This is a genomic window from Metasolibacillus sp., assembly GCF_025291715.1.
In the GTDB taxonomy this organism is placed as follows: domain Bacteria; phylum Bacillota; class Bacilli; order Bacillales_A; family Planococcaceae; genus Metasolibacillus; species Metasolibacillus louembei.
This window is the reverse complement of record NZ_JAMBIZ010000021.1, coordinates 1-57671: the sequence shown is the minus strand read 5'-3', so window position 1 is coordinate 57671 and position 57671 is coordinate 1. Positions and strand designations below refer to the sequence as shown.

Below are 57671 nucleotides of genomic sequence, written 5' to 3'. Positions count from 1 at the left end.
TACACGTGGTGCTGCTTATTTCGGGAGGGAGAAAAAATGAGTAAACAAGAAACACTACGTAAGCTTTCAGAAATGGGTTTAAGCGCAATGGCGGAACTCTATCAGGAAATCAACCAAAATCCAGCCTATCGTGATATGGATTTTAATGATCTTTTTAGTCTCTTAACAGATACAGAATATGATCGCCGCAAATCGAATAAACTCGCTCGTTTAATCAAACAAGCGACGTTCAATGAGCCGTCGGCTGCCATTGAAGATATTGAATACCATCCAGATCGCCGTTTAGATAAAAACCTCATCTTAGAATTAGCTACAGGAAACTACATTCAAAATCACCACAACATCATTTTAATGGGCGCTTCAGGCAACGGAAAAAGCTATATAGCCAATGCATTCGGTGTTCATGCCTGCCGTCAATTTCACAAAGTTAAATATATACGCCTCCCGGAACTACTAGATGAACTAGCTGTAGCGAAATATGAAGCAGATGGCAGCTACCGAAAACTTATTCAGCATTACAAAAAAATCGATTTACTCATTATAGACGAATGGCTTTTAACAGACCTATCAGAGGAACAAGTTTTAAACGTTTTCGAAATTGTGGAGGCTCGTTTAAAAAAGGCTTCAACTATCTTCTGTTCTCAATTTGCGCCGGAAGGCTGGTACGCGAAACTTGGCCATGCCCAAATCGCAGACGCTATCTTAGACCGTATTGTACATGATTCTTACCACATTTTAATTGATGGCGAAGTCTCGATGCGCGAGCGCCATGGTCTAAAACCACTTAAGCGATAGATTATTTTCAAATTAAAAAGGAAAACAACTAGCTGCAGTTTCAGTAGTTGTTTTCCTTTTCTTAAAAGTGGCTCAATTGTCCGCAATCGGTGGCTCAAAACTCCGCATTCACTGGCTTAAAGTTCCGCACTGCTGGCTCAAACGCTCCGCAGTACTCACCAATCGCTACTTTAGGTAGCACACTATTATTAGTTGATATAGCTCCCAAATTTGAACAAGTAAAAAATGGTGATGGAAAATTCGAACGTACAGATAAAATTATTTCTTACGTGTACAGTGTAGTTTGTGTAGAGCGCAAATTTGAAAAAGTGTCTATTAAAATTGACGAACAACGTCCTTTATTCAATACAGAAAAAGAAGACATCCCTGAAGGCACAATTGTAGCTTTTGAAAACTTAACCATTACTCCTTATGTCCAAAATGGCTGGATTCAATTATCTAGTAAAGCTGATAAATGTTTTGTTTGTAAGGAGGAATAATTATTGAAGAAACGTAAGAATAATTTTAAAAAGGTGAGTTACTTTTCAAAAACTCCAATATTCCCTAGTTTCAGTTTTCTATTAACCACAGTCATTTTTATAATTGGTCTTGCAGCTTTCACTATTAATTATTTTTCACACTCAAACGTACTACAATTCTTTTATTCTCTATTGTTTTTAACAATGTCGATATATTTTTTTAAAAATTGGATATCACTTCGAAAAAAATATAACAGTTCTCCTCTTAAGAAATTAAAACGGTTCATTAAAGATAATAAATTGTACGAAGAAGAAATTCGTGAAGTTGGGATAAATGGGAATGGGCGTGTGAAGAAAACAAAAGCAATTGTTAACTCTGCATATTTCTTATATAAGACAACGGATAACGACGAATTAATTATAAGAGCATTAAAAAAAGCTGATAAATTCTCTGATAAGGCAAATTCATATGATACATTACTTTGTGCATTATTCGGACTACCATTATATAAAAAATTCAATGAAGTTCAATATTGTGATTATGTCTTTGAGCTAATCCCAGATAAACGAATTATGGTTACAGACTCTAGCAGAAATACTAGCAATTACAAAATCCAAATTACGTCCAAGATTAATTGGGAAATTGGCTCCCCTCCACATATCCTTATATCAGGTTCAACTGGCTCAGGTAAAACAAGTCTAGTCAATACCTTAATTCTAGATTACTTGAGCAAAGGAGCTAAATTGTTTATAGCTGATCCTAAATCAGCTGATCTTGCTACGATTGGGAGAATCATAGATAAAGAACATACTGCAACGACCGAGAATGAAATTGCTAAGTTATTACGAGAGGCACACGAAGAAATGGAAAGACGCTACAAAGAATGGTTTGCTGAACAGGACTCATTCGGGAAAACATGGAAAGATATCGATGGTGCAAAACCTTTTCTGGTGGTATTTGACGAATACGCTATATTTTCAGCAATAAGTACTCCTAAAATAGTTAAAGAAGTACAAAATTATCTATACAGCCTTGTTTTGAAGTCAAGGCAGGTTGGCGGAGAAATATGTATATTACTCCAACGCCCAGATGCATCTATACTAAATGGTTCTTTAAGGGATAATTTTGGTGTAAGAATAGGTCTCTCAAATATGACTGATGATGGCAGAAGAATGCTTTTCGGCTCTTCAGATATGGAGTATAAATCCATCAAGGAAATTGGAGGTGGATATATCTTGATTGATGGTCAAAATAATAATTTGCCTATATATTTTGAGACCCCTCTAATCCCGAAAGGGTATAATTTACTAGATGATTTACAAAATATATCCAAACAAAACACTCCAACTGCAACCTCGAAATCAATCGAAATAGGGAGGCGGACGCCCTAGCGTCCGAACGGAGTGGCCGAGTCTTTTCTATTGATTGAGAGGTCCAAGCGAGCGGTTTATGCGAGCTTCTTAACTTGATATATAGAACAACATCTAGAGAAAATAAATACTGGAGAAGTTCATGACAGGGATTTGAAATGAGTGATTCCTATCAATAAAGAAACTAGAAGCTATAAATTTAAAATTGTTGAAACACCGACAACTATCGAAGTTTGGGAATATATTGATGACCCTGTTTTTTACTCCGTTAAAGTTGATAGCGAAACATTGCATAACCTTAATGACAGGGTAAATGAAATAAGTGATGATTCCATCCCTACAAAAACCAACAATCAATATGACAGCCTTAAACGAAAGCAAAAACATTATGAGCATATGCGTTGGGAAATTGCTCATATTGTCGACTGCAACTTTGATAACAAAACAAAATTTATGACATTAACATTCAAAGAAAACGAACAAGATATTAACTTTACTAATTTAGAATTCAACAAATTTATAAAACGATTAAATTACGATTTGTATAAACAGAAAACACAGCAATTAAAATATTTAGCTGTTTGGGAAAAGCAAAAACGTGGCGCTATTCATTACCATGTAATTTTCTTTGACTTACCATTTATCAAAATAAAGAATCTACAAAACATCTGGGGACATGGATTTGTTAAATTAAATAAAATCGATGTAGACAGTCAAGAGAATCGAGGTCGTTATGTTAGTAAATATTTCTCTAAAGACTTGGAATTTAAAGAGCATAAAAAAAAGGCTTTTTTTAAATCGCAAAATTTAAAAAAGCCAACAATTAGACGAATCAACTCGTTGCAACCGATTGATTTGCCCAAAACAAATATTATTTACACTAAAGAGTATACACGAAATATCCCAGACTTTCAGTCCCCAGATAAAAATTTTAAGAATTCAACCGTTCATTATACGAAATATCGAAAGGGGTTAATAAACAATGATTACAGTAACTAAACAAGAATTAATTAATTTAGGATTTGGTCCTAGCCAATCAGCTGATATTATTCGCCAAGCTAAGTATTTAATGCAAAGTAAAGGGTTCTCCTACTATGCAAGTAAACGCTTAGGAAGAGTTCCAGTTAAAGCAGTAGAGGAAATTCTAGGTTTCTCACTTGAATCAACTGGAGATAAACATCATGCCTAAGATAGCTAATGTCTATCAGGATAAAAGAAATGGCAAATGGTACTTTGTAGCAAGTCTTGGATACGATGAAACAGGCAAACGAATTCAACATTGGGAGCGTGGTTTCCTATCTCAAAAAGAAGCTAAAAAGGCTTATGACGAGTATATGAATAATTATTCTTCTACGTCTGTGAAGAAAAATAGCACAATGGCATTTAAAGAGTTTTATGAAACTTATTTCAAACCAGATTATAAGCGGTCAGTAAGTGCAAGAACATTTGAAAATAGAGAATCTTCTATGGATCTTCATTTCAAATTTTTCTACACTAAAAAATTGAAAGACATTAGCCCACCATTAATAAAACAGTGGCAAAATAAACTTTCCGAAAATTACTCTAATGCCTATATTCGTAATGTTCATGGATTGTTACAAAAGAATTTAGACCTAGCTGTGAAATTAGGTTTATTACAAACAAACGGAGCTAAAACAGTAGGTAACGTGAAGAAGGTCAAAAAGAAAGTGGACTTCTGGACGAAAGAAGAATTTGAAAAAGTTATCGCTACATTTAACATTTCTGATTTCCACCAACATTTTTCATTCATCATGATTTGGCTTTTATTCATGACAGGCTTACGCTTTGGTGAAGCACAAGCATTAGAATGGGATTCTGATATTGACTTGAAGGAAAAAACGCTAACGGTAAATAAATCAATGTATTATAAAAACGCAAATGAGTTTTACATTACAGAGCCTAAAACAAAAGCTAGTAATCGTGTTATTGCTCTAGATGATGATACTATCAACTTTCTAAAAAAATGGAGAGAAAGACAGCAACACGTCTTTCCCTCCAAGTATGTTTTATCCTATAACGGTTTCCCCACAAATAAAAGTGCTACATTCCATATTCTTGAGCAGCACTCAAAATTAGCTGGCGTTCATAAAATAAGAACTCACGCTTTAAGACACTCCCACGCTTCATTGCTAATCTCACTAGGGGAAAATGCTTTAGTAATACGTGATAGATTAGGTCATGAGGATATTCAAACCACATTAGGAACGTACGGACATTTATATCCTAATATGAATCGCGAAGTGGCGAATCGATTAAAAAACATTATAAACGTTAAACATACAACTACGCCCAATCGAAAAATGATTTCAAATCAGTATGTAAAAAATCGAAATAACATATGAAAAATTCCCTTAATTTAGTATTATTGATGCAGACACAAATCAAGGGAGTCCTTAATTAAAATGGAAAATTTTATTACTGATTTTTTTACAAACAAAGATAACACACTTGATATTACTAAAGTTATTTTCACTTTAATAGGTGTAATGATAACGGCTGGTATTTCTTTAATTGTTGCACTAATAAATAATAGTCGTAGTAAAAAGACTTTATTTATCAACACGATTACAAATAATCGTATCGAATGGATGAACAACACCAAAGAGATGATTAATCATTTTATTGTATTAACTGAAGTCAATACACATACACCTGTTAAAATTTCTGGAGATAGTAAATTTGAATATTTTAATGAACTTTCTAAAACAAGAAATAAAATTCTTTTACACTTAAATTTTAAAGGGTATATTGATTCAAAAATTATCGAAACTATAAATAAAATTGAATATTCAATTCAGGTTCTTGCCGACTTATTAGAGTTGTATAATTCAACTGATGAAGACAAAAGAAATTTTGCTCTCAAATTGTATGAAAATGAACTCATTAAAAATAATCCAAAACTATTTATAGAAAACATTTTAAATCTTGATATTGATGACGCAGAAAAGTTTCGGTTAAAAATCGAAAAACTAGGCGGTGTTGATGAAGTATTAAAATCTATAGATGATGCAGTACATGAAGATATACTTAAACATATTAATCAACTTAATAGCAATCTTATAAAAGAGCCAAGAAAAATAAACGAAACTATTAATAGCTTACATGACGATTTACTTCTATATACACAAGTTTATATGAAGGTAGAATGGGATAGGGTAAAAAAGGAATCCATTGGGAAACTGAAAGAAAAAGAAGATAAAAAGTTTAAAGAACGTGTAGATATTTTAATAGCTGAAGCAAACCGTTCGACTTTCAACTACTCTCTAAACAAATTAGAAGAACACTATAAAGAAAAAAAACAAGAAGTTAGTAATTAAACCTGTATTGATGTTTGCGATTTGTTTGCAAACAAAAACAAAAAGAGCTTAGAAACCTTTAAAGCAAAGGATTCTAAGCTTATTTTAATTATTCCCACTCAATCGTCGCAGGTGGCTTCGATGTAATGTCATACAGCACACGGTTAACACCTGACACTTCATTGACAATACGTACTGAAATTTTCTCTAGCACATCATATGGAATGCGTGCCCAGTCTGATGTCATGCCGTCAATGGATGTTACGCCGCGGATGCCGATGGCGTAGTCGTATGTACGGCCATCGCCCATTACACCTACTGAACGGATATCTGGAAGTACAGCGAAGTATTGCCAAATGTCGCGTTCTAAGCCTGCATTTTTGATTTCTTCACGTAAAATGTAGTCAGCTTCACGTACGATTTCTAATTTTTCCTCTGTTACTTCGCCAAGTACACGGATACCTAAGCCTGGGCCTGGGAATGGTTGACGCCATACGACCGCTTCTGGAAGGCCTAGCTCTAAGCCTAGTGCACGTACCTCATCCTTAAATAATGTATTTAATGGCTCGATTAGTTGGAACTTCATGTCCTCTGGTAATCCACCTACATTGTGGTGGGATTTAATTGTTTGGGCTGTTGCTGTGCCTGATTCGATGATGTCTGTGTACAGCGTGCCCTGTGCTAAGAAGTCCATGTCTTTTAGTTTTGCTGACTCTTCGTCGAATACATAGATGAATTCGTTGCCGATAATTTTGCGCTTTTGCTCTGGGTCTGATACGCCTTTTAGCTTGTTCATAAAGCGTTCGCGTGCATCAATTTTGATAACTTTCATGTCGAAATCTTCAGTGAAAGTTTTCATCACTTGCTCGACTTCGCCTTTACGGTTTAAGTTGTGGTCTACGAACATACATGTTAGTTGATCGCCGATTGCTTTGTGGATTAATACAGCTACAACTGAAGAATCTACGCCGCCTGATAGTGCACAAAGAACTTGCTTATCGCCGACTTGCTCGCGAATTTTAGCAATTTCCATATCGATGAAGTTTGCCATCGACCAATCGCCCTTTGCGTTACATACATCAAACACAAAGTTTTTTAATAAGTCATTACCATAAACAGAGTGACGTACTTCTGGATGGAACTGAACTGCGTAAAGGTTGCGTTTCACATTTGCAATAGCTGCAATTGGACATGCAGGGCTTGTTGCAATAATCTCAAAGCCTGATGGTACCTCTGTTACATGGTCACCATGGCTCATCCACACAATTTGCTCCTTTGGTAAGTCTCCAAATAATTTATTTTCTGTCACAATATTAATTTCTGCTTTACCATATTCACGTGTTTCTGCACTTTCCACTTTTCCATCTAGTGTATGTGCGATTAACTGCATACCATAACAAATCCCTAAAATTGGTAACCCTAAGTCAAAAATAGCCGGATCAACTTTAAATGCTTGCTCATCATAAACTGAGTTGGGCCCGCCTGAAAATACGATACCTACAGCATTCATTTCTTTAATTTCCTGCGCTGTTACTGTGTGAGGATGTAGTTCTGAAAATACACCAAATTCACGAATACGACGCGTAATTAATTGATTAAACTGGCTTCCGAAGTCAAGAACGACAATTTTCTCTTGCTCTTTTAATAAAGGAGTTGACACAAATTCCACCTCTTCTTTAGTTTAAAATGCTTCATATTGATAAGAAGGAACGCGCAGAAAATTACATTTCAGCGCGTTCCTTCTCCAAGCGGATTATATAACAAATCCGCCATCATAGATAAGTTATTTACGGCAACTTAGTAGAGACATCCGAACCATATTATCGGACCTATATGAAGGCATATATTTTCTATTTTTCTGTTTGTTGTACTTAAAAAGGCTTGTAGCTCCTTTTTTAAATAACAAATATTCTTCTGCAATTTTACCCTTTGTATCGTGTAAAATCAACTACCTGTGCGATTGATTAAATATTCCCAACTTTCTTTCAGCTGTTCAAAATCTAATTCCTCACCATTTTCACTGTAAATCATGCGCTCATATGCTTCTGTTAAAATTGTCATATCACTTGTACCAAAATGCGCATCAACTTCTTGTGCAAAGCTTTTCAGTGTTTGATAGTTTTGACGTTTAAAGCCTTGGTACTCCAATTGCTTTAATAAACGGCTATACGATAAATCAAAGCTTCCTGCATTTTGCTTCTTTTGGCGATTCATTTTTACATATACTGTCGGTAGCCACTTGTGACGGCGGCGATACATGATATATACAATAACAATAACTACAATAGCTAAAGCAATGAGCCATTTTCTATTTTTTTCGTTGAATAGATTTGTAGCTACTTCATTTGTTTGATCATTTTGTACAGCTTGCTCCATTTCTTCCTTCTGCTGCTGTTCAAGCTCACGTTGTTCCTCTGGTACAAGCTCATCCTCGATATCAGATAAATCTACATCATAATCAACAGATGCTGGGCTAGAGAAGCCAATTGTTGGCTCAAATGGCATCCAGCCAAGCCCATCGACATAGACTTCTACCCAAGAATGGGCATCATTGTTTTGCACTTCAAAGACAACTAACCCATCATCTGTACGATCAATTTGCTCACCGCCAACAAAGCCTTTAACCCATCTTGCAGGGATATCAACAGAGCGCAGCATAACAACCATTGCTGTAGAGAAATTATCACAATAGCCACGCTTCGTTTCAAATAAAAATTGATCTACATAGTCCTGCTCCTGCGCCGGATAGGCAATATTTCTTGTGTCATAGATAAAGCCATTTTGCTGGAAGTAACGCTCAATTGCTCTCGCTTTATCATACGTCGTATTATATTCTCCAGTAATTTCCTCGGCTAAATCTCGTACACGCTCTGGCAATTCATGCGGCAATTGCAAAAACCTTGAATTCACAGTCGTTCTCGGCATGTTTTCATCCTTCAATGCTGTAAAGCTATAAGAAGGCTCACTATAAATAAGCTGATAATGCTCTGGCACAGCAATAGTATTCTGTACGACTGTTTGTAGCTTTTCCGTTTCCTCTGTAAAAATAGTGGAACCATCAAATAATACGCGCTGCAAGCCATATGGTTGTAAAATAAATGGAAGATCAGTAAGTGGGAATATTTCTGCCTGTGACTGTTCTTCACCAATCGGAATGGATAGTGGTAATAATGTATTCGAAGGGATTTCCCATTCATTATAGCTACCATTTGCAACAGTCCAGCCTTTTGTCGTGTAGAAATCCTTCGTTTCTATGCGCCAATATTGCTTTTTTGGTGCATGGGCACGGAAAACCACCGTATCATCCTGAGAAAAGCCACCGCCTAATTTTTCATCATTTTCTCCATAACCAACCTTCCCCTCTACTGTGCCCCCAATGCCTCCCCCTGCTACCCCTTTAATAAACGGTACAGGATCTGCCCATTGAGGTGGCGCTTTTGGTAGCATAAAAGCAATCAAGCCTACTAAGCTAACAAAGAAGATGACAGGTATGCAATAGTACAGAGATGATTTCCTTTGCATAAACGCGCCCATCGTTGTGGAGAAGCGCTTTAAGAACAGGAAGGCTGTTAGCATTAATCCAAGTAATACAACCTTTATAATTGCCACTTTTCCATCATATTCACTAAATGTATCGAGCATTGCAATAAAGAAAATCGTTAGCGCTAAAAAATAAAAAATGCTCATACGTACAGTAATCCAATGATGTATTAAATACACGAGCATCCAAATTAAAATTAAAAAGAGCAATGTGCGGAATGGATTTGATACTTCTGTAAAATTCCGTTGCACTAGCTGCCATATATTCCATTGCAAATCACTATATAAAAATGCAAATCCCTCTGTTGAAGCTATGGAATAATCGCTATAGGCTTGAACAATAAAAAAGGCGATATAAGCTATTTTAATGAGCCATGTAATGATTAACGGTAATCCCAACAAAGCAAGTGCAAGTGAAAGAGCAATAAAAATTAGAAAATAATGGTTGTATCCTGTGTTGGTTAGTTCCATAATCGGCTTTAGCCACTCACATAAAATAAGAAAAACAATAAGGTAATAGATGCTATATTCTACATAAAATTGACTATCTCTTTTCACGGTCGATTCACCTCCGTGAACGCTTGATTAAACATATCCTCCGTTAAATAAACAACTCGATTTTGTCCAATCGTGCGGTATGTATTTGCCATGCTTTTTAATTCATCTAGCGTAACGACAACAAAGCAAATGATTGCACGTACATGCTGAGCACTACTTAATAACAGCTGCTGACATTCCTTCGTAAATTCCCCTGTGATGATAATTAAAATGGATTGATTTAACCTTTCATAGCGGCTGCGAACAAGCGCTGAGGCAGTATCCTCTCCATTCGCTTCAATAACAGCTAAATGGCGCATCACCTTTTCAAGCTGCCCATCCGTGCGAACAAGCGGCATATATACGCGTTTTTCTCCCGCTGTGGCAAACGACACTTCCCCTTGATGCTTAACAATTGATTGCATAATAGAAGCAGTTAAACTAACGGCTTGTTCAAAATGCTTAGATGAGGATTGCTGAATACAAACGAGCAAGCGTTGTGCTTGACGGTCTTCAAACTCCTTTGTACGCAGCTCCCCACCCTTTGCAAAGGACTTCCAATGAATCCATGAAAAACGATCACCTGGCTGATAATTGCGGATACCTGTTGCCATTGTGGTATCCTTCATCATCGTATATTTAGAAAGAACTGTACCTTGATCATACTGCATTTGCATTGTTGAAAAAGGAATTGCAACAGTTTTCGGATACACTAACGTAGTATGTGGTCGCTCCACTTTTTTCGTACGTGTAATCCAGCCGAAGAAGTCAGTTACCACAAATTCTAAACCTTGAAAATGATATTCACCACGTGCCACATTTTTGATTTCATACGTCCAGTCAAAGGAACGTTTGAAGCCAACAAACAGCAATTTGCTATGGTCGTTTATATGCTGGTCATTCGCTATTTCACGAACAACAACAAACGCTAACGGCAGTCTCGTGCTATTGCGGAAGCTTACTATAACCCCCAAATCATCGCCATGCTTTGGATGAGCTGGATAAACTGAACGCTCCACAATTTCAAATTTCAGCGGAGTGAAATGCAATAGCATTGCATAAAGTAAAAATGGACTTATAGCGAAAAAAATAAACCAACTGACAAAGCCACCTTGAAACATCGCAAAACAAAGTAAAATAATTGTAAGCACTGCGAGGCTTACAAATTTAACGTGCTGACGAATGATTGTCATCTTTCACTATACCTTTGAACAGGCACATTTACCCACTCAACGATGCGTCCCATCACTTGCTCTGCTGTAATCCCATCATAGCGTGCTTCGGGCTGTAAAATTAAACGGTGGCTAAAAACAAATGGCGCTAAATATTGCACATCATCAGGTGTAACAAAATCCCTGCCCTTTAATAAAGCGTACGCTTGCGCTGCCTTCATTAAAGAGAGTGAGGCACGTGGGCTGACACCTAAATAAATTTGGCCGTCACGGCGAGTGGCAGCAGCTAATTCAACAATATAGGTTTTGATGCTATCCTCGATAAAAACTTGCTTTACTTCATGCTGCAATGCAAGTAACTCATCTAAAGTCAAAACTGCTTCAATATGCTCAATTGGCTGTGCATATTGCGCCCTTCTCAATACTTCCACTTCTTCAGCTACTGTTGGGTAGCCCATTTTAATTTTCAGTAAAAAACGATCAAGTTGCGCCTCTGGCAACGGATATGTACCTTCATATTCGATTGGATTTTGTGTTGCCATAACGAAAAACGGCTTAGCAATTTTTAATGTTTCACCATCAATTGTGACAGATGCCTCTTCCATCGCTTCAAGTAAAGCCGATTGTGTTTTAGGAGAGGTTCTATTAATTTCATCCGCCAATATAATATTGCCGATAATTGGCCCTGGTCGGAACTCAAATTCCAATGTTTTCGGATTATAAACCGACACACCTACAACATCTGATGGCAATAAATCTGGTGTAAACTGAATTCTGCGAAACTCCGCACTCACCGATTTCGCTAAAGAGCGAACCATCATCGTCTTCCCTACTCCTGGAACATCTTCCAATAAAACATGTCCTCCTGCAAGCAGTGCGATAACGCTTAGCTCGGCTACTTCCCTCTTACCAATCATCACTTTTTCTATATTTTGAATAATCGCTTCAATTTGATGATGCATCCAATATCCCCCTTGCAACAGCAGCTATTTTTTGAATAATCAAACATACCTCGGCACAATGCGAGACATTAACAACTCATTTCCAGTACTTTAAGCATAACGAAAAATGGTTTTAAACACAATTGAAAGGGGATATGATATCATGCAAAAACAAAAAGCTCTAATTTAAATAGAGTTTCCTATTCGCATAAAGCCCTTCTATGAAGTCTGGCTATTCTCCTTCTTCAAATCGAATTTCGGTACGTGTAATGGCGGCTTTTTATATTGCTCGTATAATTGACAACCTGAGAGGCCACGAGCAATCGATTGCGAATAATGGCTGAGTCCGCATTGTATTGCATCCCTTTAATAATAAGACGTGGACTATTTTTTAAAATGATGCTCTTCTTTTTCTTTTGCTTATTATTATTTTGCAGTAATGATTGCTGATTGGATTGATTAAAAGGTGGTCGATTATCTCCATCCATCACTTGCTGAAAAGCATCACTTGCCTGCACATAATGGCGGCTATCACGAAACATATTATTATGAGTGGCACTTACTCTCGATGTGCGCATTACACATACCTCCTTTCCATATTTGTATTATTTATATCGTATTTTTATTAAGAAGCATAAATTTTTCTTGAATAAAAAAGCCGCGCTATGCTGAAACAGTTCATAGTTCGGCTTTTCATTTTCTTATTTCCAAAAATCATCAAAAATCGTAATTGGCATATGGCGTTTATGCTGTGAGCGTAAATAATGTCCTTCTAAAATAGCACGAGGCTCTGCTGGAATTTCCTTGCCTTCTAAATAATCGTCAATTAAATCATAGGTAATACCTAAAGCAGTTTCATCAGGCAATGCTGGCCGATTCTCTTCTAAATCAGCAGTTGGTGCTTTCATATATAAGTGCTCTGGGCAATTTAAATAAGCTAGTATTTGCTTCCCTTGACGCTTATTTAAACGAAAAATCGGCACTAAATCTACGCCACCATCGCCGTATTTTGTATAAAAGCCTGTCACTGCCTCAGCTGCGTGATCCGTTCCTACCACAACTGCCCCATGCATTGCAGCAATCGAAAACTGTGCCTTCATACGCTCACGTGCCTTTTCATTGCCTTTCGCAAAGTCGCTTAATTGGATGCCTGCATTTTCTAGCGTTTGTACACTCGCATCTACTGCTGCTTTAATATTAATTGTATAAATATGTGTTGGCTGAATAAAATCAAGTGCATCCTGACAATCCTGCTCATCAAATTGCGTACCATATGGCAAGCGCACAGCCCAAAATGCATATTTATTTTCTCCTGCCTCTGCATTAAGCTCGTCTACAGCTAATTGCGTAAGCTTTCCTGTTAAAGTTGAATCTTGCCCACCGCTAATGCCAAGCACAAAGCCTTTAATAAAAGCGTGCTTTTTCACATAGCTTTTCAAAAAATCAACCGTTTTACGCACCTCTACCTCTGGGTCAATTGCTGGTAAAACCTTTAGTTCTTCAATAATTTGCTGTTGTAAAGTCACTTTTCAACACTCCTTATGATTTCTCCAACTTTTCAACCATTTCACGCGCCTCGCTAATGTTGCGCATCTTATTGTCCCAGCATTTTTGGCTTAAATCAACTGGATATTCCTCTGGATTTAATGAGCGCTTATATTCATCCCAAAGCAGCTCTAAATTATCTGCAGCATACTGACGAATCGCCATAAGCTCTGGATTTTGATAAACGATTTTGCCATCTTCGATTACTTTTTCATGCAAATTTTTCGCCTCAAAATTTGTCACAAACTTCGAAACGAATGTATGCACTGGATGGAACATTTTAATGCGCTCCTCCGCTTGTGGCTGCTCATCTTCCATCACAATGTAATCACCCTCCGATTTACCTGTTACTCGGTCAATAATACGGTAAACCTTTTTCAAGCCTGGTGTCGTTACTTTTTCCGCATTTGCAGAAATTTTAATTGTATCCTCCATTACCCCATCATCATTTTCAATCGCTACCATTTTATAAACAGCACCTAATGCTGGCTGATCGTATGCAGTAATAAGCTTTGTACCAATTCCCCACATATCTACTCTTGCACCTTGTGCCTTCAAGTTTAAAATCGTATATTCATCTAAATCATTCGATACGATAATTTTTGCATCTGGGAACCCTGCCTCATCAAGCATGCGACGTGCAGCCTTCGATAAAAAGGCAATATCGCCACTATCTAAGCGAATGCCAATAAAATTAATTTTATCGCCAAGCTCCTTTGCCACCTTAATAGCCGTTGGTACACCTGATTTCAATGTGTTATATGTGTCTACTAAAAAGACGCAATTGCGATGGCGCTTTGCATAAGCATGGAAGGCGTCATAATCATTTTTATATGCTTGAACAAGCGCATGTGCATGTGTGCCTGATACGGGAATATTAAAGCGTTTTCCAGCACGCACATTCGATGTCGATTCAAAGCCACCGATAATTGCCGCCCTTGCTCCCCATAAAGCAGCGTCCATTTCCTGCGCACGTCGCGTACCAAACTCCATGCCGATTTCATCTTTAATGACTTGCTTAATACGACTCGCCTTTGTTGCAATTAGCGTTTGGAAATTAACAATATTCAATAGCGCTGTTTCAATTAACTGCGCCTCAATTAAAGGGGCTTCAATACGCATAATTGGCTCATTGCCGAAAGCAAGCTCACCTTCTACCATTGAATACACTGTTCCTGTAAAACGAACTCCCTGTAAATAGCTTAAAAAATCCTCCTCATAGCCAAGCTCTTCACGTAAATAAGCAATATCGCTTTCTGTAAAATGGAAGTTTTTTAAATAATCAAGTGCTCGTTCAAGTCCTGCAAAAACAGCATAGCCATTACCAAATGGCAGCTTTCTAAAATATAGCTCAAACACAGCTTTTCGATTATGAACATTATCAGCCCAATAGCTTTCAGCCATATTAATTTGATATAAGTCTGTGTGTAACGCTAAACCATCATCTCGATACTTCGTTTCCATACTAATTCCCTTCTTCCAAAATATATTAGTCCTAGTATACACTATTTTTTTTATTAATCGGCATAGAAAACTTCTCACACAATATGATGGCTGAAATATACATCTCACAATTAGATCAAAGTCATCGATTTTTTCTATGTGAGGTTTCCTTACACAAACCTTTTTTTCCATGCAAATACCCTTTATCATTTTCTATATTCTAACTTAAGGAGTGGTTGTATGAAAAAGATTGAAGCAATTATTCGACCTGAAGTATTCGTAGCAGTACGTGAAGGGCTAGCAGAACAAGGAATCGATGGGTTAAGCATTTATGAAATTGCTGGCTGTGGAAGACAAGAAGGACGTACAGCTCTATTTCGTGGCAATTCATACACGATGGAGTTTTCTCCAAAGCTAAAGTTGGAAATGGTTGTGGAAGACGCTATGGTGCCGGCAATTGTTGATGTCATCTTGCAGGAGGCTTCCACAGGAGAAGTAGGGGATGGGAAAATCTTTATTTCTACTATAGAGCAAGCAATACGCATTCGTACGAAAGAAGTTGGCTCAGTTGCCATTAATTAAATTTAAAAGAAAAGAGGAGATTGTATGACAAATGAGGCATTAGAACTTTCCATTAATCTTGTATGGGTCATGTTAGGAGCATTTTTAGTATTTTTCATGCATACAGGCTTTGCTATGGTCGAGGCTGGCTTTACCCGCTCTAAAAATGCGGTCAATATTTTAATTAAAAACATTTTAACAATTTCGATTGGCGGTATTGTTTACTTCGTTGCAGGCTATGCCATTATGTTTGGCGATACAGCTGGTGGCTTTGTCGGTACCTCAGGCTTCTTTTTAAACAGTGTTGATGATATTGGCTTCTTTATTTTCCAAGCGATGTTTGCCGCAACATGTGCAACAATCATTTCAGGAGCTGTTGCAGAGCGTACAAATATTATGGCTTATATGGTGATTGTTGTCGTGATGACATTGTTCGTTTACCCAGTTGTCGGACATTGGATTTGGCAAGGCGAGGGCTGGATTACGCAGCTAGGCTTTATCGATTTTGCAGGCTCAACAGTTGTACACTTAACGGGAGCTGTTGGTGCATTCGTTGCAGCAGCAATGATTGGCCCACGCATTGGTAAATACACAAAAAATCGTGTCAATGTTATTCCTGGTCACTCTATTCCACTTGGTGCACTAGGTGTCTTCATTTTATGGCTAGGCTGGTTTGGCTTTAATGGTGGCTCTACACTAGCTGCTGACCCTGAAGCAGTACCTAGCGTCATTGCTAACACCTTTTTAGCTGCCGCTGCTGCTGTAGTTGCTACTGCCTTTTACACAAAGCTACGCTACCGTTATATAGATGGTTCTCTAACATTAAATGGTGCATTAGCTGGTTTAGTAAGTATTACAGCTGGTGCTGCAAACGTCAGTATTGTTGGTTCCATTATTATCGGCTTGCTAGCAGCTCCGATACTAGTGGAAGGTGTTCGCTTGATTGAACATCGCTTAAAAGTAGATGACCCTGTTGGAGCAATTGCTGTGCATGGTTTATGCGGTATTTGGGGGACATTAGCTATCGGCTTCTTCGATGTAGCAAATGGGTTATTTTACGGTGGAGGTCTTGCACAATTAGGGGTGCAAGCTATTGGAGTTGTTGCTGTTATTGCTTGGACAGCAGTTGCAGTATTTGCAAGCCTGTCACTTATTAAAGTATTTATGCCCTTACGTGTTTCACGTGAAGAGGAAATCGGTGGACTTGATATTACAGAGCATGGAGCTAATGCATATGAGTTCCAGCAAGAAACATTTAAAGGGCTTGTGCCGAATGAATCCTTCGCCCACCGTTTAACAACTGCGGGGACAAAGCAAACTTCAGCGTAATCACGTGGAGCTTGAGCTGTACTATTTTTAAGTAGCTCGAGCTTTTATTTTTACTCTAACTTTCCTCATTGTCACTGTCATCATATAGAGGTATGCTTATTAGCAAATACCATTTAAAAGGAGCGAGCTATGTCATACGCTATACAGTTTCAAAACATGAGCTATACAGTTAATGAGCAAAGTATTTTACATAATATCTCACAACATATACATGCTAGTGCTATAATGAGAGAATGCAATTAATTAAAAATTCTTTTAATTAAAGTTCCCTCATGCTTTTATAGCATATTCGCCTAAATATGTTATAATAATTTAGATTTATATTCTAAAAAATAAAAGGAGCACTGTTTATGCTATTACGTGACTTTTTTATCCACTTATCTGAAAACCAACTTTTAAATAGCGCAGCACAAAAGTATGGCTTAAAATTAGGCGCTCAAAGCGTTGTTGCAGGAACAAATATCCCTGAAGTAATCCAAAGCATTAAAGAATTAAATGCTTTAGGCATTTCATGTACAGTAGATAACTTAGGCGAATTCGTTTTCGAAAAGTCTGAGGCAACAGCAGCAAAAGAGCAAATTTTAGCTGTAATCGAAGCAATTCATGCTGAAGGTGTAGATGCTCATATCTCATTAAAGCCTTCTCAGCTTGGTCTTGATATCGACATCGACTTCTGCTATGACAACTTACGTGAAATCGTAGCACAAGCTGCTGAGTACGATATTTTTGTAAACTTTGATATGGAAAACTACGATCGTTTACAAGTTTCCTTCGATTTAGTTGAAGAGCTTTCTAAAACTTACGATAACGTAGGTACAGTAATCCAAGCTTACTTCTTCCGCGCGAAAGAAGACATCGAAAAATTCAAAGACTACCGTTTACGTATTGTAAAAGGTGCATATAAAGAATCAGAATCTGTAGCGTATCAAGATAAATTGGATATCGACTTAAACTATATCGATTTAATCGAATACCATTTATTAAACGGTAAATTTACATCAATCGCTACACATGACCACAATGTAATTGAGCATGTGAAACGTTTCGTAAAAGACCATAACATTCCGAACGATAAATTCGAATTCCAAATGTTATATGGCTTCCGCAAAGAAATGCAAATTTCTTTAGCAAAAGAAGGCTATAACTTCTGTACGTATGTACCATTCGGTAAAGACTGGTATGGTTACTTCATGCGTCGCCTAGCAGAGCGTCCACAAAACTTAAACCTTGTAACAAAGCAAGTGTTTAACAAAAAAACGAACACAGTGCTAGCAGTAGCAGCAGGTGCATTCGCATTAGGTCGCTTAACGAAAAAGAAAAAATAATATGTAAAGCTGTCGGAAAAGTTTTTCCGACAGCTTTTTTAGTTTATTCCATGTTTTTCAAGGTTTATTCCACGTTTTCAGCAGTTTATTCCACATTTTTCGAGGTTTATTCCATGTTCCCTTATTTATTCCAGCCCTTTTCTTTAAAGCGAGCAATTGCTTCAATGCGGTTGCTGACACCGAGCTTATCTAAAATTGTTGAAATATAATTGCGCACTGTGCCTGCCGATAAATAAAGCTCTGCTGCAATTTCCTTCGTTGTTTTCCCTTCCGCAACTAGCTCTAACACTTGGCTTTCGCGCTCTGTTAAAGGATTTTCACTATCATCCTCATAAACGAAATCAACGAGCTCTGGTGCATAAATTTTGCGACCATCCATAATTGTACGTATCGCATGGACTAGCTCCTCAATCGGGCTATCCTTTAATAAATAGCCACGCACTCCTGCTTTACGCGCACGCTCAAAATAACCAGGGCGAGCAAATGTTGTTAAAATGATAATTTTACATTCGTGCTCGCGCAGCAGCTCTGCTGCATCTAGCCCTGTCTTCACGGGCATTTCAATATCCATAATACAAATATCAGGCTGCAATTCCGTCACAAGCTCAATTGCTTCCTCACCATTTTTTGCCAGACCTACTACTTCCATATCTTCCTCTAAGCTAAGCAAGGATTTCATCGCTCCTAGTAGCATTCCTTGATCTTCAGCAATGACAATTCGTATCATTTCGACTCACTCCCCTTCTGATGCGTTATCGTAAGTGGTACACGAATGATTAATAGCGTACCATTGTCATCCATTAACTCCACTGTGCCATTAATAAACTCCAATCGCTCCTGCATCCCTTTCAAACCGCTACCACTATTAATAACACGCTTCGATAAACCGATACCGTTATCCTGTATTGTAATAATCACTTCGTTATCTGTTTGGGCAATTGTAATATCGCAGCGAGATGCTTTGCTATGCTTTACTACATTTGTGACAGCTTCTTTCATCGCCATGCTAACAACATTTTCGGATAGTACAGGCATGTTCAAATCATGCCCTTCATTATGGAGAACAAGCTCGATTTCCGCCGCCTTTAAAATTTGCTCAATGCGATACAATTCCTCCTCAATGCGAACAGCTCGCATATCTGCAACAAGCTCTCGCACTTCTTTTAAAGCAATTGATGCGGTATGACGAATATCTTTAATTTCAACCTTTGCCTGCTCTGGGTTTTTCTCTACGAGACGCATTGCTAAATCACTTTTCAAACCAATCATTGATAGCTTTTGCCCAAGTGTATCATGCAAATCACGTGCAATGCGCTGCCGTTCCTCATGAATAATGAGCTCCGAAATACGCTCGCGAGCTGTTTCAAGCTCACCCTCTAAATTTTCCTGCTTATTGCGCGTATAGAGCGTAAATGGTAATAAGACAACCCCAATCACCGCCAAAATAATAAACGGCGTCTGCGCTAAAAACATTTCTAAATAAATAAAATAGCCTGCTACGATTGATAGCACTGTGAAACCGATATGTAGACCATACATAATATAAAACCCTACAGGTCGTCTTATATTACCGATAAAAAATGCAGTAAATAGCGACAAGTAGACGTAGCCAAACAGCAATGTCATTACAACATTCAGTACCATTTGAAAGCTCAGCCACATGTAGACGAGCCCATTTCTAGATTTAAATGAAAAGCGGTGGAAAACGAAGTAAAGTAATATTAAGCAAGTGCCCAATAATATATGCCAAATGGAAAGCGAACGAACGATAAAGAAAAATGGCATAATACAAAAAATAATCCATATGTAAATACTTAACCACGGGCTTTTCGGGATAATGCTATACCAGCTTTGCATAAGCGCCTCCTTTCCATTAAAATGTGTACCTTTTTAATCGTATTATATCAAAATGTTCTTCCATATAGTTGAAAAAAGCTTACAATGATTTTACAAACGTAAGGCTGCTCAGAAAGTCTTACTTTCCGAACAGCCTCTTAGTCATTATGCTTGTATAGGTTTTTTATTGCGCAAGGCAATCAATGCATTTGCTTCTTTAAATGTTACAAACTTTTTGCTATCTGAATCATATAGCTTAAAGCGAATTGACTCTAAGCTCGTTTTTAATGTAATCGTCGTTGCATGCTGCAATGGCTTTACATTTTCATGCGCTGCTTCTAAATGATAGTTCGGGATACGCGGTGATAAATGATGCACATGGTGGAAGCCAATATTTCCTGTAATCCATTGTAGCACTTTTGGTAGCTTATAATATGAGCTTCCTTCTACTGCTGCTTTTACATAATCCCAATCCTCTTCATATTCAAAATACGAATCTTCGTACGTATGCTGAATATAAAATAACCAAATCCCTAGAGAGCCAGCGATAAATAATGTTACACCATAAACAAGTAAAAACGCTTGCCAGCCGAAAGCATAAATTAAAATTGCACAAATTGCAATTAATACAAGTGTCGTTAAATGTGTATTGATACGCTCTTTCTTTTTTGCATCACTGCGATTAAAACGATTTAACACTAACACCATGTAAAGTGGTCCTAAACCGAACATGACAATCGGATTGCGGTATAAGCGGTAACCGATACGACCTAGCTTTGACTTCTCTACATATTCCTCTACTGTTAACATATCGATATCACCGATACCACGCTTATCTAAGTTCGAGCTTGTCGCATGATGGATTGTATGCTCACGTTTCCATTTTTCATATGGGAAAGATGTTAATGTGCCCGTAATAAAGCCAACAATATTGTTCGCTGTTTTATTTTTGAAAAATGAACCGTGCGTGCAATCATGGAAAATAATAAACGTGCGTACTAAAAAGCCTGCCGCAAAAACGCTACATGCAACGCTTAGCCAAGGTGAATATTGCATCACATAAAATGCGAGTGCCCACAATGCAATCATTGGCAAAAGCGTATTAATAAGCTGTTGAATACTTTTTCTCATTTCAGACTTTGCAAATGGAGCAACATCTTTTCGGAGCTGCTTTGTTTTTTCAGCATCGATATGTGCCATGTAAAAATCCCTACCTTCGTTCAATTTATTAACTTCATATTAAACAATTAAACGAATGACAAGTAGACTTAAATATCATGATTTTTTTATGACAACTGTCATATGACTAGGTGCTAAATTAGGGCGAAATGTAAGAAAAATGGGCGAAATCATGATGCTTTTATAAATCTAACTGATAAAATGACACATCCAACCAGCGCTCAAATTTATAGCCTGCATTGCGAATTGTCCCGCTATAAGTGAAGCCTAGCTTTTCATGCGAAAGTATACTCGCCTCATTTTCAGCATCAATGACAGCAATCATCGTTTTTAATTTTTGTGTCTTTGCTTCTGCAATTAATGCATGCATTAGCTTCGTCGCAATTCCTTTGCGATGATGCTCCTTATGTACATAAACAGAATGCTCAACCGTATACGCATAGCCCGGATAGGCACGATATGGTCCATATGTGGCATAGCCTGCTACTCGTTCATTCTCCTCATAAATAAAAATCGGCTCGTTTGCCGCTTGCTTCGCCTCAAACCAAGCTAATCTTTGCTCCAACGTTTGTGGCTCATATAAATAAACTGCTGTAGTCGTTAAAATCGCATCATTAAAAATTTCAAGCATCCCTGCAACATCTTCTTTTACCGCTCTGCGAATCATTGGCGATTCCTCCTTTTTATCAAATACTATACTTATAGATATTTGTTTTCAATCAAAACTTATATAGGAAAATATTGTATTTTAAAGGATATTCAACCATTTATATAGAAAATAATTTTATTGATACATATTTAAATGGAGAGTGAGCTATGAAAAAATATCATTCTAGTATTATGATTCGTCTATTTGACGATACATTTTTTTCAATCAACTCAATGCCTCTGTCGACATTGATATTTATAATTTGTGCGCGGAATAAGAAAAGAACCTGAAAAGTAGCATACTATACTGCTTTTCAGGCTCTTTCATCTTATTTATACATTAAAATATCTCGCATTTGGATGTGCAAAGACAATTGCGGATACGCTCGCCTCAGGCTCCATCATAAAGCCATCCGTTAGCTGTACGCCAATTTCCTCTGGCTTCAATAAGCCGAATAGTTTTTCTTGATCCTCTAAATTCGGACAAGCTGGGTAGCCAAAGCTGAAGCGTTGTCCTTGGTATTTTGCTGCAAAGCGGTCACGCATTGTGAAGTCTGTTGTATCTGGAAAGCCCCATTGGTCGCGAATTTCTTGGTGAATACGCTCCGCAAAGCCTTCCGCTAATTCTAGCGCTGTCGCTTGTAGTGCATGACTTTCTAAGAAGCGACCTTGCTCCTTCAATTCACGGGCTTTATCACTAACACCATGACCGGCCGTGACAACCATTAATGCAATATAATCCATTTCACCGCTATCTACTGTTTTCAAGAAGTCTGCTAAGCATAAATATGGCTCTACTTGCTGACGCGGGAATGTGAAGCGTTCAATTTCTGTTTTTGCATCATCTGGACTGTACACGATGACATCATCACCATCCGCTTGTGCTGGGAAAAATTGATACATGCCTGATGGCTGGAATGTGTCGCTCTGTAAATAGCCTGTTACAAGCTCATGTAGCTCAATCGCACGGCTATCACCTTCCTGTAAAAACTTATCAACATTGCCCTTTAAGCCAAGGTGGTGCCCGATTAATGTACGTAAATTTACATATGGCTGTAAATGTGACACAGCATAATTACGCTTAATGCGACGTGTTAAATCTTTTGGTACAAATACAGATGCATCCTCCACTGTGCGAGCAGGCTTTACTAGTGGCTCTGCCTTCGGTTTAGCTGCACGTTTTTCATCCGCCTCTAAACGCTTTTCACGCGCATCGCGAAGTTCTTCTAACAGCCCTTCCCGTTCTGCCTTATTCATTAAACGGTTGGCAAAATCTAAGCCTTGCATTGCGTCCTTTGAATAAATAACAGGACCATCATATTCCGCAGCAATTTTCGTTTCTGTAAAGCGACGCGATAATGCCGCACCGCCTACTAAAATCGGGATATCAATACCTGCCTCCTTAAAATCTTGCGCTGTTAATACCATTTGCTGTGCTGATTTTACAAGCAAGCCTGATAAACCAACGAAATCAGGTTGCTCCTTGCGAATCGCTTCAATTAACTCAGTTGGTGTTACTTTAATACCCAGATCCACTACTTTATAGCCATTATTACTTAAAATAATATCCACAAGGTTTTTCCCGATATCGTGCACATCCCCTTTTACTGTCGCTAACACTAATTTCCCTTTGTTTGCGGAGTCATCATTTTTCTCCATAAATTGCTCTAAATGAGCAACAGCAGCCTTCATAACACCTGCTGATTGCAACACTTCTGCTACAATTAACTGGTTATCATTAAATAGACGACCTACTTCCGCCATCCCTGCCATTAATGGTCCATTAATAATATCAAGAGGGGTATCGAACATTTCCATCGCCGCATTTAAATCATCTACTAAGCCTTCCTTCGTACCTTCTAAAATGTAGTACGCTAATCGACCTTCTACTGTTTTCGGGATGTCCGCCTCTGTTTTTTCCTTTTTCTTATCGCGATAAAAATCGGTAAAGACCGCTAGCGTTTCATCATTTGTCTTAAAAATTAAATCATTGGCAAGCTTAATTTCATCTTCTGGAATGGATGCATAGCGCTCTAGCTTTTCAGTATTGACAATTGCATAGTCAAGACCTGCCTGTGTACAGTGATATAAATACACTGCATTTAATACTTCACGACCAACTGGTGGCAAGCCAAACGAGACGTTACTTACACCAAGCACCGTTAAAACACCTGGCAATTTCGTTTTAATCAGGCGAATCCCCTCAATTGTTTCCTCTGCTGCACCAATATACTGCTCGTCCCCTGTGCCAACTGGGAACATTAGTGGGTCAAAAATAATATCCTCTGGCGAAATGCCCCATTTTTCTGTTAACAGCTTATAAGAGCGCTCTGCTACCTCTAATTTACGTTCGCGTGTAACTGCCATCCCTTGTTCATCAATTGTTCCAACAACAATGGAAGCTCCGTATTTTTTAACAAGTGGCATGACCGCATCAAAGCGTTCCTCGCCATCCTCTAAGTTAATCGAGTTAATGATGGCCTTTCCTTGCGAAAATTTCAGCGCCTCTTCCATTACTTTTTCATCTGTCGAGTCAATTACAAGCGGAACCTTTACTTTTTTCACAACCTCCTGCATAAAGTTCTGCATATCGGCTACTTCATCACGGTCAGGGTTCGCTAAGCAAATATCGATAACATGTGCACCGCTTTTCACCTGTGCACGTGCGATTTCCGCTGCTTCTTCAAATTTGCCATCAATAATTAAGTTTTTGAATTTACGTGAGCCGATAACATTTGTACGCTCACCAATAAATAATGGGCGCATTGACTCATCATATTGCAATGGCTCAATGCCAGATACCATATGCTCTCCACTTGCTTGCTGTGGCTGACGTGGTGTATGTCCGTCTACCGCTTCTCGAATTGCCGCAATATGCGCAGGTGTTGTTCCACAGCAGCCGCCAACAATATTTAACCAGCCTTTTTCTGCAAAGCCTTGTAGCTTTTTCGATAAAGATTCTGGTGTTTCATGGTAACAGCCATTTTCATCAGGTAGCCCTGCATTTGGATAACAGCTTACATAGCTTGTGCTTAGTTCAGATAATGAACGAATGTGGTCTGTCATAAACTCTGGACCTGTTGCACAGTTTAAGCCGATTGATAATGGCTGGACATGCTCAATTGAAATATAAAAGGCTTCAATCGACTGTCCTGCTAGCGTTGTACCCATCGGTTCAATCGTACCTGAAATCATAATTGGTAGCTCTTTCCCCAAATCAGTAAAAGCACGTTTAATACCAATTGTCGCTGCTTTGACGTTCAGCATATCCTGGCTCGTTTCAAGCAAAATTAAGTCTGCGCCCGCTTCTACAAGTGCATGTGCTTGTACATAGAAGTTTTCCTCTAATTCATCAAAGGTAATACCACCCGTTACCGACAACGTTTTCGTCGTTGGTCCAATAGCACCTGCTACGAAGCGTGGCCATTCTGGTGTCGAAATTTTTGCTGCCTCTTCCTTGGCTATTTCTACAGCACGCTTATTAATTTCAATTGCCTTATGCCCTAAATCGTATTCATTCAATACGAGCGGTGTCCCACCGAATGTATTTGTACAAATAATATCTGCGCCCGCTTCTAAATAGGCACGATGTATTTTGTGCAAAACGTCTGGACGTGTCAGTACAAGGTTCTCGTTACAGCCATCCAGCTCCTCACCACCAAAATCGTCATATGTTAAATTTTCATTTTGTAGCATCGTTCCCATTGCGCCATCAATGATTAAAATGCGCTTTGCTAACTGTTCTTGAATTGGGTGATTAAACATTTGCTTTGACTCCTTTTTGTGCATCAAATTGCTTCACATAGTCCATTAATTGTCGTGTCATATCGTAGCGTAAAAATGGTGTAATTAAATAAATACCATTGAAATATTCGCATGCTGTATCGAGTAATTCCTGTGCAATAGCAATACCCTCAGCCGTTGCTTTTTCCTTATCATCCCCGCACGCTTCCATACGTGCTAATGCATCATCAGATAATTTAATACCCGGCACCTCATGATGTAAAAACTCTGCGCTTCTAAAGCTTGTTAATGGCATGATACCGATATAAATTGGCGTGTCTAAATGCTTTGTTGCCTCATATATTTCAACGATTTTTTCTTTCGTATAAACAGGCTGTGTAATAAAATAATCTGCACCATGCTCAATTTTTTTCTCTAAACGGCTTACCGCACGGTCTAATACACGCACATTCGGGTTAAATGCCGCAGCAACAGAGAAGTTCGCCTGCTTGCGCAATGATTTCCCTGAGAAAGAAATGCCTTCGTTTAATTTTTTAATTAAAGTAATTAACTCCATTGAGGATACATCATAAACGCTTGTTGCTCCTGGGAAATCTCCTACCTTTGTCGGGTCACCTGTCACAACTAAAATATCATTTAAATCCAAGGCATCTAAGCCCATTAAATGCGACTGTAAGCCAATTAAATTACGATCACGGCATGTTAAATGAGGCAATGCACGAACACCATGCTGCAATTTTAAAATCGAAGCCATCGCAATATTGCTAATACGTGGGGAGGCAAGTGAATTATCTGCCATCATAATGACATCAGCCCCTGCTTCATACAGCTCCTTCGCCCCTTTTACAAACCCATCGATTTCTAAATGACGTGGTGTGTCTAACTCAACAATAACAGAACGGCCTCGCTTCACCTTGATATGTAACGGCTCTTCAACTGGTGGCTCTGGCACACGTACAAACTCTGCACTTCTAGGCTTAATTTCCTTTTCAGTCAGTGGCTTAACACCTGCTAGACGCTTTTTCACTGCTTCAATATGCTTTGGTGTTGTACCGCAGCAGCCACCAATCAACCGCACTCCTTGCCCAACTAGCTCCACCGCCGCACGTGCAAAGTAATCAGCCTCTGATTCATAGACAACGCGACCATCTTCTACATCTAATAAAGAAGCGTTCGGATATGCTGAAAGAAAGGCATGCTTCGGTAGCTCCACCGTTTCCATTGCTTGAATCGAATGATACGGACCTAAGCGACAGTTCATGCCAACAATATCTGCACCGAGTGCATCTAGCTCCGTTAATGCATCATTTAAGCTCATGCCATTTTGTAAAATGCCTGGCTCATGCATCGACACTTGCGCCACAATAACTTTATCTGTTAATGGACGCAGCATTTGAACCGTTGCAGACAGCTCTTCAAAATCATAATATGTTTCAAGCAATAGCCCATCTACGCCACCTGCTAATAAGCTCTCTGCCTGCTCACGAATCGCTAATAAAATTTCCTCTAATGTCGCATCACTTTTACGGATTCCACGCACACCGCCAATTGTCCCAAGCACAAATTGCTCACCTTTGCCAACTGCTGCCTTTGCTAGCCTAACTGCAGCCGCATTGAATTCCTGCACGCGATTCTCATAGCCATAGCGTGCTAATTTAATAGCATTTGCCCCATATGTATTCGTTTGAATAACATCAGCTCCTGCCGTAAGATATTCACTATGAATCTTCTCTACAATCTCGGGTTTTGTAACATTCATTTCCTCATGGCAATAATCCAATCCATATGAATAAAGCAGTGTTCCAATCGCCCCATCTGCTGTTAATACTCTTGCCTGTAATGCTTCACGTAGTCCCATCTTTCATCCTCGCTCTCGCTTAATATAATCAATTACGCCTCATCGTAATTGGGTACGGATTAATCCGCGACATCTGCCAGAGGCTGTATTATTCAACAGATATTTGCTGAATAATAAAAAGCCTCCTTTATTTAAATATAAAGAAGGCTCTACTCGTTCGTATCGTTCCTTCTCATCTGTCGGCATACACCTGCTGGATTTAGCACCTGACATGTTTGTTGGTTGCTGAAGCTTCATCGGGCCAGTCCCTCTGCTTCTCTCGATAAGAAATTGAATGCATATTAAATTCTTATTGTTCATTATAGAGTAGTGTAGACAATTTGAGAAGTGTTTTTTACGAAACGAACGAAAATTGTCTATAATGGATTTATTGTGCCGCTGCTTGAATATTATCAAATGCCCAATGTGCTGGTGTAACATCTTTGAATAATGGCGTTTGAGCATCTGCTTGCAATTGATATTCAAATAATTGATTTAAAACTTTTACTGCCTGTGCACGTGTCAAAGAACCCTCTGGATTGAATGTCGTTGCATTTATACCTGTCATGATGCCTAATGCATTCACTTTCGCAATCGCTTGAGCTGCCCAATGATTGAGATTGACATCTGTAAATGGCATCACCGAGGTAGATTCTGTGCAATACGTTGCTGTGCTACTACCTCCACAGTATCGCTCAATCCATCTCATTGTTACTGCTGCCATTTGTGCTCTTGTTATTGTACCATTCGGATTAAATGTTGTGGCTGTTGTTCCTTGGAACAAACCTTGCGATTTTACAAACTCGATAGCATCTTTCGCACCGTGCTGATTTGTGTCTTTAAAACTTACTTGCACTGTTGGGATTGTATTATTTGTTAAATAACGTGCCAACATACTTGCCATTTGTGCTCTTGTCACAGCTACATCTGGGCGGAATGTTCCATCTGCATAGCCTTGAATATACGGTATAGATACTTTGTTCTCTTGCTGTGGTACATGCACAATCGAAAATGTTGAAAATTTCCTTACCTCAAATTGAATACCTAGTGTATCTCCTTTGAAATCTACTAAATCTCCATATATCCCCTCTTTCGTACCATCACTATGCTCGATATAGATTGCTAGATTTTCTAATTGCTCCTGCGTCACATCTTGTGGTAATGGCAATGTTAATGTCACAGGATGATTTTGCATATTCGTTTCAATTGACATTGGTTGTCCAAGCAATGTCACATTTGCATTGCCAAGCAATTGTCTAACCAGCTCCTCTGTTCTTGCTCTTCCTTGCAATTGCTGTACTTCCTCTCCTCTTACTGGCACGATACGGAAATACAACTCTTGCTCAAAGGACTGTAGCGAGCTTTGCGGTATATCTATTTTCACATCATCAGACACAATTCCTAAGTGAATTTGTTCCTCTTTTAACATAGATAGCACCGTTAATGGTACAGTAACTATCGTTTGTTGAACTTGATTCACTGTATCTGTTGGCAACACAATATAAATTTCCTTTTTTTGTGTTCCTTGTAATTTTAGTAGGGCGTCTCTGATACTTTGACTAGTCAAAATAACCTGATCTTGTACTGTACCATCTGCATTAGTTGTTCGGTTAATCGTTAATTGAGACACTTCTGTTCCCTCACCTAACTGTACATTTACCATTAACTGTTCAGTTGTTGAAAGAGGACCCTCGGTGTTCGTATTATTGATATTGTCATTAGGTGGCACAATCACTGCTAGCCATTTTGCATATAGCACTGTATTTCCTGTCACTACATCTGTCGTAAAATCCCATGCAGCATTAAGGTTACTATCCTTATACCAGCCAACAAATGTATACCCTGCTTTTATAGGATCTCCTGGTTTGTTTATTTTCTGTCCATAAATCACGATCACATTAGCTGGGTCTGTCATACTACCACCAGTTAAATTAAAAGTTACTGTATGCTCAACTAATGGCTCTACTTTAATTTCTGCCACATTACTTGTTATTGTGACTACTTTTGTACCATTTACGCTGTTATTAGTGTTGGTAATAACCACATAATAATAAGTTGTACCTACTACATTTGTTGGTATAATGTATGTCGCATTCGTTGCACCTGCAATCGCTGTACCACCACTATTACTGTTCGTTGTATGACTGTACCATTGATAACTCAAAGTACCACCATCCGCTACTGTTGCTACAGTACTTAGTGTACCACTTCCATTTACAGGTATTGTTTGATGATTTGGTTGCACTGTAATCGTTGGAATTTCTGCACTCATCAACGAATTTATCGTAATGCTAACTTGGAAGCTTTCACTTAACCCTCCATCAGCTGTGACAGTTACCGTTTCTGTATATGTTCCTGCTGTCAAGCCCTGCTTCGGAAACACCATCATCACAGCAGATAACGTACCATCACCAAGTGCATCTGGTCGTACTGTGCCTGTCATAAAGCTGCTACTTGCACCACCACTAAAATGCACAGCTACATTTTCAATAATCCCTGGTCCAACTTTTGTTAATATCACATTTCTCTTAATAGCATTGACCTGCGTACCTGTATAGCCTACTGTTAATGCTGGAAATGTCCATGCTGTTTCTGAAACAGTAAATGTAGGTGGATCGTGTACAAGAGCACGTGCAGCCCTACTTGTTACTGTTGCCGTCTTGGTACCATTTACACTGTTATTCGTGTTAGTAATGACCACATAATAATAAGTTGTACCTACTATATTTGTTGGTATATTGTATGTCGCACTCGTTGCATCTGCAATCGCCGTACCACCGCTATTACTGTTCATTGTATGACTATACCATTGATAGCTTAATGTGCCTCCATCAGCTACTGCTGTGGCTACACTAAGTGTTCTACTGCCATTTACAAGTGTCGTTTGATCGCTCGGCTGTGTCTGAATTACAGGTGTTTCCGCATTTACTAATGAATGAATTGTAATGCTCACTTGAAAGCTCTGACTCAAGACAGCATCAGCCGTAATTGTGACGGTTTCTGTATATGTCCCTGCTGCTAAGCCCTGCTTCGGAAACACCATCATCACAGCAGATAACGTACCATCATCAAGTGCATCTGGTCGTACTGTGCCTGTCATAAAGCTACTGTTTGCTCCTTCGCTAAAACTAACAGCTACATTGTCAATTGCGCCAACACCAACCTTTGTTAATGTAATATTTTTTTTGATTGGAATTACCTGCGCTGTTGTATAACCCACTGTCAATGCAGGGAATGTCCATTCTGTGTCCGAAACAGTGAAGGTTGCTTGTTCATGCACTCTGACACGAGCCGCATTACTTGCTGTGGTTGCTGTTTGTATACCGCTCACACTGTTATTTGTATTTGTAATGACTACATAATAAAAAGTATCTCCTAATACACTTGTTGGTACAGTATAGGTTGCACTTGTTGCACCATTAATCGCTGTACCTCCGCTATTGCTGTTCATTGTATGACTATACCATTGATAGCTTAATGTACCTCCATCAGCTACAGTTGCGGTTACACTAAGTGTTCTACTGTCGTTCACAACGACCATTTGATGGGTTGACTGTGCCGTAATCATTGGCGCTACTGCATCATCTGTCGAAGCATACGTCGATATTGGTACATTGACAAATGCTAGTAATACAATAAGCAAATAAATAAAGCTTTTTCTGCTTCTTTCCATCTAAATTCCTCCTTAATATTTATCTACTTTAATTATCAGAATATTCGTATAAATTTTGTTTTTTTTCATTATATACGACAAAGGTTAAATTTTAGTTAAAAAATACGTAAATAAAAAAATATTTATTTTTTTTCGTGAGTAATCTACATTCCTTAAAAGCAAATAAAAACTTCACTAGCAAAGACAAAAAACACACAAAGTCAATCACTCTGTGTGTTCTTTATATTTTTCTCTATACCTATAGTAAGTGTTTAACTTTCTCCGCTATCACCCGACCATTTTGAATACATGCGCCAATCCCTACACCATAATACGAGCATCCAGCTAATAGCACGTTTGGATAATACTCAGTCATTTTCTGCTCCACTGCTTGCAAAGCATCGCGATGTGCGAGGTCATAGCGTGGCATTTTATTGATCCATTTAGTAATGTTGATGACAGTTGGCTTGTCCTCAATATTTAAGCTTAGCTTAATATCTTGTAAAGCAATTTCTGTTAACTGCTCATCCGACATTGCCACAAGCTCTTCATAGCGCGGGTTGCTATCTTTATAAAATAGACGTACTAGCAGGTTGCCATTTGCGGAAGTATGCGCCCATTTACGGCTCGTCCAAGTTGATGCATTGCATAACAAATCGCTATTATGCGAAACGATAAAGCCTGTTCCATCCGCAGGCAGTACCGAATCTGACACATGAAAGCCTGCATATAATGTAAGAGCTGAGCCATTTGTAAATTGCTCGAAATGTGGAGCAATCTCTTCCTTTACTAACAGGTGCTTTACCGTTTCATTCGGCACAGCTAAGACGATAATATCCGCCTCGACCGCTTCTCCGTTGCTTAACGCAATCGTATAACGTGCATCAGCTTGTGCAATAGCTGTTACATTGATACCTTTTTTAAATTCCACCTGTGTTAAACTTTTCTCAATATGATGAATAAAATCTGACATGCCCTTTTGGAATGAAATAAACTTTTTATCTGCTGCCTTTTCAAATTGCTCACGATGTGCCTTGAAGCCAGCCATGATGCTACCGTAGTTATTTTTATAGTCAACTAAATAAGGGAGTGTTGATGCCACTGATAATTCATATAAATTGCCTGAATAAACGCCTGCTAGCACTGGTGCAATTTGCTTATGCACGATTCCTTCACCTAAAAAATACTCTAAAAACTCGCCAATTGAGCTTTCCTTCGTAAAACGATCATTCGCTATTTCTGCGTCCTGTAATACACGTTGCTTTTCTTCAGCAGTTAATAAAGTGCTAGCCATTAACGATTCTTCGCTCATTGGAATGCCGAATGTCGAGCCTGCTGGAATGGCATGCAATTCATTGTTTGTATGAATATAAGAGATGCCTGTTGCATTATATACGAGCTCACCTTCGAACTGCACTTCACGCACTAAATCAAGCACTCCTGGATGGCGTGCCACAATCGAATCTGCGCCTGTTTCCATAATAAATTCCCCGATTTGCTGTGAGCGAATTTTTCCACCTAGCTCCTGATTTCCTTCGATAAGAATAAGCTTTGCATCAATATTTTGCTGCGCTATATAATGCATTGTCGAAAGCCCTGTAATGCCTCCACCAATCACTACGATTGTTTTCATGATCCTCTCTCCTTGCGAAACATCCATTTCTTTCATTGTACTTTATATTATTCGCTTGTTCTGTGACAAAATAGCTACGATTATTTCGCGCTGCGATCAAACATGCCAATAACCTCTGTCGTTTGCAATATATTAACAAAAGCTTTTGCATCAGCCTGCTTAATAATGTGCCGAACTTCAGCAAGCTGATAACGAGTAATAACGGTCATCAACACTTTGCGCCCTTCACCTGAATAAGCACCTTCTGCATCCATAATTGTGACACCGCGATATAAATTCGTTAGTAGCTGCTCCTTCATTTCCTCTCCCTTGCTCGTAATAATCATTAGCGTTAGCTTAATATGACTTGTATGAACAGTGTCAACTACCTTACCTGTTGCATATATAGAGACGAGCGTTAGCAATGCTGCATCCCAGCTAAAAATAAAGCCTGAAAAAGCAACAACTATACCATTCATTGCAGAAATCAGGACGCCAAGCGGAAAATCACGCTTGCGGCTTAAAAGCATTGCTACAATATCGAAGCCCCCTGATGACCCAGATGCTCTAAAAATCAAACCAACACCAAGCCCAACAATGACCCCTCCAAATAAAGATGCCAAAATAGGGTCCTCTGTCGCCTTATGTATTGGAATAACATATAAGCTAACAGATAAGACAACAACCGATAAAATCGTATAGCTAATAAATCGCTTCCCTAGCTTAATTACCCCTAAAATCAGTAACGGCAAGTTGAGTAGTAAATTTAATATCCCCGTATTAATTGGCGTCACAATCCCAAGCAAAATCGCAATCCCGCTTAAGCCTCCACTTAATATTTCATGTGGGATTAACAAAAAATTATAAGCAAACGCTACTAATATGGATGCACCTAAAATCATCACAATGTTTTTCATAACATGTTCTCCTGTTCACAGTTAATCTCTTTATACTATAATATACGTGAAATCCAACATAAAAAAGCTGAAGTGTTAGAAAAAGTTTTGCTTTTCCAACATCCTCAGCTTTTCGGTAAGTATTTATACTAAATCCTTCGCAACTGTTGCTAATGAATCTACAGAGTGTGACACTTCGTTAAATGTCGATCCTAAATCGTCTATTACTTGACCAATCACATGTACTTCTTGACCAACTAAGCTATTTTTTTGTTGCTGCTCTTCCATCGCTGATAAAATTTGCGTAAATCTTTGGGCAGTTGTTGCTAAGCCTTGCTCCCCTAAGGATACCGCTGTTTGTATACGTTGCATAGAATTTAGTAATTTTTCAGTTTGAATATTTGAGCTTTGTAGTAAAGTAGCTACATTTTTAGTAGATTGCTTTGTCTGTTCCGACAAATTTCGCACTTCACCTGCAACAATGCTAAACCCTTTACCTGCTTCGCCTGCACGTGCCGCTTCTATCGCTGCATTTAAGGACAGCAAATTAGTTTGGTCAGCAATGTTTGTTACAATGGCGATAATGCCTTCCATTTCCTTTGAAATCGCTACGAGCTCATTCACATCTCCTGCAATTTCCTCAACGGAGTGAATAATTTGCTCCATTTGCTGTAGCGATTGTTTAATTTGAATGTTCCCCTCTTGCGCTCGGTTTTTTGCCTCGCTTGAAATTTGTAAAGCTTCCTCAGCATAATGTACAACGTCTTCTGATTGCTGATGCAATTGATGAACAGATGCGGAGGTTTGCTCCGAAATAGCTACTAAATTTTCTGTAGCTCCAATAATTTGTTGGCTAATATATTGCTTTTGTTCCTCATGTCTAAGCTTGGCCTTTTGTACAACATTTTCAAACTCTTCTAACACAATTTGTTGCTCAAAGTTTAATATTTTTGAAATTGCACGTAATGTAGCAAACTGATCCTCAGGATGTTCAATTTTTTGTTGTACAATTTCCATTAAACTTATAAACAAATTTTGGAATGCTCCAATATAATATTTAGTTGGTAAGCCAATATGCACATGTACTTGGGCAATTCGTTGTCGTGTTAAAAAAAACTGCTCATCAATTTGACCGTTGAACATTTCTCCAATATGTTTTTTGAGCGTCGTTTTTAATCGCTCTATAGAACTATTATCATCAATAATTTTCATTAAGCTTGTTTCCATACCAATTGAACGATAAAAATGACCTACGATTCCCTCAATGTTTTGCTCTACATACGGTTGGAAAGCTTTTAAAAACTTCAAATCACTCTCTGTCATTTGCAACATTTCAATTTGCTTTGCAATTGTAGTATCCATACGCATTTCTACAGAAAGATTATCAAGATGTATGCGCTCCATCTTTTCTTTTTTTCTCATGAACATAGCAACACCCATTTCTACAAAATTATTGTATTTTATCGATGTTTTCTCTTAATAGGTGAATTTCTACTTGTAAAGATGTTGAACGTTTATCAAAATAATAAATTCTCTCCATTGCTCGGTTAGGCTTCGTATAGTCTATTGATGTCATTTCTACTACATCTTCACAATATAAACGTAAAGTGCGAACACCCGCCTCCATCTTTCTCACTTCTTTACTGTATGTGATGATGCTACTATCCGTAATTTGACCTTTTTTCAGATGGCGTCTATTCGTAAAAATAAGCTGATCTAGATGCTGAAAGCGCTGCTGTTGTCTTTTCTGCATTTGCATGAGCATATGCATGTTTTGCTGTTGATTCTGATTGTAAATGCTTTGTTCCAGTATTCTTAACTGTTCAATAACTGTACATAAGGACGTAATATCCTCCTGCTGCTCTAGCAAAATTCTTTGTAAATCACGTAAGTTTTGATTTTCGCTGCCTTTTTGTAATGGTATTTGCTCGCTCATCCTTATCACATCCACATCATCTTATTTTTTATTGTTCTATTTTGAAACAGGACTTTCACCTAGGAAAGGTTGCTGAATCAAGTTCAAACGACAATCACTTCAAAAAAACACACTTTTATAGTTTATTTCACATTTTTATGATTTTTTAAACATTTGGCAATAATGATTATAAATTTTCAGTATATTATACCCTTTCCAAAACAACCAATAAATAGGTATATAGAATCAACATATATATATAATGACGACCCTATTTCACTAGTAGATATCATAAAAATTGGCTATTGCAGTTTTTGATTTATAGACTGCTTCCATTTTTGTGCTTCATCCTCATTTCGTTCAACAAGTACGCCATTTTCATAATGTTGCACAAGCTGCCATTTTGCTGATGTATCACCTAATAAAGCAGCTCTTTTAAAGTAATGCATCGCTTTTACTCCATCTTGCATACGGTACTGCGGCTCCGCAAAAATATAGCCTAAATTAAACAATGCATCGACATGATGTTGCTGGGCGGCCATTTCAAAAAAGATAATCGCCTTTTGTAAATTTTGCTGTTGTCCAAGTAAGCCTTCTAAATAAATCATCCCTACCTGATATTGTGCCTCTACATATCCGCCATTTGCCGAGCTTATGTAGTAGTGCAATGCGCTCACTTCATTCACTTCCTGCCCTAGACCTTGCTCATACATAATGCCTAGCGTAAACATTGCCTCTACTACCCCTGCCTCTGCCGCCTTCATAAACCAATGAAATGCTAGTCGTTCATTTGTTGCTACTCCTTCACCATTCAAATACATGTCAGCTAAATTATTGGCAGCATCCGCATGCTGTTGCAGTGCAGCTTTTTCGTAATAGTAGAAGGCTTTCTCTTCATTGCCTTCCATAAAATAATGATTCGCAAGCGCATATTGTGCCTCTGCCTCATCCCCTATTTGTTGAAGCCAAAATACCTTTTCACTATGCCAAGCATTATTTTCACATAGCTCAATCAGCTTATAAATCGCAGGTCGTTCACCACGCTCTCCCATTTCTAATTGCTCCAGCCAATATGCACGCTCTTCTGCTGGTAATTCAGCTAATAATTGCAACAAATCACTCACCTCATTTATTTTGTTCTTTTATTAATGTTTCGATTAAAAAGTCTTTAAAATCATTTGCCGCTGGTGAAATATAGCGATTTTTCACCCAAGAAAGCCCAATTTTTCGAAAGCAAGCTGGCTCACTTATTCTAAGTTTTTTAACATTAAATTGATCTAGGCCTTTAATATTTGGAATCAATGACACGCCAAGGCCTGAGCCAACAAATCCTGCTACAGTATGCATCTCCTCCGCTGAGAAGGTCGTATTTGTTGTAACCCCGACAGACTCAAATAATGTATCCACCATTTGGCGTAGCGAATTGCCTCGCTTAATTGAAATAAACGGATCGTCCTTAATTTCCACTAGCTGAATATATTCTCGCTCTGCTAAAGGATGATTTTCTGGCACAATGACAAAAAGCTCCTCTGTCCACAGCTCTACCCAATTAATATCTAGCAGCTTCGATTCGATTTTTTGTGATAAGCATAAATCAATATCTCCATCCTCTAAAAGCTTTAATAAACGCAGCGAAGTCGACTGTGTCAATGTAAATTGCATATGCGGATATCTTTCTGACGTACGTGCCATCAGGTCAGGAACGACTTCCATTCCAAGCGTATGTATAAATCCAAAAGAAACCTCACCATAGCCAGGTCTCGTAATTTCAGCAAACTCCTGCATGACTTTACTATGCTCAGCTAAAATAATATCTACACTTTCCAAAAATAATGCGCCATAGCGATTTAAAAAAATGGAACGTCCCTGCCTGTCAAATAACGGCACCCCTAATTCTTGCTCAATATTCGCAATCGACTTGCTCAAGGCTGGCTGGGAAATGTTTAATTGCTCCGCCGCCTGTGTCATATGCTGCAATGTCGCAACTAGTTTAAAATAATGTAATTGTTGAATTTCCATTTGATCGCTCCTTTTTAATAACTAAATGGAATTAAAATGATAGAAATAATAAATTGTATTTATATTTTTTCATGACTATAATAATTTTAACAACATTGCATAGCAAAAAATAAACATAATTACAATGATTAAAATACATTTTTCTTAAAACTGTCATATTTATAAAGGAGATTTTATGATGAAAATTGTTGCCCCAAAACCTTTCACAATCGAGGCAGGTAATCGCGCAGTATTATTATTACACGGTTTCACAGGAAATACGAATGATGTTAAACGCCTTGGTCGTTATTTATCAGACCGTAACTACACAGTTCATGCACCATTATATAAAGGGCATGGTAGTGATCCATCAACATTAATTCAAACAAACCCTAAAGAATGGTGGAATAGCGTAATCGAGGGCTATGACACTTTACGCAGTCTAGGCTATGAGGAAATTGCTGTAGCAGGCGTTTCACTTGGTGGTATTTTTTCTTTAAAGCTTGGAGCTGAGCGCCCAACAAAGGCTATCGTTGCTATGAGTGCACCAGCGATTGCCAAAAATACAGATAGCCTTCAAAATCGTGTTATTGACTATACGATTAATTATAAAAAATTATCAGGTACATTTGATGAAACGACTGATAATCGATCAACGATTGCTAAGGCGGTCAAAATGCCATCACTGGAATATTTACAGGGCATGATTAATGATACAAGTGCAAAGCTAGACAATATTCAAGCACCCGTCCATATTTTACGTGGCTTACAGGATGATGAATATTATTGCGAAAGCGCAGACCTTATTTATAGCTCTGTGAAATCTCGCATTAAATCAGTTAAAACATTTGTAAATTCTGGTCATATTTTAACACTAGGGCAAGAGCGAGAGCTTGTGTTCGAGGAAGTATACCGCTTTTTCGAAGGGTTAAAGTGGCAATAATCAATTATGCCTTGGCTTAATTGCGTCGAAGGCTTTGGGCAACCACTGAATGAAAAGTAATCTAAGTATTCATCCGCACCTAGACATTTTCTACTGAACCATAACAAAGGCTGTTTGAAAGTATCTTATCTACTTTCAAACAGCCTTCTCTTTATTCAAATATTGCTGAGTAGATAAACTCTGTAATAATTTGTGCCGCTTGTGCACGTGTCACTTCATTTTTCGGCGCAAACTTCCCATTATCAACGCCTTCATCAATACCTAAAACATATAACAGCGTAATAGCCTTTTGTGTTTCTTCATCGTATTTTTTAATGTCTTTAAATGGCGCTATTTTCTCTGGCTCATATGGTGCTTCAAACACATATTCATATAAACGTGCAACCATTAATGCCATTTGTGCACGTGTTATCTTCTCCTCTGGCTTGAAAGCATTGCCATTACCTTTAATAATACCTGCCTCATATGCTACAGCAATTTGCTGCTGTGTTGCTTCGGCATAGCTAGTAATATCTTTAAATGGTGCAAGCTGTGTTGCTTCATTGCCAATAACACGTCCTAGAATTGTGGCAACATGTACACGTTTCAATGGTTGGTCTGGCTTAAATGAGCCGTCCTCATAGCCGCCCATTATACCAGTCATAGCCATAAAGCCGATATACTCCTCAGCCCAATGACCTTCTGTATCCGTAAATGTTACATATTCAATATCCTCATAACCAGCTGCATCTTCATAGAAATTATAATAAATTTCTGTCAAAAATAAATCTGCCACTAATTTATAACCAGCTTCACTTAAATGGATATTTTGCGGATTCGGTATATACGTTTGGAAGTCCTCTGCAATATATAGAGCTGTTTCTACAAAAACCGCATTATGAGTATAGGCAGTATCTTGAATAATTTTATTAATGGCTGATACAAGCGCATCTAATTGGACTTGCAAATTTTTATCTAAATAAGGAAACGGATTATAATAGCCCATAATTAATACAGTAGCATCTGGGTTAATTGCTGCGATTTCTTTTAAAATTGCCTCATAATTTTTCCCTAGCTGCTGAATGCCTGTGAACGCACCATTTAAATCAAATGCTAACGTCTCTTTATTAAAATGTTTAAGTATATCGTTAGCGCCTGCACTAATTGTAATCACTTCTGCATTCGCAATTGCATCACGTATTGCTGCTGATTCACTTTGTAGTCCATCTATGTTGTAAATAGGCTTTGTTACATTGTTTTTAATGTCATTTAATACATCTAATGTCGTATACCCTGGATAGGAAAATCCTTTATTATACGAGCTTACATTATATTCCTCAGACATGCTCATTGCTAAAAAGTCTGCATAACTAAGCCCAAGCTCACCAGTTTCTTGAATACCTGCTGCAAGTGAATCACCTAATGCTAAGTAATCAATACCTTCTCCTTCTTGTGCACTTACTGACATCGGTAAAACTAATTGTAATACTAAAAATAAAATGGCAACTAGTTTAAAACCTTTCATTCTAGCAATCTCCCCTTTAATCGATTAGTAAACGTAAGCGCCAACAGCTTGACCACGTTTTTATTAGTATACAATATTGCCAATGTTTGAACACTCGATTTATTATAATTTCCTTGCTATTCTTTTAGATACGAATCGATTGTCCTGCAACTTTTCGCCAGAATAATGCTATATAACTAGGCAAAATATAATCGGGCTATCTAAAAAGAGAATCTCTTTTTAGATAGCCCTCGCTTATATACTAAATATTTACTAAAACTATTGCTCTTTTGCATTATCTTTTAACAATATTAAAATTATCCTCTAACAACAGCCAATTTTGTGGGAATGGCAATCCTAAGCGCCAGTATGCAATTCCACGTATTTGGAGCTTTTTCATTAAATCAAACTTTGCCTGAATCGACCTTGCATCCTCAAACCAAACAACATGCTGCTGCCCTTGCTGATCGACATAATAGAAATACGGAGCTTGTGCCGTTGTATCATATTGGATTGCTGCATGATAGCGGTTTGCAAGTTCAATGGCTCTTTGTGGGCTTAATGCCGTCGCTCTCGTTTGCCCTTGTACAAAAGGTAACGGCCAGTCATAGCCATATAAATTTTGCCCCATCATAATTTTGCTGGCAGGCATTTTCGTTAATGCATAATTTAAAACGCGCTCCACTTCATTAATAGGAGAAACAGCCATCGGAGGCCCTGAAATGTAGCCCCATTCATAGGTCATCAGCACAACAAAATCTACAACTTCACCAATCGCTCCATAATCGTGTGCTACCTGCCATGCCCCTTGTGCCTCATCACTCGCCTTTGGCGCAAGCGCTGCCGATACAAAATAGCCTGCTGGATGAAATTTTTCACCTGCACGTTGTAAAAACTGTACATATGCTTCACGCTGACTTGCAGGTAGTGCTTCAAAATCAAAATGAATATCTCTCACATTGCCAATTCGATTCGCTTCTGCTAACACATTATTTAACAGACGTTCCTGCACCGCGCTACTTTGCAAAATATCCTGTGCCAGCTCCCCGCTAAAATTGCCCTCCTCTAAATTGGTCACAACGAGCGACATCATCGTACCTGATTGTCGTGCAATTGCTGGTAATTCCCCTGATGGCGGCACTTTCAACGAACCATCTCGTTTGGCCTCAAAGCTGAATAAAGCTAAATATGTCAAATATGGACTAGCCTCACGTGCCTGATTTAACACCGCCTCACTTACTGTATCTCCTCTAGGCTCAATATAAGCAAGTGCTTCTGTGTTACTTTTCACTGTTGGTGGAATATATAGGCGAAGACCTACTGATAATGTTTGATAAGGATTAATTCCATTAATTTGTGCTAAGGTTAAATAATTCATTTGAAACCTTTGTGCAATCGACCATAAACTATCCCCTGCCCGCACCGTATAAAATTTCCCATAAATTGGTACAACTAATGCCTGCCCTATAACAAGCTGATCCGGCTCTGGAATTTGATTTGCCTGCACAATTACGTCAACTGTCGTTCCATAGCCTTGTGCGATGCTCCACAAGCTTTCTCCTGCCCTTACGACATGAATTTGAATAATAGCTCCTCCTATCAATCCTTAATGCTAGTGGTAGTTTATGATAGTTAGCCGATTTTCATGTGTCCATGATTACTTTTTCGCTAGTTGGGTAATAAATATAATAAGTTCATGAAGAAAGTGAGGAAATTATATGAGGAAAGTAATAAAGTGGTTGTTTATTCCATTAAGCATCTTTTTACTAGCAGCCTGCAATAGCGATAAGGTAACGGAAGTACCTGTCACAACACCAAGCAATCCAGATAGTGCAGCAAATGAAAACCAGCCAACTGCTAGCTTAGCCTTTACAAAATTCTCCTTAGAAGTGTCATATGGCTTAACAGAAAAATACGAGGCTGATTATGAAAATGATAACGAAGGAATTGAGGCCGAAATTGATGATAAGGTAAATGGTGAAAAGCTAAAAGGAAATGATGCTTATGCAAAGCTGGAGCCATTACTGCAAAAGCTAGCATTTGATGCAACAACAGATAATGCCACAATTGCTGCTGAAGTTTTAGATGCATTTGGATTATCTACAGACTATACAGAGTTTGAGCTTGAAGTACGTTTTACAGATGGTACACAAAAAGAATTCAAGTTGAATCAATAAAAAGCATAAGTAAGAATTAATGTGCTCCTGCAATAAGTTCATTGCAGGAGCACATGTGTTTATTGGGCTTTTTAGTAGTACTATAAAATATAGTGAATTTAGACCATTCCGAAAAAGAAACATTTGTTCTATAATGAAAGTATCTTAAATCTAGGAGGCTGTCACATGATAAACAAATCGACTTTCCAGCTACCACAACAATTCGAACAATATCGAGCTATTATTGAGGAAACAATCCAGCCTGTTGTACGCATTAACACAGTTGAACGCCAAACATCTTTATTTGAAAGCAAATTTGAAGGCAATCCTTATTTTCCGTTAACAATGGAATATCCTAAAAATGAACAAGGACAACCGTTAAAATTGTTAGCACAAATCAATTTTGCAGATGTACCAAGGCATCTTCCTAACTTCCCTACTGAAGGTATTTTGCAATTTTATATTGATGGCTATGATGATGTTTTAGGTATGGATTTTGACAATGGAAAAAATCAAGCTGGATTTCGTGTGATTTTTCATGAGCAAATCATTCAAGATGAATCGCAACTAATACAAGATTTTTCTTTTGTTGAATTAAAGGATGAAGAATTGTATTTCCCAGTCGAAAAAGAAATGGCGCTTTCCTTTGAAACAGATTTTGAACCGTTGATGATTGATGATTTCCGTAGCAATGACGTCTATGCAGCTATTAAAGATGAAGTGGAGGAGGACGCTGAGCTAGAGGATCAATTTTACGATACATTTAGCGGGACTGGTCATAAAATAGGGGGCTATCCTTTCTTTACTCAGGAGGATCCTCGTGCGTATGGTGACTACACTGATTCTACAATTTTATTATTACAAGTGGATAGTGTCGGTGATCATATTATGTGGGGAGATGTTGGCGTTGGCAACTTCTTCATTACAGAAGACGAATTAAAACGCAAAGATTTTAGCAATGTGCTCTATAATTGGGATTGTCATTAAAAATAACCAACCCTATAAACATATAAAAACTGTTTATAGGGTCTTTGCTTACTCCATGAAAGGAATTTCTCCTATTACAAGATTAATTGGCGTTACATAATCTTTCGTATGGTAGCGTGCAGTTTCTGACGTTTTTGGCTTTATACATATCATATCCCTTTGAACCATGACAGTAGATGCTAAAAAATAAATATCCTCGTACATGTTTAACTCTAAAAATGCCTTTTTTCTTTTTACAGCCTGTTGTAAATCATGATATTCAATGATTGCTTTTGATTTCGCATTATTTGGATGTATTTGATACGTAATCATTATTTTATATTTTTTCGTTTCCTTTGTTAGGTGAGTAATCTCCACTTCACTTCCCAGCTGTAATAAGAGCTGATGTGTGCTTATTACTAAATCCGCTTGCTCAGCATTATGCGCAATTTCCAGCAGCACCTTTGCCACTAGCTCTAAAATATAGACCTCTTTTTCCTTTACTGATTTATAGTTAAAAGAATCAATTGCTACCCCAACATAATAACATTTGACTCGCTTATCAATCTGCCGCTCTGCCTCTCGTACCACTTGCTCTCCAAGAAGTGGTGTCATCACAATATATACATGATCAAACTCACCAGTTATAAAGTTTTGTTCTCTAAGCTTTCTAGCGAATCTAGTACAAATCAAATGCACTTCTTTTTCAATTGCGTATATTTTTCCAGCATAATCAGAAAAAGACCGAGTATTTTCTAATTCCTCAAATAATCTTATGTCTATTATTCTTTTCTCTGCCATAGCTACGAAACTCCTTACTTAGTGATGTTCTAAGTTATTAATAATCCCGTAATATACTAAATCCTCGTACTTGCCATCCTTTACGATATGATCCTTTAATACACCTTCTTGCTCCATCCCAATCTTCTCCATTACTTTTCCTGAAGTAGGGTTTGTTGCAAAATATCTCGCAAACACTTTGTGCAGCTTTTTTTCTTCAAATGCAAATTGCACGATTGCCTTTGCTGCCTCTGTAGCATAGCCTTTTCCCCAATACGGCTCACCAATCCAATAAGCAAGCTCTCCTTGATTAAAGTGTTTATTGTGCGATAAAGCAATTGCTCCGTATAGCTCGTTTGTTTCTCTATTCGTTACGGCCAATTCGTAGGAACGGCCTTCTACAAAATTTTCATAGTGATATTCTATCCAGTTTAACGCATCCTCTAGTTTATATGGATGCGGCAAATATAAGGTGCTTTTATAAATATTATAGTTATTGCAAAGCGTTGCTACTGCTTCTGCATCTGTTTTTTGAAATAAACGAAGAACTAATCTCTCTGTTGTAATTGTTATATTCGTTTGATCATATTTCATTGAAGCTCCCTCCTCTCAGCATAAACTGTATGACTATTCTAACTTTTTACCTGTAAAAAAACCACCTCCTATTAAATTTTAATAAGAGATGGTTTTGATTAATCAAATATGAACTACACTATTTTATAAATTGTAGTGAGTTTTCAGAATTGTTTGCGTGTCAGGCACCTACATCATGCCTGGCATACCCATGCCGCCCATATCAGGCATTCCGCCGCCTGCACCTGCTGGCTCTGGGATGTCTGCTACTACTGCTTCTGTTGTCAAGAATAATGCTGCTACAGATGCTGCGTTTTGTAAAGCTGAACGCGTTACTTTTGCTGGGTCTACTACGCCTGCTTCGATCATGTTTACCCATTCACCAGTTGCTGCGTTGAAGCCAACACCTACTTCTTCACGTTTTAGACGGTCAACGATGATTGAACCCTCTAAGCCTGCGTTTTCAGCGATTTGGCGTACTGGCTCTTCTAATGCACGTAGGATGATTTTCACACCTGTTGCTACGTCGCCTTCTACTTCTTCAAGTACTTTTTCCACTGCGCCATAAACATTTAATAATGCTGTACCACCGCCTGAAACGATACCTTCCTCAACTGCTGCGCGAGTCGAGTTTAATGCGTCCTCAATGCGTAGTTTACGCTCTTTTAATTCCGTTTCTGTTGCAGCACCAACTTTGATTACTGCTACGCCACCAGCCAATTTTGCTAAACGCTCTTGTAGTTTTTCTTTATCAAACTCTGAAGTTGTTTCAGCAAGCTGTGCACGAATTTGACCAACGCGCGATTCGATTGCTGCTGTGTCGCCTGCACCTTCAACAATTGTTGTATTATCTTTTGATACAACAACTTTCGCCGCGCGACCTAAAGAAGTAATATCAGCTGATTTTAAGTCTAAGCCTAGATCTTGTGTAATTACTTGACCACCAGTTAAAATTGCAATATCTTCTAGCATCGCTTTACGACGGTCACCGAAGCCTGGCGCTTTAACAGCTACTGCATTGAATGTACCGCGTAATTTATTAACAACTAATGTTGCTAAAGCTTCGCCTTCAACATCTTCTGCAATAATTAAAATCGGACGACCTTGTTGTACTACTTGCTCTAATACAGGTAAAATTTCTTGAATGTTTGAGATTTTTTTATCTGTAATTAATACATATGGATTGTCTAATACAGCTTCCATTTTATCTGTATCTGTTACCATATAGTGAGATGCGTAGCCACGGTCAAATTGCATACCTTCTACTACATCAAGCTCTGTTGTGAAGCCTTTTGATTCTTCGATTGTAATAACACCGTCGTTACCAACACGCTCCATTGCATCTGCAATGTATTGACCGATTTCTTCGTCTGCTGAAGAAATTGCTGCTACTTGTGCAATCGCTTCTTTATTTTCTACTGGACGTGAAATTGCCTGAAGCTCTGTTAAAGCTGCTGCTACTGCTTTATCGATACCTTTGCGAATACCTACAGGATTTGCACCAGCTGTTACGTTTTTTAAACCTTCACGAATCATTGCTTGTGCTAATACTGTTGCAGTTGTTGTACCGTCACCAGCAATCTCATTTGTTTTTGATGCTACTTCTGCTACAAGCTTTGCGCCCATGTTTTCATATGGATTTTCAAGCTCAATTTCTTTTGCGATAGAAACGCCATCATTCGTAATTAGAGGTGAACCAAATTTCTTCTCTAATACAACGTTACGCCCTTTTGGACCTAATGTTACTTTCACTGCATTTGCTAATTTATCTACACCTTGAAACATTAATGAACGTGCTTCTTCTGAGAATTTAATATCTTTTGCCATTCTAAAAAAACCTCCTGAAAATAATTATCCATTCGTGTTATATGTTGCTGATTGTCAGCTCATTACTTATCTTTTTATATGCGAGGCAAGCAAGCACTTGCCCGCCCCTTATTTCATTAACCAATAACAGCTAATACATCGCTCTCGCGTAAAATTAAGTATTCTTGGCCGTCATATTTTACTTCAGTTCCTGAGAATTTTGAGAAGATAACCTCGTCTCCCTCTTTCACATCAAGCTCTACGCGTGTACCGTTATCTAATACACGACCTGTCCCAACTGCCACTACTTTACCTGTTTGCGGCTTTTCCTTTGCTGAGTCTGGTAAAACAATGCCAAATGCCGTTTTTTCCTCTACCTCAACTAGTTCGATAATGATACGATCACCTAATGGTCTTAACAAGTGAAACAACCTCCTACAAAATATTAAATCTTTGGATTTATTAGCACTCATTCATAAGGAGTGCTAACACACTTACTATATTAAATAATCTCTAAATTTTTTGCAAGTCAGAACTACAAAAAATTTTCATTTATTACGAACTTCCTCTACAATAAAGAAAGCATAACGTATTATAGTTACAGAAAGTAGGTTTTATGCACGTGACATCTATTCAATCACCAAAATTTAAAACACAAAAAACAGCATTTTATATATTGCTGTTATACGTTGCTTCCCAATTTTCCACTTTTCTTTTATTAATTCCGCCAGTAAATGATTTTTTCTTTCAGCTTGTGGCGAATGCGGAATATCCTAGTTATACATTAATGGCTTGGTGGAATACAGTCGCTTGGATACTTGTAATCATTATTAGCGTCATTTTAATTGCACGCCATCAGCAGTTTTTCAATGTATTTCCCGGAAAACCAGTTTCCATCCCTATCTCAATTATGTGGGGTGTCATCGGCTTTTTCCTTGTATTATTCGGTCAAGGTATTGCTGCGCAAATCGAAATACTATTATTAGGAATTGAGCCTGGCTCTGAAAACACCGCAAAAATTATGGAAATTACGCGTGCAGCACCAATTATGATTGTGTCTTCTGTCATTCTAGCACCTATTTTGGAGGAGCTAATTTTCCGCCGTGTCATTTTCGGCTCGCTTATTCAAAAGCAAAATTTCTGGGTATCCGCTTTTATTAGCGCCCTTCTTTTCGGAATTGTTCACATGGAGCTGACACATATTATCCTTTATACATCTATGGGACTGATTTTCTCATTTCTTTATTATAAAACGAAGCGTCTCATGACATCGATTATTGCACATATGCTATTAAACGGCTTTGTTACAATTCTCCAATTAAATATTGATAAAATCGCACCGCTTGTTGATGCTGTACCAAAATAAAAACTGTAGGAAATCTTTTCCTACAGTTTTTATTATCTATTCATCTCTTCCATTTGTCGACGCTGCTCTGCTAACAATGCCTCTACTTGCATTTGCTCAGCAGCCTCTTTTTCCTCACGCTGACGTTGTTCCTCTGCCGCTAAATATTTTTTATAGCCTACTTTGGAAATAACAATACTGAATTCATATAAAATAAAGAGCGGTACCGCAACAATTAAATTAGAAATAAAATCAGGTGGCGCTAAAATAGCTGCGAGTACAAATAAAATAAAATAAGAATATTTTCTAAATTTCACCATTAATGCTGGATTTAGAATTCCAATACGCGCTAAAAACAGCGTCACAACTGGCAATTGGAATACAATGCCAAATGGTAGTGTTAATGTGAATAAAAAGGAAAAAAACTCATCAATTCCAATCGTTTGCTGTATCTCCAAGCTATTCGATAAGCTCGTCATAAAATGCATGACATATGGAAATAATACAAAATACGCAAAGGATATTCCCGCTAAAAATAAGACAAAGGAATAGGGTATATATTTAAGTGTTGCTTTACGCTCCGTTTCAAGTAAGCCAGGTGTAATAAACGACCATAGCTGATAAAGTAAGACAGGTGATGTTAAGACAAATGCTACAATAAACAAAACTTTTAAAAATACTGCCAACGGGTCTGTTGGCGCAAAAGCATTGAGTGTAAATTGAGCCGCCTCATCACTTTCCTGAATAAATTTTATGATCGGCTCTGTTAAAAAAAAGCTACCGACAAGCGCCAAAACAAAGAAGAACGCCGTGACAACAAGGCGACTTCTTAATTCTTCAATATGCTCTATAACAGTTAGTTCTTTTGGATTCATATATGAGACATCCTTAACTTACTTAACATTATCGTTATCTTTATGTTCAATAACTTTCTTTTTATCATCATCATCGTCTGCCAAGCCTTTAGTTGCTTGTCTGAACTCACGAAGTGTAGAGCCCATTGCCTTGCCAAGCTCTGGAAGCTTCTTCGGTCCAAAAATCAGGATGGCAACAACACCGATAATAACAAGGCTTACTGGTCCAATCGCATTTAAATGGATTACCATTACGCCACCTCCTCTTCATGTACATTTTAACGCATTCTCCGCAATTTAGCTAATACATTAGTTGTGAATAATTTCGTAACTTTGTTATACTATATAGCAATATTTAACTTATATAGATAGGAATTACGAATATGAATAAATTCCGTATACGTAAATGGCTTAAATTGCAGCATCAAAAAGAAATCGCAATTACAGCTGTCACTTACCAACATATCGGTGAGTATAATTTCATCAAATTAATTATTACGGGATCAAACAATGGCTGGCTGATTACTGTTCAACCTGAAGTTTTCGAGGTCATGCAATCCCCTTATGACAAAGATTCCACCGCCAATTTAGTAAAAGATGTTATCGCCGTATGTAGGAAACAATACATATCTAGAGACATTTATATCAAGCATCCACTTCAAATACTTCGTCATCCATACCGTAGCATGCGCAAAAAAAATAAACGCCATGCTTAATTGCGTATCAAATAAATAAGTGCCTGCAACTCTACAGATAAATCGATATTCATTAACTTCATAGTTTCAGGCACATTTAAACGAATCGGCGTAAAGTTTAAAATACCTTTCGCATTCATTTGTGCCAGACGATCTGCCATTGCTTGTGCCGATCTTGCTGATACGGTTAATATCGCTAATTCCGCATTATATTTCTCATACATTTCCTCTAAGCGGTCCGGATGGAAAACTGGAATATTACTAATTTCTGTTCCTTCTACAGGCGCCTTTGAATCAAATGCAACAACAATACGCGTATTATGGTTTTTTTGAAAATTATATTTTAAAAAGGCATTTCCTAAATTACCTACCCCAATTAAAGCAACATTTGTTGCTTCATCTTGATCAAGCGTTTCTCGAAAAAATTGTAATAAATGCTGGACATCATAGCCATAGCCTTTTTTACCGAGAGCACCAAAATAAGAAAAGTCTCTGCGAATCGTTGCTGAGTCAATTTTCATCGCTTCACTCAGCTCTTGGGAGGACACACGTTGCTTGCCTTCACTCGCAAAATTTTGTAAAAATCGGTAGTACAAAGGAAGCCTCTTCGTAGTTGCTTGTGGAATTTTCGTTTCTTTGCTCACATACAATCCTCCTGCAATCTAGTTCGAAGTCGTTTTCATCTTACTAAACATAGGCGAATAAGTAAAGTATCCATCATTGCACCAAGCATGCGTATCTATTACACTTAAAGCATGAACTGAGGTGTAAATATGATTGTTTTACAAGTAAATCAACTATATAAATCATTTATTACGGATGAAATTTTAAGCGGCGTCAAGCTAGAAGTACAGCATCGAGACCGAGTAGCGCTTGTTGGACGCAACGGCGCAGGCAAATCGACACTTTTAAAAATTATCGCTGGACAGATGTCCTATGATTCTGGTGAAATCATCATTCCAAAAGATATTAAAATCGGCTATTTAGAACAGCACGCTGGATTGGATTCTGAGCTCTCGATGTGGGATGAAATGATGACGATTTTCGTACCATTACAGCAAATGGAGAAAAAGCTCCGCACTATAGAGCAACAGATGGCAGAGCCTGCTGTTTATGAAAACGCGGAAGTCTATGCAAAGCTGATGGCTGAATATGACCAATTGCAGCATGATTTTAAGGATGCGGGTGGCTATCAATATGAGGCAGATACACGCTCTGTCCTTCACGGCATGCAGTTTTATCCTGAAGATTATGCCAAACCAATTCGCTCATTATCAGGTGGTCAGCGTACTCGTTTAGCATTGGCAAAGCTGCTACTTTCTAAGCCTGCCCTTCTAATTTTGGACGAGCCGACAAACCACTTAGACATCGAAACACTCGCTTGGCTTGAAAATTATTTAAAAGGCTATGCTGGAGCTATTTTAATCGTTTCACATGACCGTTACTTCCTAGACCAAGTCGTATCGATTGTTTATGAAGTATCGCGCACACGCGTCACAAAATATGCGGGTAACTATAGCGCTTATTTAAATGAAAAGGCAAAAAATTATGAGCGTGATATGAAATTATATGAACGTCAGCAAGATGAGAAGGCGAAAATGGAGGCCTTTATTCAAAAAAATATCGCTCGTGCCTCTACAACGAAAATGGCACAAAGTCGACGCAAAATGCTAGAACGTACTGACTGGATGGATGCGCCAGATGGTGATGAAAAATCAGCTAGCTTTGGCTTTACAGTTGATAAGCAAAGCGGCAATGACGTATTAGCTGTTGATGCGCTTACTGTCGGCTATCCAGACAAGGAAATATCACATAATATCCAGCTACGCCTTTTCCGAGAAGACCGCGTTGCACTTGTTGGTCCAAATGGTGTTGGGAAGTCAACATTATTAAAAACAGTTGTCCAAGACTTACCACAGCTCGCTGGAGAAATTCGCTATGGTACGAATGTCCAAATCGGCTACTATGACCAAGAGCAAGCAAAGCTCAATTCCAATAAATCCGTTTTGCAGGAGCTTTGGGATGAATGGCCATTAATGAATGAAAAGGATATTCGCACAGTACTTGGCCGTTTCCTCTTTAGTGGAGATGATGTTAGTAAATCGGTTAACTCTTTATCAGGTGGCGAAAAAGCACGTCTAGCGCTTGCTAAGCTCATGATGCAAAAAGCAAACTTCCTTGTACTAGACGAGCCAACTAACCATTTAGATTTAGATAGCAAGGAAATTTTAGAAAACGCGTTAATTGACTATCCAGGCACACTGTTATTCGTATCACATGACCGTTACTTCATTAATCGCATTGCGACAAAGGTCGTAGAGTTAGCCTCAGATGGCTCATTCGAGTATTTAGGAGATTATGATTATTACGTGGAGAAAAAGCAGGAGCTTACAGAATTAGCTGCGATGAAGGAATCTTCAACAGTAGAAGCAACTTCCACTGTAAAGGCATCAACTTCAATGATTGATAAAGATGCTAAAAAGCGCGAACGACAAATTCGTCGTCAATTAGAAGAAATTGAAGGTAAAATGGTAGCGCTTGATGCACAAATCACCGCTTTAGAAGAACAACTATGCGATCCAGCTATTTTTTCTGATCATGAAAAAGCGCTCAAAATTCAAAATGAATTAGATGCCGCCAAATCCGCACATGAAACATTTGAAATGGAATGGTTAGAGCTAAGTGAAGAAGTAGAAAACTTATAAAATAAAGGACATTGAGCAATGATGGCTCAATGTCCTTTATTTCACTCTTCTTAACGGAGGTCTTTTATTTTTATATTTGGAATCACGATAAGCTCCATATGCACCATATGCCCAGCCAAAAAATATTGTAATAACAATGGCAACTACTGTATTCAATACATTTGCATAAGGCTTCCTCATACGAAATAGACGATAATTTCCTATATAAATACTATCGTATACTCTTTTAATATCGCGCTTGCCATAAACAATCGCTAAAGGATAGCAAGTAATCGCTATAAAAATAAACAGAGCTGAGAATGAATATAAAATATAGGTGCCGAATACAGTATGACTAAGTAGCCATAAAGCAAGGCTCGCTATCACCGCTCCGAAAATTAATAACATAATCATTGAATTTTTAGTTTGCTTCAACAGCCACTACCTCCTTCATTTATACTACTATTGTTTCTACTTTATATTACATATATATTGGTCAATATACAAATTTCGATAAAATTAGCCCACAATTTTATTCACATTTTAAATATAGTAATACCAACATATCAACAGACTTTTCCACATTGTCCACAATCAAAAATTATTTTTTCCACATGATGATGAGGAAAACGACATACTATATATTGATAAATCACAACTTACCCACAAGTTATCCACAAATTGTGCATAAGTACGAATGTTCTTATTGACATTTTGCATTTTTCTATTCACAATCTGTGGATAATTTTCAGAAAACTTAAACCTTTTTTATAACGGTGCTTTTTTTAGCATATCGACAGCAAAAAACATTATATTTTTACATTATGCTGAATCGCATAAAAAAATACCATCAGCTTTTCATCGCTAATGGCATTCTCTATATTTACATCCAGCTTTTTAATTCCATTCCTGGGCGCCCATTCATCATCATATTACCACGTACACCTGCTTCATACATTTTCGCACCTGCCGCACCAATCATCGCAGCATTGTCTGTACATAGCTTTAGTGGTGGTACATAAAATGGAATGCCCTCCTGTTTAAAAGCTTGCTCTAACGCTGTACGCAAGCCTTTATTTGCTGCAACGCCACCCGCTGCAATCACTTGCTTTACATTGTATGCACGTGCAGCCCTCACTGCTTTTGTTGTTAATACTTCCACAACACTATCTTGGAAGCCTTTTGCTACATGTGCCGCAATAATTTCTTCACCACGCTGATCCATATTATGCTTGTAGTTAATGACAGCTGATTTCAAGCCACTAAAGCTAAAGTCATAGCTATCCTCCTCTAACCAAACACGTGGGAATGCCACCGCCTCATCTGCCTCGTGTGCCAATCTGTCAATATGCGGCCCACCTGGATAAGGCAAGTTTAAAACACGCGCTACTTTATCATATGCCTCACCAGCTGCATCATCACGCGTTTCTCCAATCAGCTCAAAATGCCCATGCTCCTTCATATAAACAAGCTCCGTATGCCCACCTGATACAACTAGCGCCAATAGTGGAAATTCCATCGGCTGTACAAGCGCATTTGCATAAATATGCCCTGCAATATGATGCACGCCAACAATTGGCAATTGATGCGCCCAAGCAAATGCTTTTGCTGCATTAATACCAATCAACAATGCACCTACAAGTCCTGGCCCTTCTGTAATTGCTACCGCTGTTAGCTCACTCGGCTGTAATTGCGCTTGCGCTAATGCTTCCTCAATAACAATCGTTACTTGCTCCACATGGTGACGTGAAGCAATTTCTGGTACAACACCACCAAAGCGCTTGTGACTTTCAATCTGCGAGGCTACGACATTTGATATGATCGTTGTGCCATCTTTAATTACCGCAGCTGCTGTTTCATCACAGCTCGTTTCAATTGCTAAAATATATTGATTTTCCATTTATAATTTCACCCACATGACAAGAGCATCCTCTTGATTATCAGTATAGTATCCTTTGCGTAAACCCCCATCTTGGAAGCCTAGCTTATAATATAAATTTTGCGCAACAACATTTGATACACGCACTTCCAAGCTCATCGTTTCCATATTCGCCTCACGTGCCACACGCATTGCCTCGCGCATTAGACCTTCACCAATTTTTCGTCCACGTGCTGATTTCACTACAGCTACATTGGTAATTTGCGCCGCATCAACGACCATCCAGCTACCACAAAAACCGAGAATTTCGCCACTTTCCTCTGCTACCGTATAATAAGCAAATTGATTTTCAAGCATTTCATAATAAAAGGAATCAAGCGTCCAAGGCACAGGAAACGAGGCAACCTCAATTGCGTAAACCGCCTCGACATCCTCCACCGTCATTTTCCGATATTGTACCATTGCTTACTTGCTCTCCTTCTGTGTTTGTAGCCAATTGGCCTCCGCCTCTGCAATACGACGATATTGTGGCACAAAAGTATGTGTTGCTTCAATAGATGGCAGCGCTTGATTCATCGCTAACGACACAAGCTCTGAAGCGCGAGGCAAATTCAATGTAAATGGGGCAAAAACTGCTTGCTCTCCTAACATCTCTTCAATTTGCTCTTTATACAAGGCTACATCTTCCCCAATAAACAACGTTTGCTCTCCACATTGTTTTACTTGCGCTAACACATCAGCAATTGCATAATGTCCATCCTCCAACAATGCCGTTTGTCCTCGATAAATTGCCGCATAGACGTGCTGACGTCTCGCATCAAATAAAGGACACACGCACCCGTTAAACAAGCGACCATTGACAGCCAATACTCGCAAGCTTGATACACCGACTAAAGGCTTTTGCAATGTCCATGCTAATGTTTTTGCTAATGTGACACCTATACGCACGCCTGTATATGCACCTGGGCCCTCTGACACAGCAATAGCATCTATTTCAGCTGGCTTAATAGAAGCTTTCGCACAAAGCTCTTCAATAGCAGGCATCGCACCTGCCGAATGTGTTATTTTAATATGTTGAACAACTTCTGCAATAACTTTTCCATCTTGCACTAATGCAATGGATAATGGTGCATTTGCTGTTTCAATTCCTAACCAAATCATTTCATTAACTCCTCACAAAGCTCAACATAACGAGCACCTATTGGCTTTAAAATAAATAATCTTTCTTGCTCTCCTAATCGCTTAATTGTAATTGCTAAGCGTTCCTTCGGCAAATCTTCTTCTATTAAATGTGCCCACTCTACAATCGTCACCGCATCACCATAAAAAATTTCATCCCAACCTAAATCCTCGTCACTGTCTGCTAAACGATACACATCTAAATGATTTAAGGATAGGCGTCCTTCATATTGCTTCATAATCGTAAAAGTAGGGCTGTTTACAGTTCTTTGAATACCTAGTCCCTTTGCTACTGCTTGTGTAAAAGTTGTTTTTCCAGCGCCTAAATCGCCTTCTAGTGTGATTGTATCTTGTGCTCTTAATTGCTCCGCTAATGCTTGAGCAAGCTGCTTCGTTTCATCTAATGATTGTATATGCTTTTCAAATGTCATATTATTAACCCTTCCCAAAAATACATTACTTTTAGTTTACTCGAATGCGAAAAAATGTTCAAAGGACTACACATAAAAAGGAGCGTCTTTAGAAATAATTTCTAAGCGCTCCCATTTATTTATCTTGTTGAATGTCCTTTTAATTCAATTACTTTCTTGTCAACAAGCTGATCATTTTGAAAATATATTTCATATGCTTGTGTCAGTGTATGTTCATCTTGCCAAATGTATAAACCTTCCTCTTGAAAGGTCCCAATACCTTTTGCAACCTTTACAACATCAAGATAGCTCATGCCTTGCTGTAGCTGATTAAACTCTTGTTCATTCATATATTTTTGCCATACATATGCATTGGAATCTTCAATATCAATTAATTTTCCTTGTTCATAAGCCTCACAGCTACTTAAACTAAACATTAATGCAAATATGCCGCCAATTCTCATTAGCATACGCATCACCTCCAACAATATGTATCTACTAATACATACCCACGGTGACCTATTTAAAAACTAAATTTCGACAAAATAAAAAGCCTTTATAAGCAATAATACTTACAAAAACTATAATAATGGCGGTCCCGACCGGGATCGAACCGGCGATCTCCTGCGTGACAGGCAGGCATGTTAACCGCTACACCACGGGACCAATATATGAAATTATTTTATCGACATTAAATATACTAACATTATTTATTACTATTGACAATAGTTTTTTATGAAAATACACCTCTTATTTAAAAGAGGCGTACTTTGGGCCAATTCATTAAAAATTGCTGTGCACGTGTTCTTCCAATCACAATCAATTCTTCTTTCGTTTCTTCATCCATAGCAAATTGTGTTGCATTATATTCTTCTACAGGAATAAACATAATATCTCGTTCATGCCTTCTTGATATATATCGTTGATCATGGGCATCCTTCATTGTAGTAAAAAGTGATTCAAATAATTGTAGCCCATTATTTATTTTTCGTGGCTGTTGATGCTCTGAACGGGAGCTAAGTTTAATCCCTAACAAAGGGCGTATCCTTTTCCCTTTTGGATTATCAAATATCCAAAAAGGAAAATTACTTAATACCCCACCATCGACTATAATCGATTCCTTATTTCTTACTTTTAAAATAACAGGCTCAAAAAAGAAAGGTATACTACAGCTCATGCGCAAAGCTCGTGCGACTAAAAATTCATTCGCATTAATACCATAGTTAATTAAATCGTCTGGCAATACCATGATTTTCCCATTCGAAAGGTCTGAAGCAACTACTTTTAAAGTACCAGGTGGCAAATCTGAAAATGTATAAATATTTCGATCAGCCAGCTTTCGATAAAACCATTTTTCTAATGCTACACCTCGGTATATCCCCATATGTCGATATACGTTTAACCATTTTAAAAACGGCAAATTAAACAGCATTTTACGGGTATCTAAAAGTGTTGTTAAATTTAACTCATCCAATAGCTGCTCTATTTCTTTCGCACTGTAACCAGCAGCAATAAACGCTGCCATAATCGCTCCTGCACTCGTTCCTGCTACACGTTTAAAGCGATAATTTTTTTCTTCTAAAACTTGATATGCCCCAACTAATGAAAATCCTTTCAAGCCCCCACCAGAGAAAACCCCATCGATTAGCATATTTCCCCTCCTACATTATTGTAGGAGCAGCAACCTAAAAATATAACTTTTAATGTATATAATATGCACGCTATGTTTTAAAGGACTATCAGCAAGTTTGAGGATTCGCTTAGAAAAATAAACAGCAGCTTTCATCTTTAATAGCTGGGCGTTTCTTAATCATAGTTCAAGAGAAATGATTCACCTGTTTTAGGTAGAAATCCGCCCGATTTTATAAAGAAAATTCTTTTTCATAATTTGCAATCTGGAAAGTTGAACATTTAATATTTATGATAAAGTATATCAGCAAGTTGTTGCATTCTATCAGCAGCTTTCATGGTTCTATCGGCAAGTTTTTATATTCTATCAGTAACTTTGATACTCTATCGGCAAATAGGATCGCCTATGTGAAGCGACGTCCTACTTTCATAAGATTATTCAACCATATTTTGTATTATAAGAGCTATCAAAAATAGCTCGCCCATTTTAGGCAGAAATCCGCCTGATTATATATTGAACTTGCCCATAAAACAGCTTATTTTGCCCAATTTTTTTCTATACACAAAAAAACCACTGAATATTCAGTGGTCTCATTGTTGCGAAGCGATGTCCTACTCTCACAGGGGGAAACCCCCAA

Annotated in this window: 53 protein-coding genes, 1 tRNA gene and 2 riboswitches (1 of these 56 running past the window's edge); of the genes, 17 read left to right on the top strand and 37 right to left on the bottom strand. The window is 38.1% G+C overall.

The genetic code is table 11. The features are described 5' to 3' along the window. From istA to M3Z76_RS13190, 8 genes are all read left to right on the top strand, one after another. Positions 1 to 40, top strand: partial view of an IS21 family transposase gene (gene istA / locus M3Z76_RS13225; RefSeq protein WP_293927739.1) — the final stretch only. Its footprint begins 1502 nt before the window's first position; the window shows 40 of its 1542 coding nt (coding positions 1503–1542); its start codon lies beyond the left edge, outside the window; the stop codon is at positions 38 to 40. After that, positions 37 to 795, top strand: a complete 759-nt coding sequence (gene istB / locus M3Z76_RS13220; RefSeq protein ID WP_293927736.1) for an IS21-like element helper ATPase IstB — start codon at positions 37 to 39, stop codon at positions 793 to 795. Before istA ends, istB begins: the two co-directional genes overlap by 4 nt. Before the next feature lie 89 nt (positions 796 to 884). Continuing rightward, positions 885 to 1274 (top strand): hypothetical protein, encoded by a 390-nt coding sequence (locus M3Z76_RS13215; protein WP_293927734.1) that lies wholly within the window; start codon positions 885 to 887, stop codon positions 1272 to 1274. A gap of 3 nt (positions 1275 to 1277) precedes the next feature. Next, on the top strand, positions 1278 to 2645 hold the full coding sequence (locus tag M3Z76_RS13210; protein WP_293927732.1) for an FtsK/SpoIIIE domain-containing protein: 1368 nt from the start codon (positions 1278 to 1280) through the stop codon (positions 2643 to 2645). Positions 2646 to 2786: 141 nt separating this feature from the next. Next, entirely contained in the window at positions 2787 to 3623 is an 837-nt protein-coding gene (locus tag M3Z76_RS13205) for a rolling circle replication-associated protein (protein ID WP_293927730.1), read from the top strand. After that, positions 3607 to 3813, top strand: a complete 207-nt coding sequence (locus tag M3Z76_RS13200) for a DUF3173 domain-containing protein (protein ID WP_293927727.1) — start codon at positions 3607 to 3609, stop codon at positions 3811 to 3813. The genes M3Z76_RS13205 and M3Z76_RS13200 overlap by 17 nt, the downstream gene beginning before the upstream one ends. Beyond that, positions 3806 to 4987, top strand: a complete 1182-nt coding sequence (locus M3Z76_RS13195) for a site-specific integrase (protein WP_293927724.1) — start codon at positions 3806 to 3808, stop codon at positions 4985 to 4987. Before M3Z76_RS13200 ends, M3Z76_RS13195 begins: the two co-directional genes overlap by 8 nt. A 60-nt stretch (positions 4988 to 5047) precedes the next feature. Next, positions 5048 to 5962, top strand: coding sequence for a hypothetical protein (locus M3Z76_RS13190; protein WP_293927722.1), 915 nt, complete (start codon positions 5048 to 5050; stop codon positions 5960 to 5962). Positions 5963 to 6050: 88 nt separating this feature from the next. Here M3Z76_RS13190 and guaA read toward each other — a convergent pair whose 3' ends face one another. The 7 genes from guaA to M3Z76_RS13155 all read right to left on the bottom strand — a co-directional run bounded on the left by guaA (position 6051) and on the right by M3Z76_RS13155 (position 15140). Further along, on the bottom strand, positions 6051 to 7601 hold the full coding sequence (guaA, locus tag M3Z76_RS13185) for a glutamine-hydrolyzing GMP synthase (RefSeq protein WP_293927719.1): 1551 nt from the start codon (positions 7599 to 7601) through the stop codon (positions 6051 to 6053). 95 nt (positions 7602 to 7696) lie between these two features. Then, a riboswitch (purine riboswitch) is annotated at positions 7697 to 7798 on the bottom strand. A gap of 87 nt (positions 7799 to 7885) precedes the next feature. Continuing rightward, complete coding sequence (locus M3Z76_RS13180) at positions 7886 to 10039, bottom strand: transglutaminase TgpA family protein (protein WP_293927717.1); 2154 nt, start codon at positions 10037 to 10039, stop codon at positions 7886 to 7888. Further along, positions 10036 to 11211, bottom strand: coding sequence for a DUF58 domain-containing protein (locus M3Z76_RS13175; RefSeq protein ID WP_293927714.1), 1176 nt, complete (start codon positions 11209 to 11211; stop codon positions 10036 to 10038). The genes M3Z76_RS13180 and M3Z76_RS13175 overlap by 4 nt, the downstream gene beginning before the upstream one ends. Then, positions 11208 to 12152, bottom strand: coding sequence for an AAA family ATPase (locus M3Z76_RS13170; protein WP_293927711.1), 945 nt, complete (start codon positions 12150 to 12152; stop codon positions 11208 to 11210). Before M3Z76_RS13170 ends, M3Z76_RS13175 begins: the two co-directional genes overlap by 4 nt. Before the next feature lie 224 nt (positions 12153 to 12376). Beyond that, a complete protein-coding gene (locus M3Z76_RS13165; protein ID WP_293927709.1) occupies positions 12377 to 12709 on the bottom strand; it encodes a hypothetical protein in 333 nt (110 codons plus the stop codon). 123 nt (positions 12710 to 12832) lie between these two features. Further along, positions 12833 to 13657 (bottom strand): ammonia-dependent NAD(+) synthetase, encoded by an 825-nt coding sequence (gene nadE / locus M3Z76_RS13160; protein ID WP_293927707.1) that lies wholly within the window; start codon positions 13655 to 13657, stop codon positions 12833 to 12835. 13 nt (positions 13658 to 13670) lie between these two features. Beyond that, complete coding sequence (locus tag M3Z76_RS13155) at positions 13671 to 15140, bottom strand: nicotinate phosphoribosyltransferase (RefSeq protein WP_293927704.1); 1470 nt, start codon at positions 15138 to 15140, stop codon at positions 13671 to 13673. Positions 15141 to 15359: 219 nt separating this feature from the next. Between M3Z76_RS13155 and M3Z76_RS13150 the strand changes: the two genes are divergently transcribed. The 3 genes from M3Z76_RS13150 (at position 15360) to M3Z76_RS13140 (ending at position 18334) form a co-directional block, all read left to right on the top strand. Then, entirely contained in the window at positions 15360 to 15701 is a 342-nt protein-coding gene (locus M3Z76_RS13150) for a P-II family nitrogen regulator (RefSeq protein ID WP_293927701.1), read from the top strand. Positions 15702 to 15725: 24 nt separating this feature from the next. Then, positions 15726 to 17009: an ammonium transporter gene (locus tag M3Z76_RS13145; protein ID WP_293927699.1), complete on the top strand. Its 1284-nt coding sequence runs from the start codon at positions 15726 to 15728 to the stop codon at positions 17007 to 17009. A gap of 350 nt (positions 17010 to 17359) precedes the next feature. Continuing rightward, on the top strand, positions 17360 to 18334 hold the full coding sequence (locus tag M3Z76_RS13140; protein ID WP_293927697.1) for a proline dehydrogenase family protein: 975 nt from the start codon (positions 17360 to 17362) through the stop codon (positions 18332 to 18334). A gap of 121 nt (positions 18335 to 18455) precedes the next feature. Here the strand turns inward: M3Z76_RS13140 and M3Z76_RS13135 are convergent, their stop codons facing one another. The 13 genes from M3Z76_RS13135 to M3Z76_RS13075 all read right to left on the bottom strand — a co-directional run bounded on the left by M3Z76_RS13135 (position 18456) and on the right by M3Z76_RS13075 (position 37672). Continuing rightward, on the bottom strand, positions 18456 to 19061 hold the full coding sequence (locus M3Z76_RS13135) for a response regulator transcription factor (protein WP_293927695.1): 606 nt from the start codon (positions 19059 to 19061) through the stop codon (positions 18456 to 18458). After that, complete coding sequence (locus M3Z76_RS13130) at positions 19058 to 20191, bottom strand: sensor histidine kinase (protein ID WP_293927693.1); 1134 nt, start codon at positions 20189 to 20191, stop codon at positions 19058 to 19060. Before M3Z76_RS13130 ends, M3Z76_RS13135 begins: the two co-directional genes overlap by 4 nt. 144 nt (positions 20192 to 20335) lie before the next feature. Further along, positions 20336 to 21370 (bottom strand): Delta(5) desaturase DesA, encoded by a 1035-nt coding sequence (gene desA / locus M3Z76_RS13125; protein ID WP_293927691.1) that lies wholly within the window; start codon positions 21368 to 21370, stop codon positions 20336 to 20338. A gap of 160 nt (positions 21371 to 21530) precedes the next feature. Next, positions 21531 to 22016, bottom strand: coding sequence for a GNAT family N-acetyltransferase (locus M3Z76_RS13120; protein WP_293927688.1), 486 nt, complete (start codon positions 22014 to 22016; stop codon positions 21531 to 21533). 314 nt (positions 22017 to 22330) lie between these two features. After that, the gene (metH, locus tag M3Z76_RS13115; RefSeq protein WP_293927686.1) at positions 22331 to 25762 is read right to left on the bottom strand and encodes a methionine synthase; all 3432 of its coding nucleotides are present in this window, start codon (positions 25760 to 25762) and stop codon (positions 22331 to 22333) included. Then, a complete protein-coding gene (locus tag M3Z76_RS13110; RefSeq protein ID WP_293927683.1) occupies positions 25755 to 27599 on the bottom strand; it encodes a bifunctional homocysteine S-methyltransferase/methylenetetrahydrofolate reductase in 1845 nt (614 codons plus the stop codon). Before M3Z76_RS13110 ends, metH begins: the two co-directional genes overlap by 8 nt. 169 nt (positions 27600 to 27768) lie before the next feature. Continuing rightward, a riboswitch (SAM riboswitch) is annotated at positions 27769 to 27868 on the bottom strand. Between the two features lie 98 nt (positions 27869 to 27966). Then, entirely contained in the window at positions 27967 to 31251 is a 3285-nt protein-coding gene (locus tag M3Z76_RS13105) for an S-layer homology domain-containing protein (RefSeq protein WP_293927681.1), read from the bottom strand. Between the two features lie 238 nt (positions 31252 to 31489). Beyond that, on the bottom strand, positions 31490 to 32863 hold the full coding sequence (hemG, locus tag M3Z76_RS13100; RefSeq protein WP_293927678.1) for a protoporphyrinogen oxidase: 1374 nt from the start codon (positions 32861 to 32863) through the stop codon (positions 31490 to 31492). Between the two features lie 80 nt (positions 32864 to 32943). Beyond that, positions 32944 to 33759: a YitT family protein gene (locus M3Z76_RS13095; protein WP_293927677.1), complete on the bottom strand. Its 816-nt coding sequence runs from the start codon at positions 33757 to 33759 to the stop codon at positions 32944 to 32946. Between the two features lie 123 nt (positions 33760 to 33882). Further along, positions 33883 to 35160, bottom strand: coding sequence for a globin-coupled sensor protein (locus tag M3Z76_RS13090; RefSeq protein ID WP_293927675.1), 1278 nt, complete (start codon positions 35158 to 35160; stop codon positions 33883 to 33885). Between the two features lie 28 nt (positions 35161 to 35188). Beyond that, positions 35189 to 35674 carry a chemotaxis protein gene (locus tag M3Z76_RS13085; RefSeq protein WP_293927673.1) on the bottom strand — a complete coding sequence of 162 codons (486 nt, stop codon included), beginning with the start codon at positions 35672 to 35674 and terminating at the stop codon, positions 35189 to 35191. A 281-nt stretch (positions 35675 to 35955) separates the two neighbouring features. Beyond that, positions 35956 to 36768: a tetratricopeptide repeat protein gene (locus M3Z76_RS13080; protein ID WP_293927671.1), complete on the bottom strand. Its 813-nt coding sequence runs from the start codon at positions 36766 to 36768 to the stop codon at positions 35956 to 35958. A 10-nt stretch (positions 36769 to 36778) separates the two neighbouring features. Next, complete coding sequence (locus M3Z76_RS13075) at positions 36779 to 37672, bottom strand: LysR family transcriptional regulator (protein ID WP_293927670.1); 894 nt, start codon at positions 37670 to 37672, stop codon at positions 36779 to 36781. 175 nt (positions 37673 to 37847) lie between these two features. Here M3Z76_RS13075 and M3Z76_RS13070 point away from each other — a divergent pair, with 175 nt between their 5' ends. Continuing rightward, entirely contained in the window at positions 37848 to 38594 is a 747-nt protein-coding gene (locus M3Z76_RS13070; RefSeq protein ID WP_293927668.1) for an alpha/beta hydrolase, read from the top strand. A gap of 151 nt (positions 38595 to 38745) precedes the next feature. On the opposite strand, the gene M3Z76_RS13065 is transcribed toward M3Z76_RS13070, so the two are convergent. Together M3Z76_RS13065 and M3Z76_RS13060 are read right to left on the bottom strand one after the other, a co-directional pair. After that, entirely contained in the window at positions 38746 to 40098 is a 1353-nt protein-coding gene (locus tag M3Z76_RS13065; protein WP_293927666.1) for an S-layer homology domain-containing protein, read from the bottom strand. Between the two features lie 274 nt (positions 40099 to 40372). Further along, positions 40373 to 41629, bottom strand: a complete 1257-nt coding sequence (locus M3Z76_RS13060) for a glycosyl hydrolase family 18 protein (protein WP_483310169.1) — start codon at positions 41627 to 41629, stop codon at positions 40373 to 40375. 166 nt (positions 41630 to 41795) lie between these two features. On the opposite strand from M3Z76_RS13060, the gene M3Z76_RS13055 reads away from it, so the two are divergent. Together M3Z76_RS13055 and M3Z76_RS13050 are read left to right on the top strand one after the other, a co-directional pair. After that, on the top strand, positions 41796 to 42254 hold the full coding sequence (locus M3Z76_RS13055; protein ID WP_293927663.1) for a YusW family protein: 459 nt from the start codon (positions 41796 to 41798) through the stop codon (positions 42252 to 42254). 165 nt (positions 42255 to 42419) lie between these two features. Further along, positions 42420 to 43220 (top strand): YwqG family protein, encoded by an 801-nt coding sequence (locus M3Z76_RS13050; protein WP_293927660.1) that lies wholly within the window; start codon positions 42420 to 42422, stop codon positions 43218 to 43220. A 48-nt stretch (positions 43221 to 43268) separates the two neighbouring features. Here M3Z76_RS13050 and M3Z76_RS13045 read toward each other — a convergent pair whose 3' ends face one another. From M3Z76_RS13045 to groES, 4 genes are all read right to left on the bottom strand, one after another. After that, positions 43269 to 44000 carry a hypothetical protein gene (locus tag M3Z76_RS13045; protein ID WP_293927657.1) on the bottom strand — a complete coding sequence of 244 codons (732 nt, stop codon included), beginning with the start codon at positions 43998 to 44000 and terminating at the stop codon, positions 43269 to 43271. Between the two features lie 18 nt (positions 44001 to 44018). Continuing rightward, positions 44019 to 44573, bottom strand: a complete 555-nt coding sequence (locus tag M3Z76_RS13040; protein WP_293927655.1) for a GNAT family N-acetyltransferase — start codon at positions 44571 to 44573, stop codon at positions 44019 to 44021. 168 nt (positions 44574 to 44741) lie between these two features. Further along, positions 44742 to 46379 (bottom strand): chaperonin GroEL, encoded by a 1638-nt coding sequence (groL, locus tag M3Z76_RS13035; RefSeq protein WP_293927652.1) that lies wholly within the window; start codon positions 46377 to 46379, stop codon positions 44742 to 44744. A 116-nt stretch (positions 46380 to 46495) separates the two neighbouring features. Then, complete coding sequence (gene groES / locus M3Z76_RS13030; RefSeq protein ID WP_293927649.1) at positions 46496 to 46780, bottom strand: co-chaperone GroES; 285 nt, start codon at positions 46778 to 46780, stop codon at positions 46496 to 46498. Positions 46781 to 46980: 200 nt separating this feature from the next. On the opposite strand from groES, the gene M3Z76_RS13025 reads away from it, so the two are divergent. Beyond that, positions 46981 to 47724 carry a CPBP family intramembrane glutamic endopeptidase gene (locus M3Z76_RS13025; RefSeq protein WP_483310168.1) on the top strand — a complete coding sequence of 248 codons (744 nt, stop codon included), beginning with the start codon at positions 46981 to 46983 and terminating at the stop codon, positions 47722 to 47724. Positions 47725 to 47756: 32 nt separating this feature from the next. On the opposite strand, the gene tatC is transcribed toward M3Z76_RS13025, so the two are convergent. Beyond that, entirely contained in the window at positions 47757 to 48578 is an 822-nt protein-coding gene (gene tatC / locus M3Z76_RS13020) for a twin-arginine translocase subunit TatC (protein WP_293927644.1), read from the bottom strand. Between the two features lie 18 nt (positions 48579 to 48596). Next, positions 48597 to 48809, bottom strand: a complete 213-nt coding sequence (locus M3Z76_RS13015; RefSeq protein WP_042479204.1) for a twin-arginine translocase TatA/TatE family subunit — start codon at positions 48807 to 48809, stop codon at positions 48597 to 48599. 131 nt (positions 48810 to 48940) lie between these two features. On the opposite strand from M3Z76_RS13015, the gene M3Z76_RS13010 reads away from it, so the two are divergent. Further along, complete coding sequence (locus M3Z76_RS13010; RefSeq protein WP_293927640.1) at positions 48941 to 49273, top strand: hypothetical protein; 333 nt, start codon at positions 48941 to 48943, stop codon at positions 49271 to 49273. Here M3Z76_RS13010 and M3Z76_RS13005 read toward each other — a convergent pair. Then, positions 49270 to 49896: a redox-sensing transcriptional repressor Rex gene (locus M3Z76_RS13005; protein ID WP_293927638.1), complete on the bottom strand. Its 627-nt coding sequence runs from the start codon at positions 49894 to 49896 to the stop codon at positions 49270 to 49272. The two genes, M3Z76_RS13010 and M3Z76_RS13005, sit on opposite strands and share 4 nt — an antisense overlap. Before the next feature lie 129 nt (positions 49897 to 50025). Between M3Z76_RS13005 and M3Z76_RS13000 the strand changes: the two genes are divergently transcribed. Next, positions 50026 to 51957 carry an ABC-F family ATP-binding cassette domain-containing protein gene (locus M3Z76_RS13000; RefSeq protein ID WP_293927636.1) on the top strand — a complete coding sequence of 644 codons (1932 nt, stop codon included), beginning with the start codon at positions 50026 to 50028 and terminating at the stop codon, positions 51955 to 51957. A 36-nt stretch (positions 51958 to 51993) separates the two neighbouring features. Here the strand turns inward: M3Z76_RS13000 and M3Z76_RS12995 are convergent, their stop codons facing one another. The 8 genes from M3Z76_RS12995 to M3Z76_RS12960 form a co-directional block, all read right to left on the bottom strand. Then, entirely contained in the window at positions 51994 to 52371 is a 378-nt protein-coding gene (locus tag M3Z76_RS12995; RefSeq protein ID WP_293927634.1) for a hypothetical protein, read from the bottom strand. A 448-nt stretch (positions 52372 to 52819) separates the two neighbouring features. Continuing rightward, the gene (gene tsaD, locus M3Z76_RS12990) at positions 52820 to 53836 is read right to left on the bottom strand and encodes a tRNA (adenosine(37)-N6)-threonylcarbamoyltransferase complex transferase subunit TsaD (protein WP_293927632.1); all 1017 of its coding nucleotides are present in this window, start codon (positions 53834 to 53836) and stop codon (positions 52820 to 52822) included. After that, positions 53837 to 54277: a ribosomal protein S18-alanine N-acetyltransferase gene (gene rimI, locus M3Z76_RS12985; RefSeq protein ID WP_293927630.1), complete on the bottom strand. Its 441-nt coding sequence runs from the start codon at positions 54275 to 54277 to the stop codon at positions 53837 to 53839. It abuts the gene before it with no gap. 3 nt (positions 54278 to 54280) lie between these two features. Beyond that, a complete protein-coding gene (gene tsaB / locus M3Z76_RS12980) occupies positions 54281 to 54976 on the bottom strand; it encodes a tRNA (adenosine(37)-N6)-threonylcarbamoyltransferase complex dimerization subunit type 1 TsaB (protein WP_293927628.1) in 696 nt (231 codons plus the stop codon). Continuing rightward, on the bottom strand, positions 54973 to 55425 hold the full coding sequence (gene tsaE, locus M3Z76_RS12975) for a tRNA (adenosine(37)-N6)-threonylcarbamoyltransferase complex ATPase subunit type 1 TsaE (RefSeq protein ID WP_293927626.1): 453 nt from the start codon (positions 55423 to 55425) through the stop codon (positions 54973 to 54975). The genes tsaB and tsaE overlap by 4 nt, the downstream gene beginning before the upstream one ends. A 119-nt stretch (positions 55426 to 55544) precedes the next feature. Then, the gene (locus M3Z76_RS12970; RefSeq protein ID WP_293927624.1) at positions 55545 to 55874 is read right to left on the bottom strand and encodes a hypothetical protein; all 330 of its coding nucleotides are present in this window, start codon (positions 55872 to 55874) and stop codon (positions 55545 to 55547) included. A 120-nt stretch (positions 55875 to 55994) separates the two neighbouring features. Beyond that, a tRNA-Asp gene (locus tag M3Z76_RS12965) sits at positions 55995 to 56070 on the bottom strand. A gap of 88 nt (positions 56071 to 56158) precedes the next feature. Further along, on the bottom strand, positions 56159 to 57055 hold the full coding sequence (locus tag M3Z76_RS12960) for a patatin-like phospholipase family protein (protein WP_293927622.1): 897 nt from the start codon (positions 57053 to 57055) through the stop codon (positions 56159 to 56161). Positions 57056 to 57671: the final 616 nt, after the last annotated feature.

Excerpts from the sequence above, each read along its gene's own strand:
- istB (WP_293927736.1), top strand. The coding sequence starts at position 37 with ATGAGTAAACAAGAAACACTACGTAAGCTTTCAGAAATGGGTTTAAGC.
- M3Z76_RS13200 (WP_293927727.1), top strand. The coding sequence starts at position 3,607 with ATGATTACAGTAACTAAACAAGAATTAATTAATTTAGGATTTGGTCCT.
- M3Z76_RS13195 (WP_293927724.1), top strand. The coding sequence starts at position 3,806 with ATGCCTAAGATAGCTAATGTCTATCAGGATAAAAGAAATGGCAAATGG.
- M3Z76_RS13190 (WP_293927722.1), top strand. The coding sequence starts at position 5,048 with ATGGAAAATTTTATTACTGATTTTTTTACAAACAAAGATAACACACTT.
- M3Z76_RS13175 (WP_293927714.1), bottom strand. The coding sequence starts at position 11,211 with ATGACAATCATTCGTCAGCACGTTAAATTTGTAAGCCTCGCAGTGCTT.
- M3Z76_RS13170 (WP_293927711.1), bottom strand. The coding sequence starts at position 12,152 with ATGCATCATCAAATTGAAGCGATTATTCAAAATATAGAAAAAGTGATG.
- M3Z76_RS13165 (WP_293927709.1), bottom strand. The coding sequence starts at position 12,709 with ATGCGCACATCGAGAGTAAGTGCCACTCATAATAATATGTTTCGTGAT.
- M3Z76_RS13155 (WP_293927704.1), bottom strand. The coding sequence starts at position 15,140 with ATGGAAACGAAGTATCGAGATGATGGTTTAGCGTTACACACAGACTTA.
- M3Z76_RS13150 (WP_293927701.1), top strand. The coding sequence starts at position 15,360 with ATGAAAAAGATTGAAGCAATTATTCGACCTGAAGTATTCGTAGCAGTA.
- M3Z76_RS13145 (WP_293927699.1), top strand. The coding sequence starts at position 15,726 with ATGACAAATGAGGCATTAGAACTTTCCATTAATCTTGTATGGGTCATG.
- M3Z76_RS13140 (WP_293927697.1), top strand. The coding sequence starts at position 17,360 with ATGCTATTACGTGACTTTTTTATCCACTTATCTGAAAACCAACTTTTA.
- M3Z76_RS13135 (WP_293927695.1), bottom strand. The coding sequence starts at position 19,061 with ATGATACGAATTGTCATTGCTGAAGATCAAGGAATGCTACTAGGAGCG.
- M3Z76_RS13130 (WP_293927693.1), bottom strand. The coding sequence starts at position 20,191 with ATGCAAAGCTGGTATAGCATTATCCCGAAAAGCCCGTGGTTAAGTATT.
- desA (WP_293927691.1), bottom strand. The coding sequence starts at position 21,370 with ATGGCACATATCGATGCTGAAAAAACAAAGCAGCTCCGAAAAGATGTT.
- M3Z76_RS13120 (WP_293927688.1), bottom strand. The coding sequence starts at position 22,016 with ATGATTCGCAGAGCGGTAAAAGAAGATGTTGCAGGGATGCTTGAAATT.
- metH (WP_293927686.1), bottom strand. The coding sequence starts at position 25,762 with ATGTTTAATCACCCAATTCAAGAACAGTTAGCAAAGCGCATTTTAATC.
- M3Z76_RS13110 (WP_293927683.1), bottom strand. The coding sequence starts at position 27,599 with ATGGGACTACGTGAAGCATTACAGGCAAGAGTATTAACAGCAGATGGG.
- M3Z76_RS13105 (WP_293927681.1), bottom strand. The coding sequence starts at position 31,251 with ATGGAAAGAAGCAGAAAAAGCTTTATTTATTTGCTTATTGTATTACTA.
- hemG (WP_293927678.1), bottom strand. The coding sequence starts at position 32,863 with ATGAAAACAATCGTAGTGATTGGTGGAGGCATTACAGGGCTTTCGACA.
- M3Z76_RS13095 (WP_293927677.1), bottom strand. The coding sequence starts at position 33,759 with ATGAAAAACATTGTGATGATTTTAGGTGCATCCATATTAGTAGCGTTT.
- M3Z76_RS13090 (WP_293927675.1), bottom strand. The coding sequence starts at position 35,160 with ATGAGAAAAAAAGAAAAGATGGAGCGCATACATCTTGATAATCTTTCT.
- M3Z76_RS13085 (WP_293927673.1), bottom strand. The coding sequence starts at position 35,674 with ATGAGCGAGCAAATACCATTACAAAAAGGCAGCGAAAATCAAAACTTA.
- M3Z76_RS13075 (WP_293927670.1), bottom strand. The coding sequence starts at position 37,672 with ATGGAAATTCAACAATTACATTATTTTAAACTAGTTGCGACATTGCAG.
- M3Z76_RS13070 (WP_293927668.1), top strand. The coding sequence starts at position 37,848 with ATGATGAAAATTGTTGCCCCAAAACCTTTCACAATCGAGGCAGGTAAT.
- M3Z76_RS13065 (WP_293927666.1), bottom strand. The coding sequence starts at position 40,098 with ATGAAAGGTTTTAAACTAGTTGCCATTTTATTTTTAGTATTACAATTA.
- M3Z76_RS13055 (WP_293927663.1), top strand. The coding sequence starts at position 41,796 with ATGAGGAAAGTAATAAAGTGGTTGTTTATTCCATTAAGCATCTTTTTA.
- M3Z76_RS13050 (WP_293927660.1), top strand. The coding sequence starts at position 42,420 with ATGATAAACAAATCGACTTTCCAGCTACCACAACAATTCGAACAATAT.
- M3Z76_RS13045 (WP_293927657.1), bottom strand. The coding sequence starts at position 44,000 with ATGGCAGAGAAAAGAATAATAGACATAAGATTATTTGAGGAATTAGAA.
- M3Z76_RS13040 (WP_293927655.1), bottom strand. The coding sequence starts at position 44,573 with ATGAAATATGATCAAACGAATATAACAATTACAACAGAGAGATTAGTT.
- groL (WP_293927652.1), bottom strand. The coding sequence starts at position 46,379 with ATGGCAAAAGATATTAAATTCTCAGAAGAAGCACGTTCATTAATGTTT.
- tatC (WP_293927644.1), bottom strand. The coding sequence starts at position 48,578 with ATGAATCCAAAAGAACTAACTGTTATAGAGCATATTGAAGAATTAAGA.
- M3Z76_RS13015 (WP_042479204.1), bottom strand. The coding sequence starts at position 48,809 with ATGGTAATCCATTTAAATGCGATTGGACCAGTAAGCCTTGTTATTATC.
- M3Z76_RS13010 (WP_293927640.1), top strand. The coding sequence starts at position 48,941 with ATGAATAAATTCCGTATACGTAAATGGCTTAAATTGCAGCATCAAAAA.
- M3Z76_RS13000 (WP_293927636.1), top strand. The coding sequence starts at position 50,026 with ATGATTGTTTTACAAGTAAATCAACTATATAAATCATTTATTACGGAT.
- tsaD (WP_293927632.1), bottom strand. The coding sequence starts at position 53,836 with ATGGAAAATCAATATATTTTAGCAATTGAAACGAGCTGTGATGAAACA.
- rimI (WP_293927630.1), bottom strand. The coding sequence starts at position 54,277 with ATGGTACAATATCGGAAAATGACGGTGGAGGATGTCGAGGCGGTTTAC.
- tsaB (WP_293927628.1), bottom strand. The coding sequence starts at position 54,976 with ATGATTTGGTTAGGAATTGAAACAGCAAATGCACCATTATCCATTGCA.
- tsaE (WP_293927626.1), bottom strand. The coding sequence starts at position 55,425 with ATGACATTTGAAAAGCATATACAATCATTAGATGAAACGAAGCAGCTT.
- M3Z76_RS12970 (WP_293927624.1), bottom strand. The coding sequence starts at position 55,874 with ATGCTAATGAGAATTGGCGGCATATTTGCATTAATGTTTAGTTTAAGT.
- M3Z76_RS12960 (WP_293927622.1), bottom strand. The coding sequence starts at position 57,055 with ATGCTAATCGATGGGGTTTTCTCTGGTGGGGGCTTGAAAGGATTTTCA.